The sequence below is a fragment of the Halomonas sp. MMH1-48 genome, from assembly GCF_022348105.1.
Taxonomy (GTDB): Bacteria; Pseudomonadota; Gammaproteobacteria; order Pseudomonadales; family Halomonadaceae; genus Vreelandella; species Vreelandella piezotolerans.
In genome coordinates this window covers 1-42736 of sequence record NZ_JAKRFL010000025.1, presented here as the reverse complement: position 1 = coordinate 42736, position 42736 = coordinate 1, and the positions used below count along the sequence as shown (strand labels likewise).

Sequence of the window (42736 nt, the reverse complement as noted above, 5' to 3'; positions counted from 1 at the left end):
GGGAAGTGTGTCTGAACGACGGGAAGTGGTTAAAAAGTAGGCAGTTTAAACCGTGCCAATAGGTTTTTAGTAGCATTACGTCTTGGGTAAGATACTTGCTGAGGTGCTATGAGAAATCCGGGCTAGCTGGGCAGCTAGATGTCGCAATAGTTTTAAGCGCAATCCAAGATCATTTCCCACAGGCAATGGGTGTCTCTGATGACTTCCCAAGAGTGTACGATGATGATGTAGACAAAGGGATTCTATTCTTGAAGCAATTTGTCTGGTTGCATCAATACGTACTGCGTGAATCGGAATCTGAAGAGGAGCCACATGATAGTGGAGAGTAGGCCTAACAAGGCGATGCTGTCGGACCAATTTTCCGCTGCGCTCCAAATTTGCCGCAGAGCGCGGCGTTATATCAGCACTACCTCAAAGACTTCTCTTGGTCGAAAACCGACACTACCACCGCTGATGGCGTCGGTTTTAGCTAACCCCCAACCCCACTAACCCTAACCACCTCTCTCACCACCGCCTCATTCAACACTCCGCGCTTGGCTTCCACCACCGTGAGCCATTCGCGGGCGCGGGTGATGCCGGTGTAGACCAGCTCGCGGGTCAGGATGGGGTTTAGCGTGGGCGGTAGCAGTAGGGCGGTGTGCAAAAACTCCGAGCCTTGGGATTTGTGCACCGTCATCGCAAACACGGTTTCCACCGCGTGCAGGCGGGAAGGCAGCACCCAGCGGATGGGTTTGTCGGTGTCGCTCGTGGGAAAGGCCACTCTCAATAGCGTTTGCTGCGGGTTGCGCGGGTCGGGCACGGCCAGAGTAATGCCGATATCGCCGTTCATCAGTTTCAGGCCGTAGTCGTTTTGGGTCACCAGAACCGGGCGGCCTTCATACCAGCCTTTCTCTAGCGTGTAGTCGCTGCCGAACAGCAGCTTTTCGCGGCGCAATGTGCTGGCGATGCGCTGGTTTAAGCCTTCTACCCCCCAGGGGCCTTTGCGCAGCGCGCACAGCAGTTGGAAGTGGCTGTAGGCGCTGAGCACCTCGCTAGCCCAGGCGTTGTAGGCGGTTGTGTTCTCCTCGAACGACTCCCCCCGTGGGCGCTGTGCGTGCAGCACGTTTAAATAGTGGCGGTAGCCGGTGGGTGGGGCGATGGGCTGGCCTTGGTGGTCGGTGCGGCCTTCGCCGTTGGCCGCAAAGCCGCTGGGGCTGCCGTGAATCACCAGCTTATCCAGCGCGGCGTCGTCACTCATTACCAAATGGTGCACATCCGGGTAGCCGTGGCGCAGCACGGCGCTTATCGCCTGCTGTTTTTCCCGTTCGCTTTGCGCATGGCCCGGCTGGTTGATGGCTTTGGCTAGCTGGCCGATGCCGCTGCGTTCATTGAAGCGGTGGCTGACCCGCAGCATGGTAATGGCTTGGTCTAGCGGTTGGCCTGCGGGGTCGATGAACTGCTCAGGCAGCGGTTGGCCGGTGGCCTGGGCCAGCCAGTCGGCGGTGGCCGGGGTGTAGTGGGCGGCTTCCGCACGGCGGCATAGGTCGCCCAGTACCGAACCGGCCTCTACCGAGGCGAGCTGGTCTTTATCCCCCAGCAGAATGCACTGGGCGTGGGCGGGCAGGGCGCTGAGGGTGGCGGCCATCATTTCGATATCTACCATCGAGGCTTCGTCGATCACCAGCACATCCAGCGCCAGCGGGTTGGCGGCGCTGTGGCGGAAGTGGCGGGTGTCGGGGCGAGCGCCGAGTAGGCGATGCAGTGTTGTCACTTCCGTAGGAATCGCGATCTCGCGGGCTGCCGCCGCAGGTGAGTGTTCACTTAACAGCGTTGCCAGCTCAGCGAGCGGTAACGCATTCACCTGCCCGGCGATGGATTCGTTCAAGCGAGCGGCGGCTTTGCCGGTGGGGGCGGCCAGGCGAATGCGCAGCGGCGGGCTGGGGGCTTTGGCCAGTTGCAGGGTTTGCAGCAAGGCGAGCAGGCGTACCACGGTAGTAGTTTTGCCGGTGCCGGGGCCGCCGGTAATGATGCCGAAGCGGCTGCGGGCAGCCAGGGCGCAGGCGGTTTTTTGCCAGTCCAGCCCGTTGCGTTGCTTGAACAGGATGTTGAGCGCTTTGTGGAGTAACCCCGAGGCGCTGGCGTCATTCGTCGCTTCCAGGCGGGCGGCGATGTGTCGGTGCAGGCTTTGTTCGTACTGCCAGTAACGGCGCAGGTAGAGCCGTGTGTTGGGGGTGCCGCTGGCTGAGTGAGTGGTTACTACGACCAGCGGCGTGTTGCCGGGGCCTTCGCTGGTGAGCAGCGGGTGGTGCAGGGCGGCTTGCCATTCGCTGAGTGTGAGCGTAGCCAGCACGTCGCTGGGCAGCGGCGGCGGGTCGGTGAGGTCGTCGCCTTCGGGCGGTAGCGAAAGGGCGAAATCCGGCGCGTTGAGCGTGGCGTTGATATCCAGGCACACGTGGCCGCGGCCTAGCTGGTGGCTGGCCAGTGCGGCGGCCAGTAGCAGCAGCGTGGGGGCGTCCGGGGCTTCACTGGCTAAAAAGCGCACCAGGGCGCGGTCTAAATCTCGCAGCCAGCCTCGCGCTACCCAGCGTTCGCACAGGGCCAGCAATTCCGGAGTGCTGCTGAGTGCCGGGTGGGCGCTGGCGGCTTCGCCGAACATATCGAAGGTGTGGGTGTCGTGCTGGCGGCTCATGCCGTGACCTCCTGTTGGGTGGCGTGTGGCTCGCCTGCAAACAGGCTATCCAGGGCGTCGATGAGTTCAACCGGGGCGGGTTCGCCCACCACGCCGCGCCCAGGGCTGCGGCTACCGCGCAGAAATACCGTCATCGAGCCGCCCAAATGCTGGTGCGGGTCGTAATCCGGCAGGCGCGCTTTTAACAGCCGGTGCATGGCGAGTAAGTAGAGCGCGGCCTGCAGGTCGTAGCGTTTGGCCAGCAGCGCGTGGCGCAGGGCTTCGGGTTCGTAGGCGCTGTCGTTGGGGCCCAGGTAGTTCGATTTCCAGTCCAGCACGTAAAAGCGCCCCTGGTGCTCGAAGGCTAGGTCAATAAAGCCTTTCAGCATGCCGTTCAGGGTGTCGGCATCCAATGCTGGGCGCTCGATCCCTGGCAGTAAGTGCTTGCTTACCAGCGCATCAACGGCTTGGGTATTCACCCGCTTGGCGGCAAACCAGAACTCCAGCTCTACCTGATAGCTTTCCAGCTCATTCAACGCCACGCTTTGCGGGGTGGGCGCGGCCAGCGGCAGCGGTGTGGTGAGCAGGGCGCTTAGCCAGCCCGCTAGCGGTTCTTGCCATGCTTGCCAGCCACGTAGCTGCACCCGCCGCCACAGCATGTCGTTGAGGGCGTCCATATCATTCGCGGCGGTATCGAAGCCTTGCTTGCCTGCCCACTCCAGAAGCCCGTGCAGAAAGGTGCCGGGGCCGGGGCCACGTGGAAACTTATGTAAGTGAAACGCTTCTAGTTGGGATCGTTCTTGAGATAGTTCCCGAGGTTCATCCAGTACTTCAAACGCGGTGGCTTCCTGGGCGGTGGTGGGTTCCAGCGGTGGCAGCACCGGGGCGGTGAGCGTGCCGGACAGCCGCAGCGCTGAGTAGCTGGCAATCCACCAGTGCTCTTTGGCGGTGCGCGTGGGCGTGCGGGCGTGGCCCAGCTCACTGCTTTGCGCCACTTGGGCCACGCGCTCAGCGGTGGGCGCGGGCGGTTGGTGAACCTGTATCTCGCTGCCTTCCACCAGCTCACCAAGCGCTTTATTGAGCGCCTCCGGTGAAAGGGCATTGCCGCCTTTTAGCAGGTAGCCCAGCGCGCTGTTCTCCAGGCCTTTCAGCGGGGCTAGCCCCAGCCAGGTGGCGTGGCGGGCGCGGGTAAGCGCGACGTAGAGTTTGCGCAGGTCTTCCCCCAGCCGTTCGCGGTCGGCGGTGGCGAGTATCGCGTCATCCGCTTCTAAGCTGAGCTGCAGGTTGCCTTCGCCATCGTGCCAGCGCAGCGGTACGTCTTCGGCTTTAACCGGGCGGTGGTTGGCGATGAAGGGCAGGAACACCAGCGGGTACTCCAGCCCTTTGGATTTGTGGATGGTGACCACCTTGACCAAATCCTCGTCGCTCTCCAGGCGCAGTTTGTGGCTGTCGCCGTGGCTTTCCGGGTCGGCGATGGCGTCAAACAGAAAGCGAATCAGCGCGTGTTCGCCGTCCAGTTCGGCGCTGGCCTGTTGCAGCAGTTCGCCCAGGTGCAGCAGGTCGGTGAGCAAGCGCTCACCCTCTTCAAACTCCGCCAGCAGGCGGGCGGGAATATCAAAATCCACCATCATGCGGCGCACCAGCGGCAGCACGCCCTGGCGCTGCCACAGGCGGTGGTAGCGGCTGAACTGCTCTACTCGCTCTTCCCAGGCCAGCTCGTTTTGCTGCAGGTGGTCTAGGTCCGCCAAACTTAGCCCCAGCACCGGCGTGGCCAGCGCGGCGCGCAGGTGCGCTTCGGCCTGGCGGGAGCTGGCCAGCGGCTCGGCGCAGGCGCGCAGCCAGCGCTCTACCTGGGCGGCCATGGGCGAGCTAAACACCTTGTCGTGATCCGACAGGTACACGCTCTTCACCCCACGGCTGGCCAGCGCTTGGCGAATGGCGCGGGCTTCCTGCAGGCCGTTCACCAGTACCGCCATATCGGAAGGCTTGAGCGGGATGAGCGTCTCATCGGTTTGAAAGCCGCTCTTGCCGTGTTGGCCTGCGCTGAGCAGTTCCGCCATATACGAGGCGCAGCGTTCGGCCATCTCGGTTTGGTAGGCGGTTTTGGAGAGCGGCTCGTCGGCGGCGAGCGGCCAGAGCGTCATCGCGTGCAGCGGCTGGCCTTGGTGAATGAGCTGCTCACTGCGGCCTTTGGCCTCTACCGGCAGAAAGGGCAGCGGGTTGTTGCCGCCTTCTTCGCGGAACAGGAAGGCCCCTGCCGGGTGTTCATCGGCGTAGCGGAAGCAGTGGTTCACCGCCTCGACCATGGCGCGGCTAGAGCGGAAGTTGGTGCCCAGCGTCACGTGGCGGCCTGCGGTGTCTTCGCGGGCTTTGAGGTAGGTGAAGATATCCGCGCCGCGAAAGGCGTAAATGGCCTGCTTGGGGTCGCCGATCAGCAGCATGGCAGCGTCTCGGCGGGGGTTGGCGACCTCGTACACCGCGTTGAAGATGCGGTATTGGATGGGGTCGGTGTCTTGGAATTCGTCGATCAGCGCCACGGGGAACTGGCGCAGTATCTGCGCGGCCAGCGCCTCTTTGTTGGGGCCTTGCAGTGCGCGGTCCAGGTGGGTGAGCAAGTCGTTGGGGCCCATTTCGGCGCGGCGCTCTTGCTCCCGCTCCAGACGCACCTTGCACCACTGCACGGCGTGAATCAGCAGGTCGTTGCGCGGCTCGGGCAGGGTGTTCAGGGCGGCGGGAAGTTCGGCCAGTGCTTCCCAGGCGGCGGGGCAAGGGGGCGCGCCCTCTTTCCATATTTCTGCCATGCCCTCTGGGGTGAGGCGTTTCCAGGCGGCGGGGGTGAGTGCGGGGCGGGTGGCGTCGCTGTCGCACCACTCCCGCAGCGAGCTTAGCCAGTTGGCGCGGCTTTTGGCATTGAAGCTTTGGCCTTTGAAGGCTTTGCGTTTGGCGGCGTCCTCCAGTGCGGGCACTAGGTCGTCTAGCCATGCGGGCCAGGGGGCTTTTAGCTCGGTTAGCCGTGCGTGGCGTTCGGCTTGGGCGTCGCTTAGGGTTTGCTCGGGTTCGGGGCGCAGCGCGCCCAGTGCATCGCTTTCGTGGAGCAGCTTGCGCACGTCTTGGTGTAGCTGATCGGGGGATTTCCAGTAGCCGGTGATGCTGCCCAGCGCCTCAGCATCCAGCGGGTAGTAGAAGGTGCGCCAGTAGTCGCGGACTACCTCTTGTTCCAGCTCTTGCTGGTCGTTTTCCAGGTTGAGCGAGAAGAGGCTGCCGCTATCGAAGGCGTGCTCCCGCAGCATGCGGTAGCACCAGCTATGGATGGTGGACACGGCGGCTTCGTCCATCCACTCGGCGGCCAGCTCCAGGCGTCGGGCGCAGGCGGGCCAGGTGGCCTCGGGGTATTGGCTGCGCAGCGCCAGAAGAAGAGAGTCTTCACCCTGATCACGAAATACGGCAGCCGCCTCCACCAGCCGATGACGAATACGTTCGCGCAGCTCCTGGGTGGCGGCGTTGGTGAACGTGACCACCAGAATTTCCGGCGGGGTGAGCGGGCGTACAAAGGCGGTATCGTCGTCACTGTGCTGCCCGCCCAGCACCAGGCGCACGTAGAGCAGCGCGATGGTGAAGGTTTTCCCCGTGCCCGCGCTGGCTTCGATCAAACGGCTGCCGTGAAGCGGCAGCGTCAGCGGGTTCAGCGGGGCGGGCTGGCTCATTCTCATTCTCCGAACATCACGGCAGGCGAAAAGCAAAGCGCCTTGGGTGGCTGACCCAAGGCACCGGCACTATATCGCGTTGCCAAGAGCTGGGCAAAAGAGCAAAGCAGCGTTAGAGACGGGGTTGAAAGACGGTGTCGAATTCGTCAGAGAAGTCTTGGGTGGCAGGAAAAATGCCCAATTGTTCAGCACTCCATGTCACTAGTCTTTTTGAGGTCACAAGGAGAACGTCGGCAAGTTCGTTCAGCAAGTTAAAGTGCTCTGCTATTTGTGCATAGTGCGTCGAGTAATCATGAGCGGCAATATTGCGAATAGCGCGGCAGCGCTGCCAGTCACTGGTAGCGTCCACGACGCCCTGCTTTTCGAACAGCGAAAGGACTTTGAGAAAGCTGTCAGTAGACTCACCTGCCAACAGGGCGCTGTGCCGCATAGCAGAAGCAATAGAGTCCTGTAGCTTGGCAAACCGCTCATTGATAGCGGCCAGTGTTTCAAAAAGGTCGACATCTTTTTTATGGTCGGCTAACCAATCACCGTCCAAAGGCCATGTGACTTTTTTGCGTGATTGATGAAGAAACCAAGCGCAGCGCTGAATGGCTTCAAGCAGTTGCGCCAGATAGCGCTGCTGTTCGCTAAGTACATCCTGGCTCATGCGGCTACCTCAAGCGTCATTGGCCGTGACTGGGCGAGTGCAATGGCTTGAAACGGAGTAGGTTCAGCTGTTGTTACGTAGGTCACGATATCAAGCGGTAGCTGGAGGCGTTGTTCTAGCGCCATCTTGAACTCAGCACAGGCGAGTAGCGGGATGGCGTTGGGGGATATAAGCAGCAGATCGACATCGCCGCCGCGCTTACTATCATCTAGCCGCGAGCCGAAAACATGCACTGCCACCGAAGGCCCTACAAACTCACGGACGCCTGACAGAATAAGCTCGCGCTGTGATTGCGAAAGACGCATGGAGTCCGCTCCTAGTGATAAACCGGTGTTTAAATGGTAGCACTCTACTCACGATAGCAGATAGCCGTTCGCCCACCTGCTAGCCATAGTAAACAGGGGTTAGGCTGTGAGGTATCGTCGCCAACTGGTAATCTAATGGGCTAGCCGCTCTTGGCGATCTGTTGATGCTGGTGAAGGGATCTCATGCTGACCTCGCTTCTGGATAACGATTTTTACAAGATCACGATGCAGAATGCCGTGATCAAACGCTTCCCCTATGCCCATGCCCGCTACGCGTTCATCAATCGCGGTGAGCATGCGTTTCCCGAGGGCTTTGGTGAGGCGCTGCGCGGTGAAGTGGTTCGCATGGCGACGCTGCGCTTGTCGGATGAAGAGAAGCGCTACCTGCAAACCACCTGCCCCTATTTGGATCCCACCTATCTCGATTTTCTCGCGGGCTTTCGTTATGACCCCAGTGAGGTCACGATCGAGCAGCAGGGCAGCGAGCTGTCGGTGGTGATCGAAGGCCCGTGGTACCGCACCATCTTATGGGAAGTGCCGCTGATGGCGGTGATTAGCGAGCTTTGGTACCAACTGCGTGGCGTGGCGGTGACCAAAGAGGATGAAGCGCTCATCGAGCAGCGCACCCGCGAGAAGATCGAGCTGTATCGCCAGCACGGGCTGAAGATTGCCGAGTTCGGCACTCGGCGGCGCTTCTCGTTTGCGGTACACGACCGGGTCGTGCAGGCGCTGCGCTATTACGGCGGTGAGGCGTTTAGTGGCACCAGCAATGTACTGCTCGCGATGCGCCATGGGGTAAAACCCATCGGCACCCACGCTCACGAGTGGTTCATGTTCCACGGCGCTCGTTTTGGTTTCAAAATGGCCAATAGCTTGGCGCTGGAGCACTGGGTGGATGTCTACCGGGGCGATTTGGGCATCGCGCTGACCGATACCTTTACCACTCGTGCTTTTTTCGAGAGCTTCGATAAGAAGTTCGCCAAGCTGTTCGACGGCGTTCGCCACGATAGCGGCGACCCCATCGAGTTCGCCGATGCCACCATGGCCCACTATCAGCGCTTGGGCATCAACCCATTGAGCAAAACCATCATCTTCTCCGATGCCCTGACGCCTGAAAAAGTGGAGCGCATTCGTTCGTTCTGCCAGGGGCGAATTGGCATGGCGTTTGGTATTGGCACCAACTTCACCAACGATATTGGCGTGGCGCCCATGAACATGGTGATCAAGATGGTCGAGGCCCGCCCCGAAGGGCAGGGCTGGCTGCCGGTGGTGAAGCTCTCCGATGTGCCTACCAAGCACACCGGCGACCCGGAGATGATTGCGTTGGCGAAGAAAGTCCTCAGCATGGGCCGTTCCTAGCCGTGTGGCTTTACTCCTTTTTGCCCTTAACAGCGAAAAAGAGCGGTGCGTAAAGTGATTCGGTCAGTGTGGCAAAAGTATGTCCGTTGGCCTGCTCGAAAAACAGCCGCTCGAATCGGGGCCATTGGTGGCCTAGATAGGCGCTTTGCGCTACTTCCCCGGTCACTTTGTAGCCGCCTTCATAGGCGGCTTCGGCGGCGGCGTAGGCGTCGCTCTCTCGTCCTTTCTCTTGTGCCATGTCCGGCGTGCCTTGCTTGGCCAGCCAGGCAAAACCGGCCTGTGGGGATAGCGGCAGCGGGGTTTGCAGGCCCGATTGCCACGCGGCGAGCTGGGTTTCTAGGTGCTGGCGTGCGGTCTCGGCATCCATCGGCTCCAGCGTGACGTGTCCGGCTTTGGAAAGTAGCCGGGTGGTCATCGGGCCGTTGAGGTTGCCTGCCAAGTGGGCGACCCAGGGGCGCAGCAGGTGGCTCCAGCGGTATTGGCCGCGCCCGCTGCCCTGGCTAATCAGGCTGCTGCTGAGCAGCAGCAGGCGGCAGCGCTGGCCTTCCTCATCCTGGCGCAGCTCGCCCAAAGGCTCTTCCAGCGTTAGGCCGTGGGCTTGGAAGTGAATCATGGTGTCGGGCAGGAGATGCGGCCATGCGTCTAGCGCCTCTTCGTAGGCGTTGAACAATTCCTCCATGGGGTCGGCGAGTGCCGCGCGCATGCGTTCGCCGAACGCGCCCATGGCTAGTACGCCTTGGCCTTGAAAGCGCTCTAGCGCCTCGTGCAATGCCTCGATACGCGGCTGGCCGTGATCCACCGCCTGGCGCTGGGCGGCAATCAATTGGTCTTGGAGCTGCCAATTTTGCAGGCCATCCAGCGCGAAGGGCTCGGCATCCAGTTCGGCCATTGCCTCCTGCTCGAAATAGACCCCCAACCGGGTATTGAAGAAGCTGCGCACCGGCTCGCGCAGAAAGCCGCCCAACTGCGCCAGCGAGAGGCTGGTGGGGGCGTTTTCCGGCGCGGGTAGCATGCGCTCCACCGCAGGCGGCGTGCGGGGGGCGTGCACTTCCCGCCATTCGTGGGCGTAGGTGAACAGGCGGCCCGCCGGGTGGTTGAAGTAAGCGCGGCTGAACGGCTGCAGCGGGTGTTCGGTGGTGAGACTTTCCAGCAGCGGAGCGCCGGTGTGCGTTTGCCAGCCAGCCTCCAGGTGGTCGCGCAACTGGCCCACCAGTACCGAGGGGGGCAGCGGGGAGTTGTCGATCTGGCTGCGGCCCATCCAGCTGATGTAGAGCTGGTCCCGGGCGGAGAGCAGCGCTTCGAGAAACAGGTAGCGGTCGTCTTCCCGGCGGGAACGGTCGCCGGGACGGTAGTCGCTGCCCATCAGGTCGAAATCCAGCGGTGGCTGGGAGCGGGGATAGTCGCCGTCGTTCATGCCCAGCAGGCACACCCGCTTGAAGGGGATGGCGCGCATGGGCATCAGCGTGGCGAAGTTGACCGCCCCGGCCAAAAAGCGCTGGGAAAGGCTGTGTTCATCGATTTGTGCCAGCCAGTGTTCGCGCACCATGGAGAGCGGCAGCGGGTCGTCGAGTTCTGCTTCCTGGCTGCTTTCCAGCATCTGCTGCAAGCCGTTTTCCAGCTTGGTGAGCATGATGCTTTCCTGGGCATCGTCGGTGAGGAAGAAGGTTTCCAGCAGCGCCCGCAGCCGCGCGACCCAAGTGGCGGCATCGGTGGGTTGGCAGAAGGTTTCCCAGGTGGCGTCGAGTTTTTCAAGCAGCGTGGCCAGTGGCCCTGCCAGGCCCGCTTCCAAGCCGCCAATATCATCAAAGGGCTCGATGCCTTGCCAGGCGTGGCCGTCGCCCACGGTGTAGCCCAGCAGCAGGCGGCGCAGGCCGAAGGCCCAGGTGTTTTGGCTCAGCCCGCCGGGCAGCTCCAGCCGCTGGCGCTGCTGGGCGTTCAGCCCCCAGCGGATGCCCGCGCCTTCCATCCAGCGCTCCAGTACTGGCAAGTCGCGCTCTTCTAGGCCAAAGCGCTGGCGCAGGGCGGGTACATCCAGCAGGTCGAGTAAATCGCTCACCGACAGGCGCAGCTCCGGCAGCCGTAGCAGCTTTTCCAGCGCAATCATCAGCGGCAGGCGGTGGCGGCTGGCTTGGTCGGAGAGCGTATAGGGAATATGCCGCGGGTCGTCGGTGGGCAGCTGGCCAAATACTGCTTCAATGTGCGGCGCGTAGCGGTCGATATCCGGCACCATGACGATGATGTCGCGCGGGCGCAGGGCGGGGTCGGCGCTGAAGGCGGCCAGCAGCTGGTCGTGGAGAATCTCCACTTCCCGCTGGGGGCCGTGGGCGATATGGAACACGATGGAGTCGTCGTGCTCGGGCAGTGCGGGCCAGTGGCCTTGGGTTTCTGCCACCGGGCGTAGCTCGCGGATATCGTCTTGCAGTTGGCTGAGCAGGCAGTGGCGCTCCTCGCCGCTGAACGGCTCGAACATATCGATGCGCAGCGCCTGCTGCTCGAAAAGCGTTTGGTAGTTGCCCGCGTCGTCGTGCTCATCGAGTAGGCGGAGGTAGTCGCGGCCCTGCTTGCCCCAGGCGGCCAGCAGCGGCTGGGCGTGCAGGTGCAGGGCGTCATCGGCATCGCCGGTGCCTAGTACGTCCAGCGTGTCAGGCATGCCGGTTTTGCGCCGCTGACGATAACGCTGGGCGCGTAGCAGGTCTTTGTGCTCGATGATGTCCGCCCAGTAGAACTGGCAGGGGTTGTGCACGCACAGCACGATTTGGCAGCAGCGGGAGAGCGCTGCCAGGGCTTCCAGGGTTTGTTGGGGCAGCGACGAAATACCGAAAATGATCAGCCGACGGGGCAGCCCCGGCGGGCAGGCTTGGCCCTCTAACTTTTCGGTGGCTTTCAAGAAGCGCTGGTGTACCTGGGCGCGGCTGCTGTTCAGCCCGGCCTCGCCTTGGGTGGCGGCCACATCGTCACGCAGGATGCGCCACAGCGAAGGCTGCCAGCGCTGATGCTCTTCCAATGGGCGGTGCTCGCCTTTGGCAGTAATCAGCACATCGTGGCCGTTGGCCCAGGCGTCCAGCCAGTCGGCGCGGTACACTTGGTACTGGTCGAACAGGTCTGCTAGCCGCTCGGCCAACTGGTAATGCTTGCGCTGGTCGCGGTCGGTTTCTAGAAACTGCGCCAGCGGCTCGAACACTGGTTGCCCGGCCAACGTAGGCAGCAGGCGCAGTAGCCGCCAGACCAAGCGCGACTTGTCGAACGGCGAGGTTTCCGGCACGGCATCGGCGTGTTGGGAAACGTGGGTAAGCACCGTGCGGTAGGCCTGCCATAAAAACCGCGCGGGCAGCATGACGTCCAGCGCCGCCGCAATGCCCGCACCGCCGTTCTTAGGGTCTTCCGCTAACGCCAGCTTTAGCCACTGCCCAATACCATTGCTCTGCACCAGAATGGTTTCGTTCTCTAGCGGCCCCAGCGGGTGCAGCCGCATCCACTCCACTGCCAGCCCGCGTAAATCCTCCAGGCGATTGGCGTGCACCACCATAAACCCGGGCGTCAGCGAGGTGGGGGAGAACAAGGCATTGGCATGCATACGGCGGCGTTCCTTCACGGCAATCGGCGTTACGGGGTGCGGTGACGCTATGGTGCCATAAGTTAAGTACCTTGCGGGATGTAAGATATATCGCCAAGCTGTGGCCTCTGCCATGCAATGAAGAGGAGTCCGTGATGACCGAGCCGACCAATCATAGTACCCGCCGCCACTCTGCCCCGGTGGTGGATGGCCCCGGTAAAGCGGCTAGCCGCGCCATGCTGCGCGCCGTGGGCTTCAACGATGACGATTTTCGAAAGCCCCAAGTAGGTATCGCGTCCACCTGGAGCATGGTGACGCCGTGCAATAGCCACATTGGTGAGTTGGCGGAGCTCGCCCGCGATGGGGCTGATGCCGCAGGCGGCAAAGGCGTGGTGTTCAATACCATCACCATTTCTGATGGCATTGCCAACGGCACCGAAGGCATGAAGTACTCGCTGGTCTCGCGGGAGGTGATTGCCGATTCCATCGAAACCGTGGCGGGCTGCGAAGGGTTCGATGGCCTGGTGGCGATTGGCGGCTGCGATAAGAACATGCCGGGCTGCGTGATGGGGCTGGCACGGCTCGACCGCCCCAGCGTGTTCGTTTATGGCGGCACCATCATGCCCGGCAAGGGCCACACCGATATCGTCTCGGTGTTCGAGGCGATGGGCGCCCATTCCCGTGGCGACATCGACCTGATCGAGCTGAAAAACATCGAAGAGACGGCGATTCCCGGCCCTGGCTCCTGTGGGGGCATGTACACCGCCAACACCATGGCCTCGGCCATCGAGGCGCTGGGCATGAGCCTGCCGGGCAGCTCGGCGCAGAACGCGATTTCCCAAGAGAAGCGCGACGACTGCAAAGCTGCAGGCGAAGCCGTGTTGGCGCTGCTGGCTCAAGACATCAAGCCTTCCGATATCATGACCCGCGAAGCGTTCGAGAACGCCGTGACCGTGGTGATTGCCCTGGGTGGCTCCACCAACGCGGTGCTGCACTTGATCGGCATGGCGCGCACCATCGGCGTCGAGCTGACCCTGGCCGATTTCACCGAGATCGGTAAGCGCGTGCCGGTACTGGCCGACCTGCGCCCCAGCGGCCACTACATGATGAGCGAGCTGGTGGCGATTGGCGGTATTCAGCCGCTGATGAAAATTCTGCTGGACGCTGGACTGCTCAACGGCAACTGCTTGACCGTGACCGGTAAAACGCTGGCGGAAAACCTCGCCGATGTCGAGCCCTACCCGATGGATCAGCAGATCATCGCGCCGCTGGGTAATCCGATCAAAGCCGAAAGCCACCTGCGTATTCTGTTCGGTAATCTAGCGCCGGAAGGGGCGGTGGCGAAAATCACCGGCAAAGAGGGCACCCGCTTTAGCGGCTCGGCGCGGGTGTTTGGCTCGGAAGAGGAAGCCCAGGCGCGTATCAACGATGGCACCGTGGTGGCGGGCGACGTGGTGGTGATCCGCTACGAAGGCCCGAAGGGCGGCCCCGGCATGCGCGAGATGCTCACGCCCACCTCAGCCATCATGGGGCGTGGCTTGGGTAACGACGTGGCGCTGATTACCGATGGTCGCTTCTCGGGCGGCAGTCACGGGTTCGTGGTGGGGCATGTCTCGCCGGAAGCGTTCGACGGCGGCCCGCTGGCGCTGGTCGAAGATGGCGACCCCATTACCATCGATGCCGAAGCCGATACCATCGACGTGCACATCAGCGATGACGAGATGATGCGCCGCCGCGCGGCCTGGCAGCAGCCTACGCCTCGCTATACCCGCGGCGTGCTGGCCAAGTACGCGCGGCTGGTCAGTTCGGCAAGCACGGGGGCCGTCACCGACCAAGAGTAACCTGTCCGGTTAGGCTGTCACTAAGTCGTCAAGCGCAAGGCGTACCCTCAACGCTTTGCGCTTTTTAATGAGTAAACGGTGGGCATGATGGCGGTAGAAAATAAGATTCGAGGACGCGCTAGCGAGGTTTTTTGGGCGTTTTTAGCGCTGGGGCTGACGTCGTTTGGCGGGCCGGTGGCGCACCTGGGCTATTTTCGCACGGCCTTCGTTGAACGCCGCCAGTGGCTCAGCGAGCAGGCGTACGCCGATTTGGTCGCGCTGTGCCAGTTTTTACCGGGTCCCGCCAGCAGCCAGGTGGGCTTTGCCTTAGGGTTGATGCGTGCTGGCCCCTGGGGAGCCGCGCTGGCGTGGCTGGCGTTTACACTGCCCTCGGCCATCGTGTTGGTGCTGTTTGCACTGGGTGCCGCCGTGCTGGAGGGCCGGGTGGCCAGCGGCATCATTCACGGCTTGAAAATCGTCGCGGTGGCCATCGTGGCCCACGCGGTGTGGGGCATGGCGCGCAACCTCTGCCCGGATAAAACTCGCACGGGCATTGCCTTGGCGGCGGTGTTTGCGGTGGTAGTGGTCACCGGGCCGCTGGGTCAGGTGGCGGCGATCGTGTTGGGCAGCGCGGCGGGCTTGCTGCTGTGCCGCGACAGCACGGCATCGGCGTCCAGCGAATCGCTGCACTTCCCGGTGTCGCGCCGAGCGGGCACGTTAGCGTTGGCGCTGTTCGCCATTCTGTTGGTGCTCTTACCGCTGTTAGCCGGAAGCGCCGGTTGGTTGAACGTGGTCGATGCCTTCTACCGCTCAGGGGCGCTGGTATTTGGCGGCGGCCATGTGGTGCTGCCGCTGCTGGAAGCGGAAGTGGTGCAATCGGGTTGGGTCACGGCGGATGCGTTTTTGGCGGGTTACGGCGCGGCACAAGCGGTGCCGGGGCCGCTGTTTACGTTTGCGGCGTATTTGGGAGCGCTGCTGCCGGGCATCCCTAGTTTGGTGGGTGCGCTGTTAGCACTGCTAGCGATTTTTGTGCCGGGGTTTTTGCTGCTGGTCGGCGTGCTGCCCTTTTGGAATCAGTTCCGTCAGTGGAGAAGCGCTCAAGCGCTGATGCGCGGTGCCAACGCTGCGGTGGTGGGGATTTTAGGCGCGGCGCTCTATCAGCCGGTGTGGACCAGTGCCATCGTGGGGCCTTACGCGTTCGTGCTGGCATTGACGGGCTTTCTGCTGCTCTCCGTGTGGAAGCTGCCTGCTTGGCTCGTCGTCATTCTGGTGGCGCTGGGCGGCGTGATGATTCCGCCCCTGTAATCGGGGCGGGAAGATACTCAAAGAGGGTATCGAGCGGGAGGTGGCGTGGCTACTATGGCGCCTCCGGCTCTAACGTGCGACGCAGGACATTCAGTTCGTCGATGTCCAGATGCTCGAGCCTTCCGGCGAGCAGGTCGCTGATCTTTTGAACGGGTAAGCCAGCCCGGCGGGCGATTTCACGGCTCCCCAGATCTGATACGGCGATCAGGCGGGTAATGATGCGCATAAGGCGCGTACGTTTTTCAAGTTCCCTGACATCGAGGTCAGGGCTGCTTCGCGGAGGATCCATCGCTTCTGCGTGAGCAGTCGAGTATGCCGTACTCATGTGACTCCATCAGTCTGAAATGACAAACACACAATGCCGCCAACTCACGCGGTTTTCAATGCCTAATTCGAGGAAAATTTCACACGCCTCACCACGCCCGCAAACGCCCGTGGCTCTGGTAAACTATGCGCCTTCCTAATTCTGAGTGAGCCGCGCTTTGCACGGCTTATGGACTGCTTTCTAGCTTATGTTAGGCCGTTGGCCGAGGAGTTTTGCATGTCGAACAGCGCACCCAAAGTGGGCGTGATCATGGGGTCGAAGTCCGATTGGCCGGTCATGGAGCACGCGGTGGCGATGTTGGAGCGGCTGGGCGTTCCCTACGAGACTCGCGTGGTGTCGGCGCATCGCACGCCTGACTTGCTGTTCGATTATGCCAAAAGCGCTGCCGAGCGCGGCTTGCAAGTCATCGTGGCCGGTGCCGGTGGAGCGGCTCATTTGCCTGGCATGGTGGCATCACAAACGGCGCTGCCGGTACTCGGCGTGCCGGTGGAGTCCAAAGCGCTGAAAGGCCTGGACTCACTGCTCTCGATTGCGCAAATGCCGGGCGGTATTGCCGTGGGGACGCTGGCCATCGGCAAAGCGGGGGCCACCAATGCTGGCCTGCTGGCGGCTCAAATCGTTGGCCTGCACGACAGCGCCGTGCGCGACGCCGTAGATGCCTTCCGTGCCGAACAGACGCAGATGGTGCTTGACAACCCCGATCCGCGCCCCGAAGCGGACCAAGCCCAATAGGTAGCCCTCATGAGCGGACAGAGTGCAAACCGTATGATTGCAAAAAACATTGGTGTTCTTGGGGCGGGTCAGCTCGGCCGTATGCTGGCGCTGGCAGGCTATCCGCTGGGCAATACCTTCACGTTTTTGGATACCACCGGTAACCCCAGCGCGGGCATCGGTGAGGTGATCGTCGACCCTGATAACCAGCACTTGGCGGCGTTCCTCGAGAAGGTCGACGTGGTCACCTACGAGTTCGAGCACCTGCCCGTGGCGCTGGTCCAGCAGATCGAGCAGCACAAGCCGGTGTATCCCGGCAGTCGCGCCATTGCGGTGTGCCAGAACCGAGTAGAAGAGAAGGCGCTGTTCGACCGCTTAGGTATTCCCACGCCCGCCTACCGCGTGGTGGAAAGTGCTGAGCAGCTCGCCGCCGCCGCCGCCGAGCTGGGCTGCCCGGTGGTAGCCAAGTCGGTCACCGAAGGCTACGACGGCAAAGGGCAAGCGGTGCTGAAAGCGCCAGAGCAGGCCCAAGAGGCGTGGGAGGCCATTGGCCATTCACAGCTCATCGTCGAGGCGTTCGTCGATTTCGTTCGCGAAGTTTCGATGATTGCCGTGCGCGGCCGCGATGGGGAGGTGGTGTTCTACCCCATGGCCGAAAACCAACACGTGGGCGGCATTCTGCGCTACTCCGTGGCGCCGCTACCGGATTTGGACGCCAGCGTTCAGCAGACGGCCGACAGCTATATTCGTGCGCTGCTTGACGAGCTGGATTACGTTGGCGTGTTGGCGCTGGAGCTGTTCCAAACCCGCGACGGCAGCCTGTTGGCCAACGAAATGGCCCCGCGAGTGCATAATTCTGGCCACTGGACGATGGATGGCGCCGTCACCAGCCAGTTCGAGAACCATCTGCGGGCAGTGCAAGGTTTGCCATTAGGCGCAACGAACGCCACTGCGCCCACTTGCATGGTGAACGTCATCGGCTTGGAAGGCGACAATGCTGCGCTGCTGGCCATGGCCGACACGCATCTACACCGCTATGACAAGGAAGAGCGCCCTGGGCGTAAGCTGGCGCATGTCAACGTCGTGGCCGCCACCCACGCCGAGCTGTTAGAGAAAGTGCGTGCTTGCCAAGCATTGATTCCCGATGCGCCTCCCGTGGCGTGGAGTTTCGAATCCATGCTATAGGGATTCCTACAGGTCGACCCCTCGCCTTTTACTACTTCACCTCCATCGTTGGATGCCCCAGCGATGGAGGTGAATTTTTGTGACAAGGACTCCTCAAACGACGCCACCATGATACAAGGACCATGTCGTTTGGATGTCGCCACCGTTCACCCACGAATGCGTGAAAGGCATTACCTATGTGAAAGGTCGCTCTCCGTATCACTGAACGTATGGTGTCTTGCCCATGATAACGTCTTCAGGCTTGCCCAGTGATTTTCCTCAACCATGCTCGGTAGACACCATGCGTTTACGCAGCGAAAAAGTGCGCCTTCTTTACGCCAACATCTGGCAGCCTGTGTCAGCAGGCATTTTAGGTGCTCTCGTATTAGCGGCCGTCATGCGAAACGTAATTGATACGGCACATGTAGTGATGTGGTTTATCGTCCTTTTGGCCGTGTCTGCCTGGCGGTTGTGTGACGCCCGTCGTTTTTTGCAGTCGTCGCTGGAAGAGCAGGCAAAGGCCCAGTGGCTGTGGCGATTCGCTCTGGGAGCGCTGGTGGCGGGGTGCACATGGGGCGGCGGTGGCGTCTTGATGTTTCAGGGTGAGCAAACGGATTATGTGGCTTTTCTCGTGATTGTGCTGTCAGGCGTGGCAGCGGGTAGCGTTACGATGCTTTCGGCTGTGTGGTGGGTGGCCGTATGCTTCATCATCCCGATTAGCTTGCCCTTGCAAGTGCTGCTACTGCTCTCGCCAGCGCCGACCCAGCAGGCTATCGGTGGGTTGATTATTGTGTTTGTCGGTTTGTTGATTCTTACCAGCCGACGCCTGGGACAAGTCATTCACGATAATATTTCGCTACGCATGAGCATGGCCGATCGAGAAGCAAAATTGCTTGAGAGCGAAAATCGCTACCGCTCCATCTTTCAAAACTCACCGCTGGGCGTGCTTCACTTCGATGAAGACGGCAAGGTGACGGACTGCAATAGCAAGCTGCCGGTGATCCTGGGCGTTGATCGTCGTTGCATCGTGGGCCATGACTTGCTTGTGCCTTCCGCAGACCCCCGGGTGGCCGACAGCGTCAGGGATGCGATTGAAAAAGGGGCGGGTTACTACGAAGGCACGTACCACCTCCCCAACACCCAAAAAAAGACGCCACTGCGTGCTTTTTTTAACGGTGTGCACGGCATGGACAATCGCATTATTGGTGGGGTGGCCATTATCGAGGACTTCACCGAGCGTAAACGCAGCGAAGAGATCATTTATCGCCAAGCCTATTACGATGCGCTCACGGATTTGCCCAATCGGCGTCTGTTCATCGAACGGCTGGAATCGCTCGATACCCACACGATCGACCAAAAGCGCAGCGGGTTGGTTCTGTTTCTAGACATGGACCGCTTCAAGTTGATCAACGACACCCTGGGGCATGCGGCTGGGGATGCATTGCTGGTGCAGGTCGCGCGACGCTTGGAGTCTTGCCTACGCGACGGCGATATGGCCGCACGGTTAAGTGGCGATGAATTTGTTTTGCTGGCCCTGTTTGACGAAGAGAACGCGAGCCAAACGGACGCTCTTGCCGAGCAGTACATGGCCCGCGTTCAGCAGGCGCTGTCAGGGAAATACTGGTTGGAAAACCGCTTGGTCGATGTTACCCCGAGTATGGGGTACACCTGCTTTGATACGGCGGCCTATAACCATGTCGACGTGCTCAAGCAGGCCGATATCGCCATGTATCAGGCCAAATCCGAAGGCCGTGCGCGGCTGCGTCGCTATCAGCCGTGGATGAGTGATGAGGTCAACAGGCGTGTTAGCGAACAATCTTCCCATGTGGCCCCGCGCCGCTAGATCTCTAGGGCATGAAGCGATCCAGGCAGTCCTGATGGGCTGACGTCATCGCCCTCTTTTCGTAAGGCAAGCCGCTTAATAACGCGGCTTTTTTATTGTCGGCGGCTACTCCTTAATAGCGCGTAAACGTGCTAAAACAGGTGTATTAAAAACAACCTAACCAATAAGATTGGCGTCAAGCCGACTAAAAACAGGGAGTTTGTATGTCGCCCCCCACCCCCCTTGCCGCCACGGCAACGGCCTCTGGGCTGCGCAGTGGTTATCAGCGTGATCACCACATTACGTTGCAGCGTTTGCGCGGTGAAAAAGTGCGCTTGCTTTACGACAACTTATGGCAACCGGTGTTGAGCAGTGTACTGGCAGGTGGGCTGCTGGTGGCGGCCATGTGGCCCGTAGTGGACACCCCACTGCTGTTGGGGTGGTTTGTGTCACTGGCATTGATTTCTACCGTAAGGTTACTGCTGGCGCAGCGGTTCAAACGGTTGCCCGCTCTCCAGCAACAGCGTCGACGGTGGTTGCATTGGTTTGCCATGGGGGCCATTGCGTCAGGCTGTGTTTGGGGAGCTTCCGGCGTGCTGCTGTTCAGCCATGACCATCCTGGCCAAATCGCTGCGCTATCGATCGTGCTGGCTGGCATTGCGGCAGGCGGTGTGACGACGCTCTCGTCGGTATGGTGGATTGCCATTGGCTTCGTGCTTCCCATTCTATTGCCGCTTAAGCTGCAGTTTCTGCTGCAAGGCTCGCCACTATCGATTTTGATTGGCTTGATGTTAGTGCTGTTTTTAGGGTTGATCATGGCGACCAGCCGACGTTTTAGCCGGACCATCCATGACAATATCGCTCTGCGGGTGAGCATGGGGGCCCGCGAAGCACAGCTCAAGGAGAGCGAAAATCGCTATCGCTCCATTTTTCAGCACTCGCCGCTAGGCGTTCTGCACTTTGATGAGCAGGGCCAGATCACCGACTGCAATAGCAAGCTGCTGGATATACTGGGCGTGGAGCGCTCGAACCTGCTCGGCTACCGTATGCTGGATCGCTCTGCCGACCGTGATGTGGCGCAAGCGGTGAAGGATGCGCTGGAAAAAGGCACCGGCTATTACGAAGGCACGTATCGACTGCCCAAAGCCAATGAGGGAACGCCGCTGAGGGCGTTTTTCAATGGGGTTCACAGTGCTAGCGATCAAATGATAGGTGGTGTGGCGATCATCGAGGACTTCACTGAACGAAAGCGCAGCGAGGCGATCATCTATCGCCAAGCCTACTACGACGCGCTGACCGATTTGCCCAATCGACGGCTGTTCATCGAGCGTCTGGAGGCGCTATGCCGAGAGCCAGAGAGCGGCCAACGCGGAGGCTTGGTGATGTTCCTGGACATGGACCGCTTCAAGTTGATTAACGATACGCTTGGCCACGCAGCGGGCGATGATTTGCTCGTACAGGTCGCGCGCCGTTTGGAGTCCTGCCTACACGACCAGGATATGGCTGCCCGTCTGAGCGGCGATGAGTTTGTGCTGTTGGCACTGTTCGATGTGTCGGAGAGCGAGGCACTCGACCTTGCCGCTGCCCGCTATATGGCGACCGTACAGCAGGCGTTGGCCGGTCAGTACCGCCTAGAGAGCCGCTGGGTCGAGGTCACCCCGAGCATGGGCTATACCTGTTTCAATGCCGCTGACTGTGACCACGCAGATGTGCTCAAGCAGGCGGATACCGCGATGTATCAAGCCAAGACCGAGGGCCGAGCGCGGCTTCGCCGCTACCAGCCCTGGATGCGTGATGACGTGAACAAGCGCGTCGCCGAGCAGGCATCTACCCCGCCAATTGACCGCTAAGCAGAAGCCACAGGGCAATGAGGGCGAAGTGCCCTGGGTACCACGCCAGCCATAAACGTCGGGGCATGGCCAGCGCCACCGGCGGCACTCGCTGGGCTGCGCCTGCGGCGAGCATCAGGACCAGCACGCACGTGGCGACGGTGAACGATTTGGCCATGTCGGAGGCGTTCATTTGCCCGGCAATCCACAGTACGGGAAATGCCGCGAGCCCCGCCCATAGGCGTGATTTCAGCGCATCCCCTGTGTCACTGAGCGCCTGCATCGCAAACATGAACAGCGGAATCAGCAGCAGGCCGTTGTGGCCATACTCCACCCAAAATCCCAATAGATACCACACCGTAACGCCGACGGCAGCGCCTAACATGAGCCAACCAAAGCCTAACGTTTGCTGTTGATAGTGCTGCCAGCCTTGCCGTACCAGCGCTCCTAGTGCCAACCCGCTGGCCAACGTAAAACAGACGTTCAAAATGAACGCATCGGACGCGCGGGGCATCATCATGTAGGGAATTTGCGCAACGAGCCCAATGATCAGAATGCGTCGCGAATAGCGAAGTGGGTTGCGGGTATTGAACAGGCCGTGCCACGCCACCATGGCGGCAAAGAGGGGGAACGCAATGCGCCCAATCGAGGAACCCGCCCAGCTCAAATCCCAATCACCCGGAAGCACGTAGCGGGTGAGGTGATCCACGGTCATGGTGAACAGCGCTAGCCACTGTCCCCATGCGGTCCAGTGGGAGGAGGGACGAAACGCGCTTGTCGTCTCCTGATGGGGCGTTGCGGGGCCCGCCGTCGTTTCAGCCATGCTACCTCCTTGTATGTGGTGGGGTGATAGTAAAGACCCGGTTTGGCTGAGCAAGTTCGCCGGAGGGCGTGACACTTAGCTGGCGCTGAAAATGGGTTTGCCCAGTGCCCAGACCTGGTCGATGGCCCAGTGATTTTCGCTTAGTACGATGAAATCTGCGTCCGAACCCGTCTGTAAGCGGCCTTTGCGGGGCAGTTTGAGCGTATCGGCGGCGGTGGTCGACGCGCAGCGTAGCGCGTGCTCCATGTTGATCTGATGCTCATTGACGCACTCGCCCAGCACCTCGAATAGACTGCTGAGTTTACCGGGTTTCAAGCCAATAAACCGGTGTTGATCATCAAATTCCGGCAGCGAGGCGTTGGCATCGGAGGAGAGACTGAGTTGGCCGGGCTCGATCCGCGCTTTCAGCGCCCGAGCCACTGCCTCGGAGGCAGGCACTTCACCACCGGCCAGCAGCTCGGGCGTGGTGCTGGTGGTGAAGTCGATGCGCCCGCCTTCACGGGCAAAGCGCAGGCCATCTTCGAACAGCGCGGCAGTGCGGTTTATGTGAGTGGGGTAGAACTGCGTCAGCGGGATGGCGCTGTTTTTGGCGACTTGGCGCAGCGGCTCCAAGTGGGTGTCGGCGTCGCCGGTGTGAATGAAGACGATGCCTGATTTCCCTGCGAGCAGCCCGGCGGTGCGGGCGTCGGAGGCTAGCCGCGTTAACTCTTGGGTAGTGGGTTGGGAGCCGCGATGGTCACTAATCGCGACTTCACCCACGCCGATGAACTCAGGAATGTAGAGAATATCGCTGGCTACCGAACCAGTCAGCGTAACGGGGGGGAGTTGGTAAGAGCCAGTGTAGGCGTAAGTGCTCAGCCCGCCAGCGGCCAGCTCCCGCGCTTTGCCAATCAGGTTGGCTGGGGTGCGGGTAAGTGCATCGGTGCCTAGCGCGCCCACCAGCGTGGTCACCCCGGAGGCACAGGCGTCTTCCAGGCTGAGTTCGGCGGTGCGGTTGCCAAAGCCGCCTTCACCGCCACCGCCGATGTAGTGCACCAGCGGGTCGACGAACCCTGGAATCACGCGGCGCCCTTCCAGGTCCACCGTACGAATCAGCGTGCCCAATTGATACGTTTCATCGGCATTCAGCACGGCGGCAACGCGTTGGTCGGCGATCAGCAGGTGGCACAGCCCAAGCGGTTCGGGGGCAAAGAGTTGGGCATTCTTTACAAGTGTCAGCATGGAGTTCCCTGGAGAGTCATCAGAAACGATAAGCGCCGACCAGAGGCCGGCGCTCGTAGTGGTAGCGTCAGGCTATTCGAACAGCGCGCTTATAAACGTACATCGTAGTTGAAGTAGCGGTTCATGATCTCATCATAAGTGCCGTTCTCCTTGAGCGCGTGCAGAGCCTCGTTGAAGCGTTCGGCCAGGGCTTCATCGCGGGGGCGAAACGCCATCCCCACACCTTGGCCAAAAATCTCCTCGGGCTGCTTGATGAAGTCGCTGATGCGCTGGAAATCGCTCTCTGGCGTGTCGATATCGATGGTGGCTTCGGCGATGGGGTAGTCCATGAAGGTGAGGTCCAGGCGGCCCGCCATCAGGTCGGTGACCACATCGTCCGCACCGGTATAGCGACGGATCTCCAAGACATCGCCGTAAAGCTGAGTGACGTAGTTGTCCTGCAACGTCGCTCGCTGCACGCCAACGGTCAAGCCTTCCAGGCTGGCACGATCTTCGATATCGATCTCTTTATCACGGGTGGTGATCCAGGCGCTGGGCGTGGTGTAGTACGCCTCGGAGAACAGCACCCGCTGGGCGCGCTCGTCGGTGATCGCCATGGAGGACATGATGGCGTCGTAGTTACGCGCCAGCAGTCCCGGAATGATGCCGTCCCAGTCTTGCTCGACCCATGTACAGGTGACCTCCATGTAGGCGCAGGCAGCGTTGCCGAGCTCGATTTCGAAACCGGTGAGCGTGCCGTCGGCCTCGCGGTACATGAACGGCTCGTAGGGAACGTCGACGCCCAGACGAACCTCGTCGTAGTCCCGCGCCAGGGCGGCAGGGGATACCAATGAAAGTGAAACACCTGCCGCCAGAACAGCGGCCACGGACAGCGTTGCATAACGCATAGTCAGTCTCCTGAAGCGATTTTAGTAGGTAGGTCGATGCTGCTTGTGTGCCAACCGCCTCGGGGCGGCTATGGCAGGGTGTGCGCTAAGCGCAGGCGTGCCGTGCGTCGTTCACGCATGGCAAGGTGCACGCAGGAGCGCGCGTTGGCACGGGCGTGCCAAAGGGGGAGGCTATTCGTCGAACCACTCGCTCAGGTAGAAACGGGCAATGGTGCCCTGGGTACCTGGGCGAAGCGCATGCAGCGCGGGGGATAAGAGGAGGCGTGAGGGCATGTTGGCGTCTCGCTTGCGAACCTCCCCAAGTGGGGAGGCTCGCTCAAGCAGCTAGCGCTTACTCTTCGCCGAAATAACGGGCGTAGATCTCATCGTAGGTGCCGTCTTCTTTGAGCTCCGCCAGAGCTTCGTTGAACTGCTCGGCTAGCGCTTCGTCACGCTGACGGAAGGCGATACCGAAACCGTCGCCGAAGTACTCTTTCGGCTCGCTGATACGCTCACCCACTACGACATATTCGGCTTCATCGCTTTCGAGCAGCGTGGACTGGCCGATCGGGAAGTCGAGGAAGACGATATCCAGACGCTGTGCTTCCATGTCCAGCACCATGTCGTCGGCGGTGGAGTAGCGGCTGATGTCAGCGACGCTACTGAAGTTATCGGTGACGTAGTTATCCTGTAGGGTGCCGCGCTGAACGCCAATGGTTTTGCCTGCCAGGGTCTCTTCGTTGGCTTCGCTGATGTCCAGGCTGCTCGGAGCGAACCAGGCAGACGGCATGGTGATGTAGGGGTCTGAGAACAGTACCTGCTGACGGCGTTCGTCGTTGATGGTCATGGAGGACATGATCGCATCGTAGTTGCGTGACATCAGGCCTGGAATGATACCGTCCCACTCCTGCTCGACCCATTCACAGGTAACACCGATACGCTCGCATAGGGCGTTGCCCAGGTCGATGTCGAAGCCGGTCAGTTCACCTTCAGCGGTGCGGTATTCCATGGGCTCGTAGGGAACGTCGACGCCGATACGGACGTTGTCGTAATCGCGCGCGTGAGCAGAAGATGCTGCAGCGACGGCCAAGCCCAGCAGAGAAACAGTCAGTAGTTTTTTCATTTTTAGACTCCAAAAGAAGCAGGTTCACCCAAGGTGATCCCCCTTAACGTACCCCAGGTTGAGGTTGGCGAAAAGGGGGAGTCTGCATTTGAACCAACGTTTGTTTTACGCTGGCGCGTGTTGTCTTTGTTTTGGTTAGGTGGTTTGTGGCTGCAGGTGGGCCAGCAGCTTTTTCTCTAAGAAGCGGAAAAAATACAAGATCGCGAAGGTCAAACAGAGATAGATGGCTGCGACGAATAGGAACGCATCGAAGGGCGCATAAAAGCGCGCATACACGAAGCGTGCCGCACCGGTCAGATCCATCAACGTCACCACACTGGCAATGGCGCTGGCATGCAGCATGAATATGACTTCGTTGCCGTAGGCTGGCAGCGCGCGTCGAAAGGCGCTGGGCAGAATGATCCGCCGCATCATCAAACGTTGCGACATGCCATAGGCCCGTGCGGCCTCTATTTCGCCTTTCGACGTTGCCTTGATGGCACCACGGAAAATTTCGGTGGTATAGGCGGCCGTGTTCAGCGTAAAGGCAATCAGCGCGGGGTAAAACGCTTCGCGCAGCACCGGCCACAGAAAGGTTTCTTGAATGCCGTCGATAAATACGACGCCGTAGTAAATGATGTAGAGCTGGATCAACAGCGGCGTTCCGCGAAACACGTAGGTATACAGATAGACTGGCAGGCTGATCCATTTGTGCCTGGAGCTACGCATGATGGCCAGCGGTACCGCTAGGATGAGCCCGGCCACCAGCGAGAGAAAGACCAATTGTGTGGTGGTCACCAATCCTTCCCAGTAGTAGCCGAGGGTCGTCGGTGTGAAAATCAGGTTGTCCGCTAGTAGGTCGTTGAACCATGCAGAGATATCTAACATGTCACTGCCCCCCAAAGCCGATGTCGTAACGTTTTTGTAGGCGCGCAAAGATCCACTCGGAGACGCTGGCAATGAGCAGGTAGGCCACCGCGACGGGGATCAAAAACACGAAGGGCTCGTGGGTCGCGCGGGAGGCTTCGGCGGCTACTCGGACCATGTCGGTCAGGCCGATTACCGAGACCAGCGCGGTGGTTTTGAGCAGTACCATCCAGTTATTGGAAAGGCCGGGCAGGGCGTGGCGCATCATTTGGGGGAAGCGAATGCGACGAAACACCAAACCACTGCTCATGCCGTAGGCTTTGCCTGCCTCTATCTGGCCGTTATCCACTGCCATGAACGCCCCACGAAAGGTTTCGCCCATGTAGGCACCGAAGATAAAGCCGATGGTCAGTACGCCTGCGGCAAAGGCATTGAAATTGATATAAATGTCGATGTCGTAGTTGTAATACAGCATGTCGCTGATGGCGTTGACGCCGATCTGGCCGCCGAAGAACAGCAGCATCATCAGCACTAGGTCCGGCACACCGCGAATCACCGTGGTGTAAACGGTGGCGGTGCGACGTAACAGCCAGTTACGCGACATCTTGGCGCTGGCCGTCAGCAGCCCTAGGAGGATGGCCAAGATCAGCGATAGAACGGCCAGTTGAACGGTGACGCCCGCCCCTTCGATCAGGCGGGGGCCGTAACCTTGCAAATCGAGCATGGTGTGCGTGCCTCGCGGATCAGTATTTGGGCGCTAGAAACTGCTTCAAGCGCGGTGACTGCGGATTACCCAGCACCTCGTTCGGCGCCCCGGCTTCTTCTACCAAGCCTTGGTGCAGGTAGATCACTTTGCTGGACACGTCGCGGGCAAAGCTCATCTCGTGGGTGACCACGACCATGGTGCGTCCTTCATTGGCTAAGTCACGCATGACTTTCAGCACGTCGCCGACCAACTCCGGGTCCAGTGCCGAGGTGGGCTCGTCGAACAGCATGACTTCCGGGTCCATGGCGAGCGCCCGTGCAATGGCACCGCGCTGCTGCTGGCCGCCGGACATTTGTGCCGGGTAGGCATTGGCGCGAGCGCTCAGCCCTACGCGATCCAGCAGCGCATGGGCATGCTCGATTGCCTCTTTTTTGGGCTTGCCGAGCACGTGGATCGGCGCTTCGATGATGTTTTCCAGCAGCGTCATGTGTGCCCATAGATTGAAGCTTTGGAAGACCATCGAGAGCTTGGCACGCATCTGCACCACCTGTTTCCAGTCGGCGGGCTCACGGCCGTGTTTGGTGGTTTTAAAACGAATTTGTTCGCCGTGGACGTAGAGCTCTCCATCGTCGGGCTGTTCAAGCAGGTTCATGCAGCGCAGGAAGGTGCTTTTGCCCGACCCTGAGGCGCCAATGAGGGTGATGACGTCACCTTTTTGGGCTTCCAGGGAGAGACCTTTGAGAACTTCCGTATCGCCAAAGCGCTTTTTAATATTGCGCACTTCAAGGGGAGTAGGCGTAGCGGCCATAACGTAGGCTCCAGTACAGGGTTGCCGCAGCAGCAACAAATGAATTTGTCGTGCGTGTGTGCGGCTGGCGCGAAAAAAGGGGCGATTCTATCAGGACTGCGCCAAATGCGCGTACTTTATCAGGACGACATTGGTCTTGGTACGTGGCGATGTGTCCTGACGGCCCCTTCACGTTGTTGTTATAAAAAAAGACGTCGTTATGAAAAGTACGTTTTCATCGTCAAGCAGTAGCGCAAGTGTCCGTCAGGTAATGGCATGACTGGGCACCACCAACAGTGCCGCACGAGCGCCTATGTCGACGTGGGCATTGGGGAACACCACATGTAATGGTGTCTTCTCCACGATGAAATCACCCGCTACCCCATCTTTGGCGAGGCAGGTGCCGGGCTCGAAACGGCTGAAATTGGGTACGTCATCGTCGAAGCAGAGCGTAAAGTCCTCCGCTTGGCGCATCAGCTCGTGCTGTACTTTAAAAAAGGCCATGTTATCTGCGGGCTTTGTCGGCGGCGGATAACCTGAGCTGAGTGAGCCCAAGAGCGTCAGCATTGGCGCCAGGGGAGCCATATCATTGTCACCAAACGGGGCAACCCGACCCAGTTCGAACGTAAACGCTTGGGCGTGATGATAGTGCTTACTGTAGTGGGAGAACGTCCAACTGTGCTGATGTTGGTGGAGCACGGCCTGCATATCGGCTCCGGCCAGCCACTGCCACTGCTGCGCATCGGTGGCGGCGAGGGCGTAGGGTTCGACGACGAAGCGGGTATACAAACTGTCCCGAATCGCCGTGTGCAGATCGTAGTGCAGTTTCGGCAGCGCATGGTGGCGGGCGAAGAACGTATCTACTGCTTCCATTAACGCTCGCGCTCGGTCGGGTTCGGCCCCCCGCTCGTCCAGATCGCGTTTGAACAGCCGGTTGAGGTTGGTGGCAATGAAGCGTTTGTGCGCTTTTAACGCGGGAATGTTACCCAAGATCACCAGCACCGGCGCGCCTAACTGCAGCGTGCTGGCTTCCAAAGCGCTCAGCCAATCACCGAGCAGTTCCACCGGGGCGGTTTCGTTACCGTGTATCGCCGCAGAAAATACACAGGCGCGTGCCTCTGGGCGCAGAATGTTAGGGGTGAGCTCTAGAATACCTGGCCCGTGAAGATGGTAAGTGCCGCTTGGGAAGCGGCCGATGCGCGGGGAGGGGCGTTCCTCGTCGAGCGTCCAGTCGAGCCATTGGCCTAGCATGAAAGTGTCCTTGAGCATGGGCATTTGCTTTTTTATCGTTCCTACCTTTACCCACGCCCGTAGCTGTCCACAAGGGGAGGCGTCGTTCGCGTGAAAATGGCGGGTGGGATGATGAAAGTTGCCGGTACAAAAAAGCGCTCATGGCCCTTTGCCACAAGCGCTTTGATCACCGACGCTCTTGCGTCTGTCGCACACTAAGGACGTTTAGTCTGCTCGCTGTCGCCGCATTTCTTCCTGATACTCTTTGGCCAGAGAGGATTTCTGGTTCTCTTGGAGGCCGCGGCCTGCCAGTTGAAAAACTTCCTGCTCCTCTTCGTCCAAGTGATGCGTCACCAAGTGTTGAAGCTGCTTAGCGTGAGTGAGCCAGTGGCTGGCGCTATAGTCGGTGTCGTCCAGCAGTTCGATCAGCTCGTCGATCTCATGATGCTCCGCCACGCTGTGGCGCGCTTTTTCTTGGGTGAGATCGATGTCCATCATGGGGATGTAAAGCGCTCTCTCTTCCGCGTTGGCGTGGTATTTCAGTTCGGCGCGTACCTGTTGATAGAGGGTATCGCGCTCTTCACTATCGCCATGGGTCTCTACCAAGCGGGCCAGCAGGTCTCGCTGGATGTCGTGATCTTTGCGAAGTGCTTCGAAAATCGTCATGCCGGACTCCTTGGCGTTATACGTGAATGAAACATACCGTAAATACGATACAAGAAAAATTAGTGCCGAAGTGGCAAAAGCGCAAGGTCGGCACGTCGATGAAATCGATGCGGAGCATCGAAAACATTCGCTTTTCTCTACGTTTGACTAGGCTATGGTTTAGTGAGTTTTCATTGCCCTCGACGGGCAACCTGTCCAATGCTCGAATGCAAGTCCAAAGGAGTGCGTTATGACGAAGGTACTGGTGCTGTATTACTCCATGTATGGCCATATCGATACACTGGCTGCCGCGGTGGCCGAAGGCGCTAAGGGAGTGGACGGTGTCGAAGTGACGGTAAAACGTGTGCCTGAAACCATGCCGGAGGAGGCGTTCAAAAACGCTGGCGGCAAGCAGGACTTCACCACGCCGGAAGCCACACCTCAGGAGTTGTCGGATTACGATGCCATCATCTTCGGCACGCCGACGCGCTTTGGCAACATGGCGGGTCAGATGCGCACCTTCCTCGATCAAACCGGCGGCCTGTGGGCCAACGGCGCGCTGCGCGGCAAAGTGGCGAGCGTGTTCACGTCGACCGGCACTGGCGGCGGCGATGAGATGACCATTACCTCTACCTGGACCACGTTGGCCCACCACGGCATGGTCATCGTGCCCATTGGCTACGGCATCGAAGAGCAGTTCGATATTTCGAAAGTCAGCGGCGGTACGCCCTATGGCGCTGCGACGCTGGCCGGTGGTGATGGTTCCCGCCAGCCGGATGACCGCGAGCTGAAAATTGCCCGCTTCCAGGGCAAACATGTCGCTGAGATTGCTGCCAAACTGGCAAACTAATCGACGCTTGAAACGCACAACGCCTCGCTGCCAGCGAGGCGTTGTTCGTTAACGAACGCTTTTATAGAAGAATCAACCGCGAATCCGCTCGGCAATGGCGTTACCGAGGCTTTCGGTCGTGCCCTGGCCGCCCACGTCGCGGGTGAGCACTTGGCTATCGCCCTCACTCAGCACCGCTTCAATGGCCTCGACCATCGCGTCGCCCGCCTCCTTATAGCCCAGGTGCTCCAGCATCATCGCCCCAGACCAAATTTGGCCGATAGGGTTGGCAATGCCTTGACCGGCGATGTCCGGTGCGCTGCCGTGTACCGGTTCGAACAGGCTGGGGAACTTGCCTTCTGGGTTGATGTTGGCCGAGGGGGCGACGCCAATGGTGCCGGTGCACGCAGGGCCTAAGTCGGAGAGAATATCGCCAAACAGGTTGCTGCCCACCACCACGTCGAACCAGTCCGGATGCAGCACGAAGTTGGCGGTCAAAATATCGATATGGAATTTATCCACCGCGATCTCTGGGTACTGCTTGGCCATCTCGGCCACCCGCTCGTCCCAGTAGGGCATGGTGATCGAGATGCCGTTGGACTTCGTGGCCGAGGTGAGCTTTTTACGTGGGCGGGTTTGCGCTAGGTCGAAGGCATACTTTAGTACGCGGTCGACACCGGTTCGGCTCATCACCGTTTCCTGAATGACGATTTCACGCTCGGTGCCTTCATACACCTTGCCGCCGACGCTCGAGTACTCGCCCTCGGTGTTTTCGCGCACGACGTAAAAGTCGATGTCGCCGGGCTTGCGGCCCGCTAGCGGGCTTTTGATGCCGGGCATCAATCGGCAGGGGCGCAGGTTGATGTACTGGTCGAACTGGCGACGAAACTGCAGCAGCGAGCCCCATAGCGAAATATGGTCGGGCACTTTGTCTGGCCAGCCCACGGCTCCGTAAAACAGTGCATCGAATCCTTTGAGCTGGTCGAACCAGTCGTCGGGCAGCATCTTGCCGTGTTCCAAGTAGTAGTCACAGCTGCCGAACTCGAAGGTGGTGAACGCCAGGTCGATATTGAAGCGCTTGGCGGCGGCTTCCAGCACGCGAATACCTTCGGGCATCACTTCGGTACCGATACCGTCGCCAGCGATGACTGCAATACGATGGGCCATGGAAGATCCTTATGTGGTTGGATGTCGCGGAAAGGATGGAGTGTGATTGCTTAGTAGGAGTGTAGCGCCTGTTGGCGACGAGATAATCAGGCTATTATGCAAGCTATTGTTGCCTAAAAGTGAATAATCCCATGATGCTGGATGACCTCGCCTTTTTTCAGCAGCTAGCGCGAGCGGGAAGCTTGACCGCCACTGCTCGCGAGCTTGGGCTGTCTCTCTCAGCCGTGAGTAAACGTTTGAAGCAGCTAGAGGCTCGGCTGGGGGTGACGCTGGCGGCGCGTACGACGCGCCGGTTGACGCTTACTCTCGAAGGCGAGCGCTACCTGTCTCAAGGTGGTCTCATTCTGGAGGAGTTACAAACGCTCGAAAGCTCACTCAGCGAGACCGCGAACCAAGGCCTAAGCGGTCGGCTGAGGGTCAACGCGACCTTCGGCTTTGGCAGGCGGCATATCGCGCCGCTGCTATCGCGGTTTTGCGCCGAGCACCCAGGCGTGGAGAGCTGGCTTGAGCTGACCAACTTCCCCCTCAATTTGAGCGATCACGGCTTTGACGTCGGCATCCGTATTGGCGAGCCACCGGATTCACGCCTCGTCGCCAAGCGTATCCTACCCAACCGCCGCGTCTTGTGCGCTGCGCCTAGCTATATGAAAAAAATGCCGCCGCTGAAGGCTCCGAGCGATCTTACTCAGCACCGTTGCCTGGTGATTCGTGAAAACGATAGCGACTTCCCGCTATGGCGCTTCGAGCACCGGCAATCCCAGCAGCGCCAGGCCGTGAAGGTCAGGGGGCCATTGGCGAGTAACGACGGCGAGGTCATTACCCGCTTAGCGCTGGATGGCCACGGCGTGATGCTGCGTTCCTGGTGGGATGTGAACGAGCAACTATCCAGTGGGACGTTGCAAACGTTGCTACCGGAGTGGCAGGGCATACGCGCTGACTTTTACGCCGTGTTCGAGCATCGCCGCCATGTGCCGGAAAGGATCAGCGCGTTGATCGACTTCTTACAGCGAGAAATGGCGGGCCGGGTGCCCGCCTTGCCCAATGGCTAACGTGGGTCCGTTAGCGGCCTGGGCAGGTTTGATCCTGCACCACGTCGATCAACTCGTCGGTGGGAAAGTCCAGCTCGGCGGCGCGCTGACGAAGGCGCTGCTCCACGTCGCCTGCTATCGTGGGGGTGCGTGCCAGAATCCACAGGTAGTCTCGGTTAGGGCCTGCCACCAACGCCCACTGGTAGTCATCGTCGAGTTCGAGAACGTTGTAGCCGCCGTAAAACGGGCCGAAAAAGCTGACTTTCAGCCGCCCCACGCTCTCGTCATCGATGAAGTAGGCGCGACCTTCGGCTTCGTCCCAGGCGCGTTCTTCCAGGTCGTAGCCTCGGTTGATCACCTTGACGCCCCCATCGTCGCGCCTACTGTAGGTAGCGGTGACGCAGTCTAGTCCCTCTTCGAAGGAGTGATCCAGGCGAGCGATTTCGTACCACTCGCCAAGATAGCGCTCGAGCTCGAAGTCAGTCACCGGTTCCGTGCCATCGGGAATGCCGGTGCAACCCATCAAGAATGTGCCGGTCACGGCCAGGGTTGCCAGCGTGGCCATGCTCCTTGGCCGCCATACGGATGTCATCATCTCGCTCCTTTTAATGTCAGACCATCACAGCGCTCAATTTATCAGGGTAGGTGGCACCACGCCACGCGGTCCTCTTGGTACTGTTCGGCAGGTAGTGGAAATAGGCTATGGTATGTCTGTTAACGTATCCTCTGACAATGCATATAACAAAGGAGTGTTTATGTGGCATCAACAAGAGATTCACTTGCCGGAAATGTCCCGCGGTTTTCATTTGATTACTGATGAGATCGCCAGAGCACTGCCCTGTTTGGCGGAGTGCCATCAGGGGCTTTTGCATCTACAGCTCATGCATACCTCCGCGTCGTTGACGCTCAACGAGAACACCGACCCGGACGTGCGCCATGATCTGGATGCTTTCATGCGACGTTTGGTGCCAGAAGGACTGAGCTACTTTCAGCATACGTTAGAGGGCCCCGACGACATGCCCGCCCATGTGGCGTCTAGTCTATTGGGCACTCAGCTCAGCCTTGCGGTACGCGATGGCCGCTTGGCCCTTGGCACGTGGCAAGGGGTGTGGTTAGGTGAGCATCGTGAGCAGGGTGGTTCGCGCCGCTTGCTGGCCACCTTGAACGGCTGTGCCGCGCTTTAGTCACAGCCACCGAATGACTCTTTGAGATAAGCGCCTCTACATGCCTCGACGCCTTTTTCGCCTCTCCCGCCAGCGCTGGTTGAGGCTGTTTTTCGTTTTGAACCTTGCGCTGGTGGCGGGGTTGATCGTTCACCAAGTGTGGCTCTACGTGGCCGAACCCGAGTTCGAATCGCTGCATACCGTAGAAGTCGCCGAGGTACGCGACCGACTAGCAGGCCGAGATGCCTACCGCTTTGCGGTGGTGGGCAACATCAATAACTCGGTAAATGTCTTTCAAGACGAGATCGTTCCGCTGCTCAACCAGGGCGATATCGATTTCATGGTGTCGGCGGGCAATGCGGTGAGTGGCGGCCAGCAGGAGAGTTATCAGGCGATTTATCACAGCCTCGAACTGCTCGACATGCCTTATCTCTTGACCTACGGCGATAATGAAGACAGCGATTTCGGCAGCTATCTGTTTTACGACTACTTTGGCCCGCATTTCTATGCGTTCGTAGCGGGCAACAGCCACTTCATTTTTCTAGATGGCACTGGCAAGTCGTCGACTTCCTGGCAGTTGGATTGGCTGGAGCGCGAGCTAGCCGCCTCTGACGCGGCCCATCGGTTCGTGTTCGTGGGCCTGCCACTGCATAACGTCATCCAGGATGCCCCGCTGTTCGAAGAAGATAACTACCTCAACGATCCCCGGCTTGCTGAAGGCATCATGCGTTTGGCCGAGCGCTATGGGGTCGATACGGTGTTTTCCGCGAATCTCTCGCTATACGCCCAGCACACCGTCAACGGGGTGACGTACGTGACCACCGGCGGCGCGGGCGGCCTGCTGCTGGATGCCGATGAGAGTTTTCATCATTACGTCGTCGTCGAGGTGGCCGGTGACAGCGTGGGCATCTCGCCGGTGCGATTGAACGTCGACCGCCCCGGCTGGTGGCGCATGCTGAGCAGCGTGGGGTCGACGATTTACGCCTTCTTCTACGTCAGCTATCCGCGGTTCTTGCTGATCGTCGGGCTGCTGACACTGTTGGCCATGCGGCTTTACAGGCTGATTTTCGAGGAGCGCGACTACTATCCCGACTTCGATATCGACCCCACGCCCTATCTGGAAAAAAGTTTACGAGTGGCGATGGTGTCGAACAACTACTTCCCGTTCGTTTCCGGCGTGTCGGTATCGGTGGAGCGGCTACGCCAGGGTCTTGGCGATCTCTCACATCGGGTGCAGCTGCTGGTACCGCGCTACCGGGAGTCGTGGCAGGACGATGACACCATTCTGCGGGTACCCACGCTGATGGCGTTTGGCGAGAAGCGTGAATTTCGCTTGACCAACCCGTTCAGCGCGGGCTTTCGCCGCTGCCTGCGTGAGTTCAAGCCCGATGTGATCCATGTACATCACCCGTTCTGGCTGGGGTCGATGGGTCTGTGGATGGGGCGTCGTTTGAAAGTGCCGGTCATCTACACCTATCACACGCGCCTGGAGCACTACGCGCACTTCGTACCGCTGCCGGGGGCACTGTTTCGCAACCTGATCTCTCACTATTTGATCAAGCGCTTCTCTAATCGTTGCCAGGGGGTCATCGTGCCGACCTATTCGGCAGAGGAGTACCTGCGCATGATCGGGGTCAAGACGCCGACGCTGGTGCAGCCCACGGGGATCGACGCGGCACGCTTTGCCGATGCCGACGAGGAGGCCGTGGCGTCGCTTCGCCAGCAGTTGGCTATCGCGGTCGACGATACGGTGCTGGTAAGCGTTTCTCGCATCAGTAAAGAGAAGAACATCGGCTTCATGCTGGAAGCGTTGGCAGAGTTGAAGCGCCAGGGAAAGACCGGCCTACGCTTGCTGTTGGTCGGCGACGGCCCGGACCGACAAGCGATCCAAACACAGATCGACACGCTGGGTTTGGAAGCACAGGTCACCTTGGTGGGGGCCGTGCCGCCAGAAGAGATGGCGCTTTACTATCACGTAGGCGATGTGTTCGTGTTTGCCTCTACCTCGGAAACACAAGGTATGGTGATTCTAGAGGCCATGGCCGCTGGGCTTCCGGTGGTCGCCGTACGCTCGAGCGGTATCGATGACGTGGTGCGCGATGGCCACAACGGCTTCAAGACGCCGCAAAACCGCCAGAAGTGGGGGCAGCGAGTGGTGGAACTGGTCGAGGATGACGCGTTGCGCGAAACCCTCGGCGATCAAGCCAAAGCGTTCGCCGCTGACTACGATATCGGCAAGTTTGCCGCCGCGGTGGCGCACTTTTATGCCGAGGTGCTAGCGAAACATCACACGACGCATCAGACCCACGAGCGTCAGCCCAAGTGATGCAAGCGAGAGGCTAGCCGTCGTTTCGAGGACGGCTCGTCCGAGCGGTGGCCACGCGCTTGAGTAGCCAGAGTAGGCCCACCCCGACGACCACGCCTGCCACGGCCAGCACCAACTCTTGTTGTGAGGCAGCGGTGAACAGCGCCCCTAGCTGGCTGCCGAGCAGGATGACGGCGGCCAGTCCCGGCACGATGCCCAGCGTCGAGCCGATCATGTAGTCGCGGAAATTGAGATGAAACGCCCCGGCCAACATATTGGTGAGCGTGAAGGGAGCCAGCGGCAGCAGGTTGATCACCGTCATCGTACGAATGCCGCGTTGGGAGAGATAGCCGGAAAGGCCGCGTAGGTGGCGGCCACCGTAGCGCATGAGGGCATCTCGCCCCAGCCAGTGGCCCACCCAGTAAGACACCACCGACGAACTCAGCGTGCCCAACGTAGCGTAAGCCAATCCCCATACCGGGCCAAACAGCATGCCGGTCAACACGACCAGCAGGCTTAGCGGAAACATCACTAACAGCGAACCGGTATAGACGGCCATGACGGCGGCAAACATCCAGGGGGCACGCTGCCACTGGCTAATGGTGGTAGTGAGTGCTTCGAGCTGCGCCTGAGTCAGCAGCCCTTGCTGCTGCAGGTAGCGCCACATCACGCCCAGTATCACCAGCGTGATCAGTAAGCCTAGCCCTTTTAGCAACGTTCGTGACATTCCATCCCCACCGCCTATCTGGCAAAAGAGCGTTAGCATACGCCACTGCGGCGGTGGGGTGAACGAGCGCGTTACTGTAGGCGCGCTTCAATGACGGGCCAAGCGGCATCACCCTCGGCGGTCGTGACATCGGCCAGCATGGCCTCTATGCGTTCGGGGTTGTCGTTGATCCACTGCTGAGCCACCTCGGCGAGGTCACGCTCTTCTTGACCGAAGGCTTGGATCATCCAGCTCTGTTCCTCGGCGGTAAAGCTGAACTGCTCGAAAAAGGTGACCAGCGCCGGGTGGGCATCAGCGTAGTCGCTGCGCAGCAGGGTACGTACGTCGCTTTCGCCGTTGTTCTCACCAAACAGGTTTTCCGGGTCTTCCAGGTAGCGCATGGGGAGTTCGAGATTCATCCAGTGGGGCGTCCAACCGACCCAAACGATGGCTTCTTCTCTGGAAATGGCATCTTGTGCTGCAGAGAGCATGCCCACTTCGCTGGTATCCACCAAGCGCCAGTCGCCGAGGCCCCAGATATCGTTATCGATGGCGTTATGTAGAATTTCACTGGCGGCCGATCCTGCGCCAAAACCATGAATTTGGCCATTGAACTCGTCACGGTGCGCGTCTAGATCGGCAAAGCTGCGAATACCGCGCTCATGTAAATACGCTGGAACGGCCAGGGTCATCTGCGCGCCATCGACGTTGTTGGCGATGTCCCTGATGACGCCGGAGGTTTTGCGAGGCTCGAACATCTCTTTTTGCGCAGGAAGCCAAGCGCCTAGAAAGGCGTCGACGTCGCCACTTTCCAGGCCTTGATAGATCACTTGCAGGCCAATTTCATGGGTTTGAGTGTCGTAGCCCAGCGGGTTAAGGAGCTGCTCGGCGATTTCGGTTTTCACGGTAATGCCAGGCCAAGCGGGAACGCCGAAATCTAGCGTGGCGTCATCGGCGACGGCGGCTTGGGTAGTAACGCCTGCTAGGCCCAGGGTAATGGTCGCAACGAAAGGACGAAGTGAACGTGTCATGGAGGAGGGTCTCCTTGCTAGGGTTATTGTGATGGTGCGGTCGTACGGGCAAGAACACGCAGGCGCGAGGCCAGCATGTCCCGGTCTAGGTAGGTGCCTTGAAGGTGGCGAGCACCGCTATTAGGATCGAACTCCCGGCGGCCGTGGAGTACGCGACGGTTATCGAACGCCACCATCTGGCCCGGTGTTAGTGTGAACTCCAACTGATGCGCCTCGCTGTGGAAGAGTTGCCACAGTACTTTGTAGGCCCGGTACCAAGCCGTCATTTTTTCGGCCGGCAAATGGAGCGTATCGCGTATCCAATTATTGAGGCGTATCTCCATCAGCTCGCCTTGGCTATCCAAGGTGATCACCGGAGCTTTGAAGGCGATATCGTGATGGTTGTCTTGAAACCGGAAGTCGATGGGGGTCTCACTCAGAATGGCGAGTGCCTCAGGGTCCTGTTCGCGTAGCGCATCGATGACCCGGGCGCCGTCGGCAAACAGTGACTCACCGCCGCTGGCGTCGTTTTGCAAGCAGTAGAGCAGTTGAATGTCCGGCGGCTGCTGCCAGTTGGGTAGGTCGATATGCAGCGGCAAGCCTACGGCGGTGTAGGCTGCGTTGTTAGGGTTGGGCTTGGAGCGCACGTTGAATCGCCCGCCGAAATTGGTGGTGCGTTGCGGGCCAATTCGCTCGGCAAGGCGGCTAACTTCCTCTTCCACCAGCGGTGCGTCAGTGATCAACGCCAAACCGTCGCGTAGCAGGGCGGTCAGCCAGGCTTTCTCCCCTGCCGGGGTCATGAAATCGGCATGGCGAACGCGCTCTGGGAAAAAGTCATCGCGCCACGGCGTCGGATTCGGCAGGGATGAGACGCGAGTCGCCTCGGGGCGGCGCTGGTAAAGCCAGCCGCTATGAAAGACGCTGTCATGCCCGTCGTGCCACTGAAGATAGAGATGACCATCGGCCAAGGTAACGCTGGGCGCTTGTTCGATATCGTCTAGCGGTAGGTAGAGGCGCTCGCGGGTTTGCGGGTGGCGACACGCCTGGCAAGCGCAGTGATCACGAAACCACAACAGAGGTAGCGTCGTTTGCGTACCGTCTTGCCACGTTAGCGAAAGGCCGCTGTCGGTGAGCGTGGCGTCCTTGAGTGCCGGGCCGTGGTCATACGGCATGAGTTCGCTCATTTGAGGGGCTGAACGCTTTTCCGTTGTGGCTAGTGCGCTGGACATAGAAACCTCACTGAGAATGGGTGACGTAACACACGATCTGCTTATTAGGATGCGGAGTCCCTTGCGCAGTGACAAACGATGAATTTGGCCCCAAAGACCCTGTTTAACTTATAGGTTGCTTTCCCATGAGCTCACTCCCTCCGCTGTTATGGCTACAAGCGTTTGAGTCCGCCGCCCGAACCCTAAGCTTTACGGCGGCGGGTAATGAGCTGGGCGTGACCCAGGCGGCCATCAGCCAGCGCATTCGGCTGCTGGAGGATCGCCTGGGGCAAAAGCTGTTCGTTCGCCACGCGCGCAGCCTTTCGTTGACCCCGGCAGGTCAAGCGTGGCTGCCCAGCATTCACGATGCGTTTTCACGCATCAGTGAAGGGACGTCGGAAGTGTTTGGTATTACCAGCGAACGACCGGTGACGCTGCGCGCTACGCCGGTGATCCAACAATCTTGGCTCGCGCCAAGGCTCGTGGCCCTGCATCGACAGAAACCAACGATTTTGCTGCGCTTGGTCAGCGCGATTTGGCCCGACGACTTTGGGCCTGAAGGGGCCGACATCGAGATTCGCTATGGTCGGGGTGAGTGGAGTGGGCTCGAGATGTTGCCGCTGGGCGACGAGCACTTGCTGCCCGTGTGCGCCCCTGCGCTGGCGCGCTCGCTCAACGTGCCTGCAGATTTGGCCGGGCATACGTTGTTACACGCGGTGGGCTTTGGCGTTGGGTGGCCTGGTTGGCTGCAAGCGGCGGGAATAGCCCATCTAGAGTCCGAATGTCGCTCCCTCACCTGCGATAATCAGGTGATGACGCTAGCGCTCGCTAGCCAGGGCGGTGGGGTGGCGCTCACGCATCACCGACTGTTGGAGCAGCGTGAGGATTTGGTGGCCCCCTTCGATATGAGTGTACCCAGCGATGAGCGTTTCTGGTTGGTGCGGCCCAGCAAGCGCCAAGTCAGCGACGAAGCCGCAGACGTGTGGGCGTGGCTGGCAGCGTCTCGCGAGTTGCCTTGAGTCATCCAGCAGTGATTACGACTGCTGGACAAGAAATTTGCCCTTTTTCTTGCCATTTTGGTGCAGCCATGAAGAATGATGCGCCTTCATTGTTTCAAAAAGGCGTGTTTCGTATGGATGTTACTCTTCCTCCTCTGTTGACCGCGATGGTGGATCGCGGCAACGGGCTGTTATGGGGCAGTGTACTGATTTACCTGCTCATCGGCGCTGGCCTCTATTTTACGGTCATGACCCGCGCCATTCAGATTCGCTATTTCGGTCATATGTTCAAGCTGCTGCGCGGCTCGCGGCAAGCCAACGGCGGGATCTCGTCGTTTCAGGCGCTCTCGACCAGTCTGGCTGCCCGCGTCGGTACGGGCAATTTGGCGGGTGTGGCGGTCGCCATCTATTTTGGTGGCCCAGGGGCTATTTTTTGGATGTGGATGACGGCCATGGTCGGCATGGCGACCAGCTTCGTGGAGTCCACGCTGGCCCAGGCGTACAAGACCGACCATGGCGACAATACTTTCCGCGGTGGCCCGGCGCGCTATATCGAGCGCGGTTTGGGCCTGCGCTGGTTAGCGGTGCTGTTTTCGATCTGCCTGATCATTGCGTTTGGGTTGGCGTTCAACAGCGTGCAGGCCAACTCCATCGCGCAGGCCATGGAGCAGGCGTTTGCCATTCCCACCTGGGCCATGGGGCTCGTCTTGATGGCCATCGTTGCGCCGATCATCTTCGGTGGTCTGAAATCGATTGCCAAAGTCGCCGAGCTGGTGGTGCCGCTGATGGCGCTGCTGTACCTGATCTTGGCGCTGGTCGTGGTGGCGCTTAATATCAGCGACCTGCCCGCGGCCATCATGACGATCGTGCAGAGCGCGTTTGGTATCGAGCAGGCAGCAGGTGGAGCGGTTGGCTATGCGATTTCTCAGGCGATCATGAACGGGATTCAGCGCGGACTGTTCTCCAATGAAGCGGGCATGGGCTCGGCGCCTAACGCGGCAGCGACCGCCAGCACCCGTCCGGATCACCCGGCGGCTCAGGGCTTCATTCAAATGCTGGGCGTTTTTCTGGACACCCTGGTGATCTGTACCGCGACGGCGGCCATCATCATCATGGCAGGCCCTGAGCTTCTGGCGGGTGAAGAGAATAACGGCATACAGCTCACGCAAATGGCGCTGTCTAGCCATGTGGGTGACTGGGGCGGTATGTTCATTGCCATCGCCATTTTACTATTTGCCTTCACCTCGGTAATTGCCAACTACTCCTACGGCGAATCCAATATCGAGTACTTGGCAGGCCGTCGTGCGCCCCTGGCGGTGATGGTGTATCGCGTCGCCGTGCTGGGCATGATCATGGTCGGTTCGGTGGCAAGCCTGGGGGCCATCTGGAATTTTGCCGATCTCTCCATGGGCATGATGGCGATTATCAACCTCGTGGCGATCCTGCTGCTATCGCCCATCGCTTTTGCGCTGTTCAAAGATTACGACATCCAGCTCAAAGCGGGTAAAGAGCCGGTCTTCGACCCCAACCAGTTTCCGAAACTGGCGAACAAAGTAGATCCGAACGCCTGGCCGACTAAGAAATAGCCACGCATTAGCCTGCTAGGCGTCATCCGCCCCACGCGATGCTGCGATAAAAGCAGCCACGCGTGGGGCTTTTTCATGGGTGGATAGTTCGATTTTGTCGAATGTAACTCGGAAAACGTTGCGCTTTTGCTTACCGAAAAGCGACGTAGAATAGCGCTTAACCTTCCCACTGATTTTTAAGGAGTTTTCATGACCACCCATGCCCTATTAGTGACGTCTTCGATTTTGGGTGATAACGGCCAGTCCAATGCGTTAGCGAGCCATTTTCGACAGCAGGCCGCGGCACGCGAGGGCGTCAAGGTGACCCATCGCGATGTCGTTGCCAACGCGCTGCCACACCTGGCCATCGAAGAGTTGGGCGCGTGGCAAACGCCTGCTGACGAGCGCACCGCCGAGCAGCAGGCGCTGGCCGCCCACTCGGATGAGCTGCTGGCAGAGCTGCGCGCTAATGATGTGCTGGTGTTGGCGGTACCGATGTATAACCTGGGCATTCCTTCCCAGTTGAAAGCCTGGTTCGACCGCGTGCTGCGCGCCGGTGAAACGTTCCGCTACACCGAAAACGGCCCTCAGGGGCTGATCGAAGGCAAACGGGCCATCATTCTGGCCGCGCGTGGGGGCCAGTACGCAGGCACCGAGTTCGATAGCCAAACGCCGCACCTGACAACCATGCTAGGCCTGATGGGCATCAGCGATGTGGAGGTGGTGTTTGCAGAAGGCCTGAACATGGGCGATGCTCACCGCGATACCGCGCTGAAAGAAGCCTTCCAAGCCATCGATCAGCTCGTCGAAGCACTCTAAAATCGACACCTGCTAACGAGGTCGCCATGCCACGCCCCGAACTGCTCGAACAGATCTACACCATCGTCGATCAGATTCCGGCAGGGCGAGTCACGACCTATGGGCGCATCGCTAAGATGACCGAAGGGGCCACGCCGCGCATGGTGGGGTCGGCCATGCGCCACTTGCCTGAGGGGCATCAGCTACCCTGGCATCGTGTCATTGCCGCGTCACTCAAACTGGCTGACCACGGCGGCGCGGCACGCCAGCACGAAAAGCTGCGTGCCGAGGGCGTCGCGTTCGATGCCAAAGGCCGCGTGCCGCGCCACCTCGTTTGGCCGGATGAGTAGCTTTGTGGTGAGTGGTGATTTGTAAGTGGTGAATGGGGAGGTGTTGGAGTGCCCCCAATTTCGTAGACACATGTACTAATAAGCGGCGGTATAAGCGCTGGGTGTAAGGCCACCCAGCGTCATGTGGCGCCTTGTATGGGGGTAGTACTCATCCAGATAGTAGCGAACC

Annotated in this window: 35 protein-coding genes; 15 read left to right on the top strand and 20 right to left on the bottom strand. The window is 59.9% G+C overall.

Annotated elements, in window-relative coordinates:
• Positions 1 to 469: 469 nt before the first annotated feature.
• The 4 genes from recD to MHM37_RS15860 all read right to left on the bottom strand — a co-directional run bounded on the left by recD (position 470) and on the right by MHM37_RS15860 (position 7305).
• On the bottom strand, positions 470 to 2668 hold the full coding sequence (recD, locus tag MHM37_RS15875; protein ID WP_239297293.1) for an exodeoxyribonuclease V subunit alpha: 2199 nt from the start codon (positions 2666 to 2668) through the stop codon (positions 470 to 472).
• Positions 2665 to 6351: an exodeoxyribonuclease V subunit beta gene (recB, locus tag MHM37_RS15870; protein WP_239297292.1), complete on the bottom strand. Its 3687-nt coding sequence runs from the start codon at positions 6349 to 6351 to the stop codon at positions 2665 to 2667. The genes recD and recB overlap by 4 nt, the downstream gene beginning before the upstream one ends.
• Positions 6352 to 6463: 112 nt before the next feature.
• On the bottom strand, positions 6464 to 7000 hold the full coding sequence (locus tag MHM37_RS15865; RefSeq protein WP_153843785.1) for a hypothetical protein: 537 nt from the start codon (positions 6998 to 7000) through the stop codon (positions 6464 to 6466).
• Entirely contained in the window at positions 6997 to 7305 is a 309-nt protein-coding gene (locus MHM37_RS15860) for a nucleotidyltransferase domain-containing protein (protein WP_054641497.1), read from the bottom strand. Before MHM37_RS15860 ends, MHM37_RS15865 begins: the two co-directional genes overlap by 4 nt.
• A gap of 183 nt (positions 7306 to 7488) precedes the next feature.
• On the opposite strand from MHM37_RS15860, the gene pncB reads away from it, so the two are divergent.
• On the top strand, positions 7489 to 8664 hold the full coding sequence (gene pncB / locus MHM37_RS15855) for a nicotinate phosphoribosyltransferase (protein ID WP_153843784.1): 1176 nt from the start codon (positions 7489 to 7491) through the stop codon (positions 8662 to 8664).
• 10 nt (positions 8665 to 8674) lie between these two features.
• Here the strand turns inward: pncB and recC are convergent, their stop codons facing one another.
• Positions 8675 to 12238, bottom strand: coding sequence for an exodeoxyribonuclease V subunit gamma (gene recC, locus MHM37_RS15850; protein ID WP_153843783.1), 3564 nt, complete (start codon positions 12236 to 12238; stop codon positions 8675 to 8677).
• A gap of 134 nt (positions 12239 to 12372) precedes the next feature.
• Between recC and ilvD the strand changes: the two genes are divergently transcribed.
• Together ilvD and chrA are read left to right on the top strand one after the other, a co-directional pair.
• Complete coding sequence (ilvD, locus tag MHM37_RS15845; protein WP_153843782.1) at positions 12373 to 14058, top strand: dihydroxy-acid dehydratase; 1686 nt, start codon at positions 12373 to 12375, stop codon at positions 14056 to 14058.
• Between the two features lie 87 nt (positions 14059 to 14145).
• Positions 14146 to 15342, top strand: a complete 1197-nt coding sequence (gene chrA, locus MHM37_RS15840; protein WP_153843781.1) for a chromate efflux transporter — start codon at positions 14146 to 14148, stop codon at positions 15340 to 15342.
• 52 nt (positions 15343 to 15394) lie between these two features.
• On the opposite strand, the gene MHM37_RS15835 is transcribed toward chrA, so the two are convergent.
• A complete protein-coding gene (locus MHM37_RS15835; protein ID WP_139526744.1) occupies positions 15395 to 15667 on the bottom strand; it encodes an XRE family transcriptional regulator in 273 nt (90 codons plus the stop codon).
• 216 nt (positions 15668 to 15883) lie between these two features.
• Between MHM37_RS15835 and purE the strand changes: the two genes are divergently transcribed.
• The 4 genes from purE (at position 15884) to MHM37_RS15815 (ending at position 21214) form a co-directional block, all read left to right on the top strand.
• Complete coding sequence (gene purE, locus MHM37_RS15830) at positions 15884 to 16399, top strand: 5-(carboxyamino)imidazole ribonucleotide mutase (RefSeq protein ID WP_139526746.1); 516 nt, start codon at positions 15884 to 15886, stop codon at positions 16397 to 16399.
• Between the two features lie 33 nt (positions 16400 to 16432).
• The gene (locus MHM37_RS15825; RefSeq protein WP_153843779.1) at positions 16433 to 17563 is read left to right on the top strand and encodes a 5-(carboxyamino)imidazole ribonucleotide synthase; all 1131 of its coding nucleotides are present in this window, start codon (positions 16433 to 16435) and stop codon (positions 17561 to 17563) included.
• Positions 17564 to 17786: 223 nt separating this feature from the next.
• Positions 17787 to 19385 carry a diguanylate cyclase gene (locus tag MHM37_RS15820; protein ID WP_153843778.1) on the top strand — a complete coding sequence of 533 codons (1599 nt, stop codon included), beginning with the start codon at positions 17787 to 17789 and terminating at the stop codon, positions 19383 to 19385.
• A gap of 203 nt (positions 19386 to 19588) precedes the next feature.
• Positions 19589 to 21214, top strand: a complete 1626-nt coding sequence (locus MHM37_RS15815) for a diguanylate cyclase (RefSeq protein ID WP_153843777.1) — start codon at positions 19589 to 19591, stop codon at positions 21212 to 21214.
• Here the strand turns inward: MHM37_RS15815 and MHM37_RS15810 are convergent.
• From MHM37_RS15810 to MHM37_RS15770, 9 genes are all read right to left on the bottom strand, one after another.
• On the bottom strand, positions 21192 to 22016 hold the full coding sequence (locus tag MHM37_RS15810; RefSeq protein WP_153843776.1) for a TraX family protein: 825 nt from the start codon (positions 22014 to 22016) through the stop codon (positions 21192 to 21194). The genes MHM37_RS15815 and MHM37_RS15810 overlap by 23 nt on opposite strands.
• A 75-nt stretch (positions 22017 to 22091) precedes the next feature.
• Positions 22092 to 23237 (bottom strand): beta-aspartyl-peptidase, encoded by a 1146-nt coding sequence (gene iadA, locus MHM37_RS15805; protein ID WP_153843775.1) that lies wholly within the window; start codon positions 23235 to 23237, stop codon positions 22092 to 22094.
• Between the two features lie 89 nt (positions 23238 to 23326).
• Positions 23327 to 24124 (bottom strand): transporter substrate-binding domain-containing protein, encoded by a 798-nt coding sequence (locus MHM37_RS15800; protein WP_239297290.1) that lies wholly within the window; start codon positions 24122 to 24124, stop codon positions 23327 to 23329.
• 331 nt (positions 24125 to 24455) lie between these two features.
• Positions 24456 to 25226, bottom strand: a complete 771-nt coding sequence (locus MHM37_RS15795; RefSeq protein ID WP_139526760.1) for a transporter substrate-binding domain-containing protein — start codon at positions 25224 to 25226, stop codon at positions 24456 to 24458.
• A gap of 135 nt (positions 25227 to 25361) precedes the next feature.
• Positions 25362 to 26093, bottom strand: a complete 732-nt coding sequence (locus MHM37_RS15790) for an ABC transporter permease (protein ID WP_139526762.1) — start codon at positions 26091 to 26093, stop codon at positions 25362 to 25364.
• Position 26094: 1 nt separating this feature from the next.
• Complete coding sequence (locus MHM37_RS15785; protein WP_058577210.1) at positions 26095 to 26796, bottom strand: ABC transporter permease; 702 nt, start codon at positions 26794 to 26796, stop codon at positions 26095 to 26097.
• Between the two features lie 19 nt (positions 26797 to 26815).
• Positions 26816 to 27586: an ATP-binding cassette domain-containing protein gene (locus MHM37_RS15780; protein ID WP_139526764.1), complete on the bottom strand. Its 771-nt coding sequence runs from the start codon at positions 27584 to 27586 to the stop codon at positions 26816 to 26818.
• 243 nt (positions 27587 to 27829) lie between these two features.
• Complete coding sequence (locus MHM37_RS15775; protein ID WP_153843774.1) at positions 27830 to 28816, bottom strand: succinylglutamate desuccinylase; 987 nt, start codon at positions 28814 to 28816, stop codon at positions 27830 to 27832.
• A gap of 204 nt (positions 28817 to 29020) precedes the next feature.
• Positions 29021 to 29461 (bottom strand): hemerythrin domain-containing protein, encoded by a 441-nt coding sequence (locus MHM37_RS15770; RefSeq protein WP_139526768.1) that lies wholly within the window; start codon positions 29459 to 29461, stop codon positions 29021 to 29023.
• A 229-nt stretch (positions 29462 to 29690) separates the two neighbouring features.
• Between MHM37_RS15770 and wrbA the strand changes: the two genes are divergently transcribed.
• A complete protein-coding gene (wrbA, locus tag MHM37_RS15765) occupies positions 29691 to 30290 on the top strand; it encodes an NAD(P)H:quinone oxidoreductase (RefSeq protein WP_153843773.1) in 600 nt (199 codons plus the stop codon).
• 72 nt (positions 30291 to 30362) lie between these two features.
• On the opposite strand, the gene MHM37_RS15760 is transcribed toward wrbA, so the two are convergent.
• Positions 30363 to 31436, bottom strand: coding sequence for a tartrate dehydrogenase (locus MHM37_RS15760; RefSeq protein WP_239297288.1), 1074 nt, complete (start codon positions 31434 to 31436; stop codon positions 30363 to 30365).
• Between the two features lie 131 nt (positions 31437 to 31567).
• Between MHM37_RS15760 and MHM37_RS15755 the strand changes: the two genes are divergently transcribed.
• The gene (locus MHM37_RS15755) at positions 31568 to 32485 is read left to right on the top strand and encodes a LysR family transcriptional regulator (protein ID WP_153843771.1); all 918 of its coding nucleotides are present in this window, start codon (positions 31568 to 31570) and stop codon (positions 32483 to 32485) included.
• Positions 32486 to 32495: 10 nt separating this feature from the next.
• Here MHM37_RS15755 and MHM37_RS15750 read toward each other — a convergent pair whose 3' ends face one another.
• On the bottom strand, positions 32496 to 33029 hold the full coding sequence (locus MHM37_RS15750) for a lipocalin family protein (RefSeq protein WP_062372732.1): 534 nt from the start codon (positions 33027 to 33029) through the stop codon (positions 32496 to 32498).
• A gap of 190 nt (positions 33030 to 33219) precedes the next feature.
• On the opposite strand from MHM37_RS15750, the gene MHM37_RS15745 reads away from it, so the two are divergent.
• The gene (locus tag MHM37_RS15745) at positions 33220 to 33648 is read left to right on the top strand and encodes a secondary thiamine-phosphate synthase enzyme YjbQ (protein WP_062372734.1); all 429 of its coding nucleotides are present in this window, start codon (positions 33220 to 33222) and stop codon (positions 33646 to 33648) included.
• 40 nt (positions 33649 to 33688) lie between these two features.
• Positions 33689 to 35953 carry a glycosyltransferase gene (locus MHM37_RS15740; protein ID WP_153843770.1) on the top strand — a complete coding sequence of 755 codons (2265 nt, stop codon included), beginning with the start codon at positions 33689 to 33691 and terminating at the stop codon, positions 35951 to 35953.
• A gap of 13 nt (positions 35954 to 35966) precedes the next feature.
• Here MHM37_RS15740 and MHM37_RS15735 read toward each other — a convergent pair whose 3' ends face one another.
• The 3 genes from MHM37_RS15735 to MHM37_RS15725 form a co-directional block, all read right to left on the bottom strand.
• Positions 35967 to 36659, bottom strand: a complete 693-nt coding sequence (locus MHM37_RS15735) for a VTT domain-containing protein (RefSeq protein WP_153843769.1) — start codon at positions 36657 to 36659, stop codon at positions 35967 to 35969.
• Between the two features lie 71 nt (positions 36660 to 36730).
• Complete coding sequence (locus tag MHM37_RS15730) at positions 36731 to 37669, bottom strand: ABC transporter substrate-binding protein (protein WP_062372743.1); 939 nt, start codon at positions 37667 to 37669, stop codon at positions 36731 to 36733.
• Between the two features lie 23 nt (positions 37670 to 37692).
• The gene (locus MHM37_RS15725) at positions 37693 to 38820 is read right to left on the bottom strand and encodes a TauD/TfdA family dioxygenase (protein WP_231125651.1); all 1128 of its coding nucleotides are present in this window, start codon (positions 38818 to 38820) and stop codon (positions 37693 to 37695) included.
• Between the two features lie 182 nt (positions 38821 to 39002).
• Here MHM37_RS15725 and MHM37_RS15720 point away from each other — a divergent pair, with 182 nt between their 5' ends.
• From MHM37_RS15720 to MHM37_RS15705, 4 genes are all read left to right on the top strand, one after another.
• Positions 39003 to 39875 carry a LysR substrate-binding domain-containing protein gene (locus MHM37_RS15720; RefSeq protein WP_139526779.1) on the top strand — a complete coding sequence of 291 codons (873 nt, stop codon included), beginning with the start codon at positions 39003 to 39005 and terminating at the stop codon, positions 39873 to 39875.
• 113 nt (positions 39876 to 39988) lie between these two features.
• Positions 39989 to 41440, top strand: a complete 1452-nt coding sequence (locus tag MHM37_RS15715; protein WP_139526780.1) for a sodium:alanine symporter family protein — start codon at positions 39989 to 39991, stop codon at positions 41438 to 41440.
• Positions 41441 to 41629: 189 nt separating this feature from the next.
• Positions 41630 to 42238 carry an NAD(P)H-dependent oxidoreductase gene (locus MHM37_RS15710; RefSeq protein WP_153843768.1) on the top strand — a complete coding sequence of 203 codons (609 nt, stop codon included), beginning with the start codon at positions 41630 to 41632 and terminating at the stop codon, positions 42236 to 42238.
• A 26-nt stretch (positions 42239 to 42264) separates the two neighbouring features.
• Positions 42265 to 42567: an MGMT family protein gene (locus tag MHM37_RS15705; protein WP_139526785.1), complete on the top strand. Its 303-nt coding sequence runs from the start codon at positions 42265 to 42267 to the stop codon at positions 42565 to 42567.
• Positions 42568 to 42736 lie beyond the last annotated feature (169 nt).

Bases quoted from the DNA above. Each gene is read 5' to 3' on its own strand.
- recD (WP_239297293.1), bottom strand. From the start codon at position 2,668: ATGAGCCGCCAGCACGACACCCACACCTTCGATATGTTCGGCGAAGCC.
- recB (WP_239297292.1), bottom strand. From the start codon at position 6,351: ATGAGCCAGCCCGCCCCGCTGAACCCGCTGACGCTGCCGCTTCACGGC.
- MHM37_RS15865 (WP_153843785.1), bottom strand. From the start codon at position 7,000: ATGAGCCAGGATGTACTTAGCGAACAGCAGCGCTATCTGGCGCAACTG.
- MHM37_RS15860 (WP_054641497.1), bottom strand. From the start codon at position 7,305: ATGCGTCTTTCGCAATCACAGCGCGAGCTTATTCTGTCAGGCGTCCGT.
- pncB (WP_153843784.1), top strand. From the start codon at position 7,489: ATGCTGACCTCGCTTCTGGATAACGATTTTTACAAGATCACGATGCAG.
- recC (WP_153843783.1), bottom strand. From the start codon at position 12,238: ATGCATGCCAATGCCTTGTTCTCCCCCACCTCGCTGACGCCCGGGTTT.
- ilvD (WP_153843782.1), top strand. From the start codon at position 12,373: ATGACCGAGCCGACCAATCATAGTACCCGCCGCCACTCTGCCCCGGTG.
- chrA (WP_153843781.1), top strand. From the start codon at position 14,146: ATGGCGGTAGAAAATAAGATTCGAGGACGCGCTAGCGAGGTTTTTTGG.
- MHM37_RS15835 (WP_139526744.1), bottom strand. From the start codon at position 15,667: ATGAGTACGGCATACTCGACTGCTCACGCAGAAGCGATGGATCCTCCG.
- purE (WP_139526746.1), top strand. From the start codon at position 15,884: ATGTCGAACAGCGCACCCAAAGTGGGCGTGATCATGGGGTCGAAGTCC.
- MHM37_RS15825 (WP_153843779.1), top strand. From the start codon at position 16,433: ATGATTGCAAAAAACATTGGTGTTCTTGGGGCGGGTCAGCTCGGCCGT.
- MHM37_RS15820 (WP_153843778.1), top strand. From the start codon at position 17,787: ATGATAACGTCTTCAGGCTTGCCCAGTGATTTTCCTCAACCATGCTCG.
- MHM37_RS15815 (WP_153843777.1), top strand. From the start codon at position 19,589: ATGTCGCCCCCCACCCCCCTTGCCGCCACGGCAACGGCCTCTGGGCTG.
- MHM37_RS15810 (WP_153843776.1), bottom strand. From the start codon at position 22,016: ATGGCTGAAACGACGGCGGGCCCCGCAACGCCCCATCAGGAGACGACA.
- iadA (WP_153843775.1), bottom strand. From the start codon at position 23,237: ATGCTGACACTTGTAAAGAATGCCCAACTCTTTGCCCCCGAACCGCTT.
- MHM37_RS15800 (WP_239297290.1), bottom strand. From the start codon at position 24,124: ATGCGTTATGCAACGCTGTCCGTGGCCGCTGTTCTGGCGGCAGGTGTT.
- MHM37_RS15795 (WP_139526760.1), bottom strand. From the start codon at position 25,226: ATGAAAAAACTACTGACTGTTTCTCTGCTGGGCTTGGCCGTCGCTGCA.
- MHM37_RS15790 (WP_139526762.1), bottom strand. From the start codon at position 26,093: ATGTTAGATATCTCTGCATGGTTCAACGACCTACTAGCGGACAACCTG.
- MHM37_RS15785 (WP_058577210.1), bottom strand. From the start codon at position 26,796: ATGCTCGATTTGCAAGGTTACGGCCCCCGCCTGATCGAAGGGGCGGGC.
- MHM37_RS15780 (WP_139526764.1), bottom strand. From the start codon at position 27,586: ATGGCCGCTACGCCTACTCCCCTTGAAGTGCGCAATATTAAAAAGCGC.
- MHM37_RS15775 (WP_153843774.1), bottom strand. From the start codon at position 28,816: ATGCTAGGCCAATGGCTCGACTGGACGCTCGACGAGGAACGCCCCTCC.
- MHM37_RS15770 (WP_139526768.1), bottom strand. From the start codon at position 29,461: ATGACGATTTTCGAAGCACTTCGCAAAGATCACGACATCCAGCGAGAC.
- wrbA (WP_153843773.1), top strand. From the start codon at position 29,691: ATGACGAAGGTACTGGTGCTGTATTACTCCATGTATGGCCATATCGAT.
- MHM37_RS15760 (WP_239297288.1), bottom strand. From the start codon at position 31,436: ATGGCCCATCGTATTGCAGTCATCGCTGGCGACGGTATCGGTACCGAA.
- MHM37_RS15755 (WP_153843771.1), top strand. From the start codon at position 31,568: ATGATGCTGGATGACCTCGCCTTTTTTCAGCAGCTAGCGCGAGCGGGA.
- MHM37_RS15750 (WP_062372732.1), bottom strand. From the start codon at position 33,029: ATGGCCACGCTGGCAACCCTGGCCGTGACCGGCACATTCTTGATGGGT.
- MHM37_RS15745 (WP_062372734.1), top strand. From the start codon at position 33,220: ATGTGGCATCAACAAGAGATTCACTTGCCGGAAATGTCCCGCGGTTTT.
- MHM37_RS15740 (WP_153843770.1), top strand. From the start codon at position 33,689: ATGCCTCGACGCCTTTTTCGCCTCTCCCGCCAGCGCTGGTTGAGGCTG.
- MHM37_RS15735 (WP_153843769.1), bottom strand. From the start codon at position 36,659: ATGTCACGAACGTTGCTAAAAGGGCTAGGCTTACTGATCACGCTGGTG.
- MHM37_RS15730 (WP_062372743.1), bottom strand. From the start codon at position 37,669: ATGACACGTTCACTTCGTCCTTTCGTTGCGACCATTACCCTGGGCCTA.
- MHM37_RS15725 (WP_231125651.1), bottom strand. From the start codon at position 38,820: ATGCCGTATGACCACGGCCCGGCACTCAAGGACGCCACGCTCACCGAC.
- MHM37_RS15720 (WP_139526779.1), top strand. From the start codon at position 39,003: ATGAGCTCACTCCCTCCGCTGTTATGGCTACAAGCGTTTGAGTCCGCC.
- MHM37_RS15715 (WP_139526780.1), top strand. From the start codon at position 39,989: ATGGATGTTACTCTTCCTCCTCTGTTGACCGCGATGGTGGATCGCGGC.
- MHM37_RS15710 (WP_153843768.1), top strand. From the start codon at position 41,630: ATGACCACCCATGCCCTATTAGTGACGTCTTCGATTTTGGGTGATAAC.
- MHM37_RS15705 (WP_139526785.1), top strand. From the start codon at position 42,265: ATGCCACGCCCCGAACTGCTCGAACAGATCTACACCATCGTCGATCAG.